This is a genomic window from Aeribacillus composti, assembly GCF_007827555.1.
GTDB classification, from domain to species: domain Bacteria; phylum Bacillota; class Bacilli; order Bacillales; family Aeribacillaceae; genus Aeribacillus; species Aeribacillus composti.
In genome coordinates this window covers 57,672-109,991 of sequence record NZ_VISS01000008.1, presented here as the reverse complement: position 1 = coordinate 109,991, position 52,320 = coordinate 57,672, and the positions used below count along the sequence as shown (strand labels likewise).

At 40.7% G+C, this 52,320-nt stretch carries 50 protein-coding genes, 1 pseudogene and 3 riboswitches (1 of these 54 cut by a window edge); of the genes and pseudogenes, 6 read left to right on the top strand and 45 right to left on the bottom strand.

All coding sequences use genetic code 11. The features are described 5' to 3' along the window. On the bottom strand, window positions 1-283 hold a 283-nt coding region (locus FB379_RS06240; protein WP_144597469.1), incomplete at its 3' end, for a helix-turn-helix domain-containing protein. A 127-nt stretch (window positions 284-410) separates the two neighbouring features. After that, window positions 411-947 (bottom strand): SNF2-related protein, encoded by a 537-nt coding sequence (locus FB379_RS06230; protein WP_242009300.1) that lies wholly within the window; start codon window positions 945-947, stop codon window positions 411-413. A gap of 356 nt (window positions 948-1,303) precedes the next feature. Here FB379_RS06230 and FB379_RS06225 point away from each other — a divergent pair, with 356 nt between their 5' ends. From FB379_RS06225 to FB379_RS06220, 3 genes are all read left to right on the top strand, one after another. Next, on the top strand, window positions 1,304-1,642 hold the full coding sequence (locus tag FB379_RS06225) for a recombinase family protein (protein ID WP_144597467.1): 339 nt from the start codon (window positions 1,304-1,306) through the stop codon (window positions 1,640-1,642). A gap of 219 nt (window positions 1,643-1,861) precedes the next feature. Continuing rightward, on the top strand, window positions 1,862-2,032 hold the full coding sequence (locus FB379_RS18565; protein WP_199757328.1) for a hypothetical protein: 171 nt from the start codon (window positions 1,862-1,864) through the stop codon (window positions 2,030-2,032). Between the two features lie 107 nt (window positions 2,033-2,139). Then, complete coding sequence (locus FB379_RS06220; RefSeq protein WP_338420490.1) at window positions 2,140-3,507, top strand: recombinase family protein; 1,368 nt, start codon at window positions 2,140-2,142, stop codon at window positions 3,505-3,507. A gap of 34 nt (window positions 3,508-3,541) precedes the next feature. Here FB379_RS06220 and rlmD read toward each other — a convergent pair whose 3' ends face one another. Further along, complete coding sequence (gene rlmD / locus FB379_RS06215) at window positions 3,542-4,912, bottom strand: 23S rRNA (uracil(1939)-C(5))-methyltransferase RlmD (RefSeq protein ID WP_144597465.1); 1,371 nt, start codon at window positions 4,910-4,912, stop codon at window positions 3,542-3,544. A gap of 180 nt (window positions 4,913-5,092) precedes the next feature. Between rlmD and FB379_RS06210 the strand changes: the two genes are divergently transcribed. Continuing rightward, complete coding sequence (locus FB379_RS06210; protein ID WP_082829588.1) at window positions 5,093-5,248, top strand: Fur-regulated basic protein FbpA; 156 nt, start codon at window positions 5,093-5,095, stop codon at window positions 5,246-5,248. A 196-nt stretch (window positions 5,249-5,444) separates the two neighbouring features. On the opposite strand, the gene FB379_RS06205 is transcribed toward FB379_RS06210, so the two are convergent. From FB379_RS06205 to gatC, 4 genes are all read right to left on the bottom strand, one after another. Further along, a complete protein-coding gene (locus tag FB379_RS06205; RefSeq protein ID WP_063388805.1) occupies window positions 5,445-6,374 on the bottom strand; it encodes a diacylglycerol kinase in 930 nt (309 codons plus the stop codon). Window positions 6,375-6,643: 269 nt separating this feature from the next. Continuing rightward, window positions 6,644-8,074, bottom strand: a complete 1,431-nt coding sequence (gatB, locus tag FB379_RS06200) for an Asp-tRNA(Asn)/Glu-tRNA(Gln) amidotransferase subunit GatB (protein WP_144597463.1) — start codon at window positions 8,072-8,074, stop codon at window positions 6,644-6,646. Between the two features lie 13 nt (window positions 8,075-8,087). Continuing rightward, the gene (gene gatA, locus FB379_RS06195) at window positions 8,088-9,545 is read right to left on the bottom strand and encodes an Asp-tRNA(Asn)/Glu-tRNA(Gln) amidotransferase subunit GatA (RefSeq protein ID WP_094244375.1); all 1,458 of its coding nucleotides are present in this window, start codon (window positions 9,543-9,545) and stop codon (window positions 8,088-8,090) included. 16 nt (window positions 9,546-9,561) lie between these two features. Next, window positions 9,562-9,852 carry an Asp-tRNA(Asn)/Glu-tRNA(Gln) amidotransferase subunit GatC gene (gatC, locus tag FB379_RS06190; protein ID WP_063388808.1) on the bottom strand — a complete coding sequence of 97 codons (291 nt, stop codon included), beginning with the start codon at window positions 9,850-9,852 and terminating at the stop codon, window positions 9,562-9,564. Window positions 9,853-10,125: 273 nt separating this feature from the next. Between gatC and FB379_RS06185 the strand changes: the two genes are divergently transcribed. Further along, window positions 10,126-10,284, top strand: a complete 159-nt coding sequence (locus FB379_RS06185) for a YjcZ family sporulation protein (protein WP_082829587.1) — start codon at window positions 10,126-10,128, stop codon at window positions 10,282-10,284. An 84-nt stretch (window positions 10,285-10,368) separates the two neighbouring features. On the opposite strand, the gene FB379_RS06180 is transcribed toward FB379_RS06185, so the two are convergent. The 31 genes and pseudogenes from FB379_RS06180 to FB379_RS06030 form a co-directional block, all read right to left on the bottom strand. Next, entirely contained in the window at window positions 10,369-11,520 is a 1,152-nt protein-coding gene (locus FB379_RS06180) for a CamS family sex pheromone protein (protein ID WP_063388809.1), read from the bottom strand. 15 nt (window positions 11,521-11,535) lie between these two features. After that, entirely contained in the window at window positions 11,536-13,539 is a 2,004-nt protein-coding gene (gene ligA, locus FB379_RS06175) for an NAD-dependent DNA ligase LigA (protein ID WP_066250775.1), read from the bottom strand. 26 nt (window positions 13,540-13,565) lie between these two features. Further along, complete coding sequence (gene pcrA / locus FB379_RS06170; RefSeq protein ID WP_144597461.1) at window positions 13,566-15,746, bottom strand: DNA helicase PcrA; 2,181 nt, start codon at window positions 15,744-15,746, stop codon at window positions 13,566-13,568. 27 nt (window positions 15,747-15,773) lie between these two features. Then, entirely contained in the window at window positions 15,774-16,460 is a 687-nt protein-coding gene (gene pcrB / locus FB379_RS06165; RefSeq protein WP_144597458.1) for a heptaprenylglyceryl phosphate synthase, read from the bottom strand. A 209-nt stretch (window positions 16,461-16,669) separates the two neighbouring features. Further along, window positions 16,670-16,975 carry a YerC/YecD family TrpR-related protein gene (locus FB379_RS06160; RefSeq protein ID WP_063388817.1) on the bottom strand — a complete coding sequence of 102 codons (306 nt, stop codon included), beginning with the start codon at window positions 16,973-16,975 and terminating at the stop codon, window positions 16,670-16,672. A gap of 3 nt (window positions 16,976-16,978) precedes the next feature. Continuing rightward, window positions 16,979-18,016, bottom strand: coding sequence for a DUF3048 domain-containing protein (locus FB379_RS06155; RefSeq protein WP_066250766.1), 1,038 nt, complete (start codon window positions 18,014-18,016; stop codon window positions 16,979-16,981). A gap of 37 nt (window positions 18,017-18,053) precedes the next feature. Beyond that, window positions 18,054-19,793 carry an adenine deaminase C-terminal domain-containing protein gene (locus FB379_RS06150; RefSeq protein ID WP_144597456.1) on the bottom strand — a complete coding sequence of 580 codons (1,740 nt, stop codon included), beginning with the start codon at window positions 19,791-19,793 and terminating at the stop codon, window positions 18,054-18,056. A gap of 372 nt (window positions 19,794-20,165) precedes the next feature. After that, the gene (gene purD / locus FB379_RS06145) at window positions 20,166-21,416 is read right to left on the bottom strand and encodes a phosphoribosylamine--glycine ligase (protein ID WP_144597474.1); all 1,251 of its coding nucleotides are present in this window, start codon (window positions 21,414-21,416) and stop codon (window positions 20,166-20,168) included. A gap of 18 nt (window positions 21,417-21,434) precedes the next feature. Then, window positions 21,435-22,973 carry a bifunctional phosphoribosylaminoimidazolecarboxamide formyltransferase/IMP cyclohydrolase gene (gene purH / locus FB379_RS06140; RefSeq protein WP_144597454.1) on the bottom strand — a complete coding sequence of 513 codons (1,539 nt, stop codon included), beginning with the start codon at window positions 22,971-22,973 and terminating at the stop codon, window positions 21,435-21,437. Next, entirely contained in the window at window positions 22,970-23,551 is a 582-nt protein-coding gene (purN, locus tag FB379_RS06135; protein WP_144597452.1) for a phosphoribosylglycinamide formyltransferase, read from the bottom strand. The genes purH and purN overlap by 4 nt, the downstream gene beginning before the upstream one ends. After that, window positions 23,548-24,588: a phosphoribosylformylglycinamidine cyclo-ligase gene (gene purM, locus FB379_RS06130; RefSeq protein ID WP_144597450.1), complete on the bottom strand. Its 1,041-nt coding sequence runs from the start codon at window positions 24,586-24,588 to the stop codon at window positions 23,548-23,550. The genes purN and purM overlap by 4 nt, the downstream gene beginning before the upstream one ends. Before the next feature lie 26 nt (window positions 24,589-24,614). Further along, complete coding sequence (purF, locus tag FB379_RS06125) at window positions 24,615-26,024, bottom strand: amidophosphoribosyltransferase (protein WP_063388823.1); 1,410 nt, start codon at window positions 26,022-26,024, stop codon at window positions 24,615-24,617. Continuing rightward, the gene (gene purL / locus FB379_RS06120; protein WP_066252092.1) at window positions 26,009-28,225 is read right to left on the bottom strand and encodes a phosphoribosylformylglycinamidine synthase subunit PurL; all 2,217 of its coding nucleotides are present in this window, start codon (window positions 28,223-28,225) and stop codon (window positions 26,009-26,011) included. Before purL ends, purF begins: the two co-directional genes overlap by 16 nt. Further along, the gene (purQ, locus tag FB379_RS06115; protein ID WP_063388825.1) at window positions 28,209-28,892 is read right to left on the bottom strand and encodes a phosphoribosylformylglycinamidine synthase subunit PurQ; all 684 of its coding nucleotides are present in this window, start codon (window positions 28,890-28,892) and stop codon (window positions 28,209-28,211) included. Before purQ ends, purL begins: the two co-directional genes overlap by 17 nt. Next, entirely contained in the window at window positions 28,889-29,143 is a 255-nt protein-coding gene (gene purS / locus FB379_RS06110) for a phosphoribosylformylglycinamidine synthase subunit PurS (protein ID WP_063388826.1), read from the bottom strand. The genes purQ and purS overlap by 4 nt, the downstream gene beginning before the upstream one ends. Beyond that, window positions 29,131-29,862: a phosphoribosylaminoimidazolesuccinocarboxamide synthase gene (gene purC / locus FB379_RS06105; protein ID WP_063388827.1), complete on the bottom strand. Its 732-nt coding sequence runs from the start codon at window positions 29,860-29,862 to the stop codon at window positions 29,131-29,133. The genes purS and purC overlap by 13 nt, the downstream gene beginning before the upstream one ends. A 90-nt stretch (window positions 29,863-29,952) precedes the next feature. Next, on the bottom strand, window positions 29,953-31,251 hold the full coding sequence (purB, locus tag FB379_RS06100) for an adenylosuccinate lyase (protein ID WP_144597448.1): 1,299 nt from the start codon (window positions 31,249-31,251) through the stop codon (window positions 29,953-29,955). A gap of 47 nt (window positions 31,252-31,298) precedes the next feature. Continuing rightward, window positions 31,299-32,426, bottom strand: a complete 1,128-nt coding sequence (gene purK / locus FB379_RS06095; protein ID WP_199757329.1) for a 5-(carboxyamino)imidazole ribonucleotide synthase — start codon at window positions 32,424-32,426, stop codon at window positions 31,299-31,301. After that, a complete protein-coding gene (purE, locus tag FB379_RS06090) occupies window positions 32,413-32,901 on the bottom strand; it encodes a 5-(carboxyamino)imidazole ribonucleotide mutase (protein WP_063388830.1) in 489 nt (162 codons plus the stop codon). Before purE ends, purK begins: the two co-directional genes overlap by 14 nt. Before the next feature lie 164 nt (window positions 32,902-33,065). After that, window positions 33,066-33,167, bottom strand: a riboswitch (purine riboswitch). A 184-nt stretch (window positions 33,168-33,351) separates the two neighbouring features. Next, complete coding sequence (locus FB379_RS06085) at window positions 33,352-34,677, bottom strand: NCS2 family permease (RefSeq protein WP_063388831.1); 1,326 nt, start codon at window positions 34,675-34,677, stop codon at window positions 33,352-33,354. 137 nt (window positions 34,678-34,814) lie between these two features. After that, window positions 34,815-34,916, bottom strand: a riboswitch (purine riboswitch). 38 nt (window positions 34,917-34,954) lie between these two features. Continuing rightward, the gene (gene guaA, locus FB379_RS06080) at window positions 34,955-36,475 is read right to left on the bottom strand and encodes a glutamine-hydrolyzing GMP synthase (protein WP_144597472.1); all 1,521 of its coding nucleotides are present in this window, start codon (window positions 36,473-36,475) and stop codon (window positions 34,955-34,957) included. 115 nt (window positions 36,476-36,590) lie between these two features. Beyond that, window positions 36,591-36,692, bottom strand: a riboswitch (purine riboswitch). A 33-nt stretch (window positions 36,693-36,725) separates the two neighbouring features. Next, window positions 36,726-38,891: a DUF4129 domain-containing transglutaminase family protein gene (locus FB379_RS06075; RefSeq protein WP_144597446.1), complete on the bottom strand. Its 2,166-nt coding sequence runs from the start codon at window positions 38,889-38,891 to the stop codon at window positions 36,726-36,728. Continuing rightward, on the bottom strand, window positions 38,891-40,093 hold the full coding sequence (locus FB379_RS06070; protein WP_066252179.1) for a DUF58 domain-containing protein: 1,203 nt from the start codon (window positions 40,091-40,093) through the stop codon (window positions 38,891-38,893). The genes FB379_RS06075 and FB379_RS06070 overlap by 1 nt, the downstream gene beginning before the upstream one ends. Window positions 40,094-40,098: 5 nt before the next feature. Continuing rightward, window positions 40,099-41,052 carry an AAA family ATPase gene (locus FB379_RS06065; RefSeq protein WP_144597444.1) on the bottom strand — a complete coding sequence of 318 codons (954 nt, stop codon included), beginning with the start codon at window positions 41,050-41,052 and terminating at the stop codon, window positions 40,099-40,101. Window positions 41,053-41,302: 250 nt separating this feature from the next. Beyond that, window positions 41,303-42,019: a 5-formyltetrahydrofolate cyclo-ligase gene (locus FB379_RS06060; RefSeq protein ID WP_144597442.1), complete on the bottom strand. Its 717-nt coding sequence runs from the start codon at window positions 42,017-42,019 to the stop codon at window positions 41,303-41,305. A 256-nt stretch (window positions 42,020-42,275) separates the two neighbouring features. Further along, the gene (locus FB379_RS06055) at window positions 42,276-42,443 is read right to left on the bottom strand and encodes an aspartyl-phosphate phosphatase Spo0E family protein (protein WP_082829641.1); all 168 of its coding nucleotides are present in this window, start codon (window positions 42,441-42,443) and stop codon (window positions 42,276-42,278) included. 352 nt (window positions 42,444-42,795) lie between these two features. Then, a pseudogene (locus FB379_RS19190) lies at window positions 42,796-42,951 on the bottom strand (helix-turn-helix domain-containing protein); the annotation flags it as partial. A 53-nt stretch (window positions 42,952-43,004) separates the two neighbouring features. Further along, window positions 43,005-43,208 carry a hypothetical protein gene (locus FB379_RS06045; RefSeq protein WP_144597440.1) on the bottom strand — a complete coding sequence of 68 codons (204 nt, stop codon included), beginning with the start codon at window positions 43,206-43,208 and terminating at the stop codon, window positions 43,005-43,007. A gap of 147 nt (window positions 43,209-43,355) precedes the next feature. Then, window positions 43,356-43,538 (bottom strand): hypothetical protein, encoded by a 183-nt coding sequence (locus tag FB379_RS06040; protein ID WP_144597438.1) that lies wholly within the window; start codon window positions 43,536-43,538, stop codon window positions 43,356-43,358. Window positions 43,539-43,582: 44 nt separating this feature from the next. Further along, window positions 43,583-44,062, bottom strand: a complete 480-nt coding sequence (locus FB379_RS06035; protein ID WP_144597436.1) for a hypothetical protein — start codon at window positions 44,060-44,062, stop codon at window positions 43,583-43,585. Window positions 44,063-44,123: 61 nt separating this feature from the next. Next, entirely contained in the window at window positions 44,124-44,603 is a 480-nt protein-coding gene (locus FB379_RS06030) for a V4R domain-containing protein (RefSeq protein WP_144597435.1), read from the bottom strand. A gap of 221 nt (window positions 44,604-44,824) precedes the next feature. Between FB379_RS06030 and FB379_RS06025 the strand changes: the two genes are divergently transcribed. Beyond that, window positions 44,825-45,460 carry a hypothetical protein gene (locus FB379_RS06025; protein WP_144597433.1) on the top strand — a complete coding sequence of 212 codons (636 nt, stop codon included), beginning with the start codon at window positions 44,825-44,827 and terminating at the stop codon, window positions 45,458-45,460. A 379-nt stretch (window positions 45,461-45,839) separates the two neighbouring features. Here the strand turns inward: FB379_RS06025 and FB379_RS06020 are convergent, their stop codons facing one another. From FB379_RS06020 to FB379_RS05990, 7 genes are all read right to left on the bottom strand, one after another. Beyond that, a complete protein-coding gene (locus FB379_RS06020) occupies window positions 45,840-46,340 on the bottom strand; it encodes a 3-phenylpropionate/cinnamic acid dioxygenase subunit beta (RefSeq protein WP_144597431.1) in 501 nt (166 codons plus the stop codon). Next, window positions 46,333-47,667 (bottom strand): aromatic ring-hydroxylating oxygenase subunit alpha, encoded by a 1,335-nt coding sequence (locus FB379_RS06015; protein WP_144597429.1) that lies wholly within the window; start codon window positions 47,665-47,667, stop codon window positions 46,333-46,335. The genes FB379_RS06020 and FB379_RS06015 overlap by 8 nt, the downstream gene beginning before the upstream one ends. Window positions 47,668-47,769: 102 nt before the next feature. Further along, window positions 47,770-48,507: an ABC transporter ATP-binding protein gene (locus tag FB379_RS06010; protein ID WP_066252126.1), complete on the bottom strand. Its 738-nt coding sequence runs from the start codon at window positions 48,505-48,507 to the stop codon at window positions 47,770-47,772. Next, window positions 48,507-49,283, bottom strand: a complete 777-nt coding sequence (locus FB379_RS06005; RefSeq protein ID WP_144597427.1) for an ABC transporter ATP-binding protein — start codon at window positions 49,281-49,283, stop codon at window positions 48,507-48,509. Before FB379_RS06005 ends, FB379_RS06010 begins: the two co-directional genes overlap by 1 nt. Next, window positions 49,276-50,328 carry a branched-chain amino acid ABC transporter permease gene (locus FB379_RS06000; RefSeq protein WP_144597425.1) on the bottom strand — a complete coding sequence of 351 codons (1,053 nt, stop codon included), beginning with the start codon at window positions 50,326-50,328 and terminating at the stop codon, window positions 49,276-49,278. Before FB379_RS06000 ends, FB379_RS06005 begins: the two co-directional genes overlap by 8 nt. Before the next feature lie 13 nt (window positions 50,329-50,341). Next, window positions 50,342-51,223, bottom strand: a complete 882-nt coding sequence (locus tag FB379_RS05995) for a branched-chain amino acid ABC transporter permease (RefSeq protein ID WP_063388844.1) — start codon at window positions 51,221-51,223, stop codon at window positions 50,342-50,344. Between the two features lie 76 nt (window positions 51,224-51,299). Beyond that, window positions 51,300-52,320, bottom strand: the 3' portion of a protein-coding gene (locus tag FB379_RS05990) for an ABC transporter substrate-binding protein (RefSeq protein ID WP_066252139.1). The gene runs 167 nt beyond the window's last position; 1,021 of the gene's 1,188 nt are visible here — the last part of the coding sequence; its start codon lies beyond the right edge, outside the window; its stop codon occupies window positions 51,300-51,302.

Below are 52,320 nucleotides of genomic sequence, written 5' to 3'. Positions count from 1 at the left end.
ATCTTCGATAAATTCTGGCAGCGGTATGACGTTGTTTTCCCCAACGTTTTAGATCGTCTTCGAGCCATTGATCAATAATGGGCAAGACTCGCTTCGTTTCATCGGAATACTCCTTTCCATGATAGTTTTTCTGCCGATGAATGGTGGTTGGAGCCTCATTCTGTTTTAGATATTTGCTTACGGTATTTCTTGAAATCCCTAATTTTTGAGCAATTTGTCGTTGGGATAGCCCTTCTACCTCATGCAAGAATTTGATATGATGAAATTGAGCCATCTTGATCATCCTTTTTCTCTCCCTCTGATGAAAAGTTTAGGCACTTTCAATCATAAGGGAGGTAATGAAAATTGGAAATCAGGTGGCTCATTTTTTATGTGATCGAACCCTTCAAAAGTGGCTCAATTTTAAATTATCAAATACATTTGTTAGATTTTTTATAAACGTTTCTTAAACGGTGTGCCTCATCAAAAATAATTAAATCCCATTTTACTCGCCTTAATTCACTTGCTTTATTCTTTGCAAAATATAAAGACGTAATAACTACCATATCTTGTTGGTAAAATGGATTCATAATTCCAGTATCTTGCATCTCTTTAAAATTTTTGTTTTCAAGAATAATAGAGGGTATGTAAAATTTCTCCAATAACTCTTGACTCCATTGTTTACGTAACGGTGGAGGTACAATAATTAAAATATTTCTTTTTCTTTCTGCCCATAATTGGCTAATTATAAGACCCGCTTCAATTGTTTTTCCTAATCCAACTTCATCTGCCAATATTGCGCCTCTTTCAAGTGGTGCGCGAAATGCAAATAACGCTGCTTCAACTTGATGTGGATTTAAATCCACTGTTGCATTTATTAATGATTGGTTAAGACGTCCAATTGAAGAAGACGAGTTTTGTTTAGTTAATTCATATGCATAGTATTGGCTATGATAATATGTACTCATTTAACCCCCCATATCCAAAGATCCTAAATAAATATATTTCCGTTGATATCATTAGTTCTATTTTACCATATTACAAAGATGTCTATCTATTTCACTTAATAATTACAAGTCTTTAACAGGAGCTATTTGAACCTCTAAATAATTTACAATTTTTCACAAAAATACCTAAATCCTATTAAAATATCTTCAACTTGTAAGTATAATGTTTCAGAACTAATCAGTTAATCAAGACTTTATTAATCAACTTTTAATTTTTTTTAAAAAAATTCCTTTTTCCTCTTCAAATATGAAAAAACGAAGATACAATGCTTTATGCAAAACGGAAAATACAAAATAACAAAGGAGAGGAATAACCAATGAAATGTGCAGCTTATATTCGAACTGCAAGTAAAAATCATGTAGATGACAATTTAAGAAAACAAACAGAGATGATTAAAGCATTTATTTTGAAAAACAACTGGGAACTTGAATGCATTTATGCTGATGTTGATTCTGGGGTTAATAAAAACAATAATCTGAGCTTAATGATTGAAGATGCCCATCAAGGTAAGTTTGATATCATCATTGCAACAGAGCCATCTAGACTTTTTAGAAATAATGAACTATCTTCTGAAATTAGAAATCTTTGCAAAATGAACAAAACCCATATCGTAACAGTGGATAATCGAATAAATACCATCCAAAATGATGATTGATAATTATTAAGTATGTATAGTTTGTTTTATGAACAAGAAACCGAGATGAGAAGTCAGAAAATTAAAGACGGAAAATGTTATCTAAAAAAACAATTAAATAAGGTAACCCAATAAAAAGCGAGATCCGCAGAGGTTACGTAGCCATAAACAAAGTGCATGGCTATGTAATTCTGCGGATTTTTTATTTATAAAAAATATGAAAAGGGAGAGCGATAAATCATGAATAGATTAGAGAACAATGTTGAGCGAATTTTTGCAGATACTTCGCTCACCTTCATGGATGTTATAAATTCAATTATTGATCATAAAATTGAAGAACTCGTCAATAATGCTAGTAAGGTAAACACTGCTACATCTCAAAAAGACGAGAAGGAGTATGATTCAAAATGAGATGTGCAGTATATGTTCGTGTTTCTACCGATAAAGAAGAACAAAAAGATTCCTTAAAATATCAGCAAGAACTATTTTATAACTATATATCAGAAAAAGGTTAGGATATTTACAACTTTTATATCGACGTTGAAAGCGGGACGACAGCAAAAAGGGAAGAACTTCAAAAACTTATTGAAGATGCTCAGGATAGAAAATTCGATATCATCCTTGCTAAAGAGTTATCACGTCTTGCCCGCAATGGAGAGTTATCCTATAAAATCAAAAACTTATGTGAAAACCAAGGGATTCACATCATTACATTAGATAATGCTATCAATACATTAACAGGTAACACCCATATGTTTGGCCTTTATGCATGGATGTATGAACAAGAATCTCAAAACACGAGTAATCGTGTGAAAGAGACATTAAAAACTCGTGCAAAAAATGGACTTTTTAAAGGTTCGAATCCTCCATATGGTTATGAAGTAAGAGATGGAAAACTGTATATCCGTAATGATGAGACACCAAATATTGTTAGGCGTATTTTTAGAGAATATTTAGAAGGAAATGGAAGACAAAGTATTGCGAGACGTCTGTACAATGAAGGGATTCCAACACCTGCTCAAGTGGCTGGAAAATCAAATGCCGGAGATAAATGGCACGATTCTACAATTAAATGTATCTTAACGAATCCTCATTACGTAGGAGATCTTGTTCAAGGCAGAACAACAACAGTAAGTGTAACGAGTAAAAGGAGGAAAAAAATTCCAAAAGAAGGACAGTTTATTATCGAAAATGCACATGAGCCAATTATATCAAGGGAAATGTTTGATGCTGTCCAAAATCAATTAGAGCAGAGAAGAAAATATATTACGGCACCCAAGATACATCTTTTTACTAATGTCCTCTTTTGTGCCGATTGTGGTACAGGTATGTGGTTCCGAAGCAATCGAGACGGATACATTTGTGGGGCTTATGCGCGTCATGGAAAAAAAGCTTGTACCGCCCACACAATAAAAGAGGATTTTTTAAAAGAAACAATTCTAAATGACATACAATCCTTAATTCATCAAATTGACAAAGAGCAATATATAAAGAAGATGGAGAGAAAATCGAAAAGTACAAAATCGGATTCTCAAAAGAGAATCAATAAGATTACCAAACAGATGGATGTTTTAAAAAATCGAAAAAGGAAATTCATCAACCTGTTAGCTGACGGAATCATTACCAATGAAGAATATCAAGAAAGTATTGAAGCAACGAACAAGGAATTAACTGAATTAATAGAACAGAAAAATAAACTTCTAACATTTATGGAGGGTGAAGATGTAATCGTAACCATTGAAAAGTTAAAAAAGGAACTACTTCAGTTCCTAAATTTTGATGAATTAACAGAAGATATGCTTCACCGTTTAATCAATCGAATCGAAGTAAAAAAAGACGGTACACCAATTATTCATTATCGGTTTGCAACACCAAAAATTGAATAGAGGCAAGAGAAAAACCTTATCTTGCCTCTTTTTTTTATTTTAAAACTATCTGCGACACGCACTCAACGTGCGCCGTATGCGGGAACATGTCGACTGGCTGGACTTCTTTTGTTTCGTAGCCGCCTTGTTCTAGGATGGCAATGTCGCGCGCTAATGTCGCCGGGTTGCAGGAGACGTAGACGACTTTTTTTGGTTTCATTGCTATAATTGTTTGAAGCAGTGAATGATCGCAGCCTTTTCGAGGAGGATCCACGACGATGACGTCTGCGCGAATTCCTTGTGCATGCCATTTGGGCATGATCTCCTCTGCTTGACCGACGGCAAATTCAACGTTCTCGATGCCGTTTAGTTTTGCATTTCGTTTGGCATCTTCAATGGCATCGGGCACAATTTCCACGCCGTACACTTTTTTAGCTTTTTGCGCAAGGAAGAGTGAAATCGTTCCGATCCCGCAATAGGCGTCGATGACCGTTTCTTCTCCGGTAAGTTCGGCGTATTCTAACACTTTTTCGTAAAGCACCTTCGTCTGTTCAGGGTTCACTTGGTAAAAAGAGCGTGCGGAAATGGCAAACTTAATTGATCCGATATAATCATATATATATTCCAAACCCGAAAGCAGCTTTGTTTCTTCGCCAAATATGACGTTTGTCCGTTTCGGGTTTATGTTTTGGACAATCGATCGAATGTTTGGAAATTTAGCGGTAATTTCAGCTAAAATTTTCTTTTTATGTGGAAAATCAGCTGTTCGGGTAACGAAAACAAGCATCGCTTGCTTTGTTTGATACCCGTAGCGGACAACGATATGGCGCAGCCATCCTTGATGGGTTTGTTCGTTGTAAGCCCGGATGTGATAGCGGTTCAATATCGCTTTAACTTCTCGGACAATTCGATCGTTTTCCGTCTGCTGAATGAGACATCTCTCCATATCGATAATTTCGTGCGTTCTTTGCTGATAAAAGCCTGCAATCAGGGCGCCTTCCCGCTCCCCGATTGGAACCTGTGCTTTATTTCGATAATTCCAAGGATCGCTCATTCCGATCGTTGGATGAACCGTGACTTTTTCTACATCCACTTTTCCGATGCGGGCAAGCGTTTCTTTTACTATTTTTTGCTTATGGCGCAGTTGGCCGTCATAGCTTACATGCTGAAGCTGGCAGCCTCCGCATTGTTTGTATATAGGACAAGGCGCATCTGCCCGATCGGGGCTTGTTTCCGATAATTTCATGAGACGTCCGTATCCATAGCCTTTTTTTACTTTGACAACTTTGACTGTTCCCTTTTCTCCAGGCAAAGCATTCGGGACAAATAAAGGAAAGCCGTTGATTTTGGCTACTCCTGCCCCGTCATGTGTTAAATCTTCAAACAATACATCGTAATAATCATTTTTCTTCACTGGTGCTTCCATGTTGTTTTCTTCCTTTTTGATCAGAATGGACTGAAAAAATTGTATCACAACCGTAAAAATGACCCAAGTGATTTTATTATTGTCATAATAGGAAATACTATTGTAATGAAAATATAAAAGGGCGGCACGTAACATTGGTTGATGAAAAAGCGTCTATATTAGCTGAAGGAGTGAATTTACATGGATCAAAGTTTTAAAGAGTCACTCATCGAACAGCTTATTGCCAACGGTGTTTACAAAGGGGAAGATGGACAACAATTATATGAATTGAACGTCATTGAGTTGTTAAAACTTGTCAATAAAATTGAAAGCGATCATTACCATTATGGAAAATAAAAATTTCGTTTTTCCAGCTTGAAAGCAAGGCTGTAAAAACAGCTGCACCTTTCTTTCATTACATTTTGTTTAACAAGCTGCCTGCAAAGCTTTTGCAGTGTTTTTTTTAAGCAAAATGTTGCAGACAAGTCATATAAATCGTTGAAATTAGCGCGGGGAGCCGCATTTCATCTATTCAAAAACGGTAAAGAGCAGCCTATTCGCTGCTCTTTTCAATTGGCGCGTTTTTTTCTGCTTTTTCTTTCGACATGATGATCTCAATATATTGATACAGGTTTTCAAATTCAGCAGGCAGGAGTCCTCCGTATTCGCCGTCCAAGTTTAACTGCATTTTGTCTTCTGTCTTTACTTTTATCCGATTGGCTTTTGTATAAATTACATTTTCACTGTGAATATGCTCGCCTTTTAATGCCAAGCTGGCAAGGCGAATAAACTCCGCGAGGCTGACTTTTTTCAAAATCAGTAAATCAAACATGCCATCATTTAAAATTGAGTCTGGAGCCAACTTTTCAAACCCTCCGACCGAATTTGTCAAGCTGATTAAAAACAGCATGATCTCTCCTTGAAACAGCTTGCCATCATATTCAATTTCCACCTCTGTCGGATGGATGGAAGGGAGCATTTCAATGCCCTTTAAATAATAAGCAAGCTGTCCTAAAACGGTCTTTAATTTGCTTGGAACGTCATAAGTAAGCTCTGTTAATTTTCCGCCGCCGGCAATATTAATAAAATATTGGTTATTCACTTTTCCAATGTCTATTTTCCTTTTTACGCCGTTCAGCAGCGTATCGACTGCGTGCAAAATATTGTCGCGGGGAATGCCGATTGCACGGGCAAAATCGTTTGTAGTTCCGACGGGGATGATTCCGAGCGTCGGACGATTTTCCATGACTGCGAGCCCGTTCACAACTTCGTTCACCGTACCGTCTCCACCCGCAGCGATAATGAGGTCAAACCCGCGTTCAGCAGCCTGTTTCGCTGCGTTTGTCGCATCTCCTTCACCGGTAGTAGCATGGCACGATGTTTCATAGCCGGCCTCTTCAAATTTAGCAAGAACTTCAGGGAGCTGTTTTTTGAAAGCCTCTCGACCAGATGTGGGGTTATAAATGATTCTTGCGCGTTTCATTCACATCATCCTATACTATCCATTTCTATTGTAAAAATAGAATCATTAATAGATTATTCCTTTTTGCCAAAACAAACAAGTTTTTTCTATCATTTGTGTTCATTTATACTACTTTTGTCAATAAACGTTTATTCTATTTTTATTTTGATAAAACTGTTCGCCATTTAAACACTTTTTTCAAATTCCAGCTTCAAAAATTCACGGATGGGTTTTATTTCCATTTTACTATAAATAAAACACCCAGCTGCTAAGCTGAGCGTCTATTAAAATTATCGTTTCTTTATTTCTTGTAATAACAATTTGTTTACTAATTGCGGGTTGGCTTGCCCCTTCGTTTTTTTCATAATTTGACCGACTAGAAAGCCAATCGCTTTATCTTTTCCGTTTTTAAAGTCGATAACCGATTGCTCATTTTCATCCAATGTTTCGATTACAAGCTTTAAGATGGCACCTTCATCAGAAATTTGAACAAGCCCTTTTTCTTTCACGATTTTTTCAGGGTCTCCACCTTTTTCAATCAGCTCTTTGAACACTTTTTTCGCGATTTTGGAGGAGATGGTTCCATTTTCGATCAGCTTGATCATTCCTGCAAGACTTTCCGGGGTGAGCGCCACTTCAGACAACTCTTTTTGCTCTGCATTTAAATATGCTGATACTTCTCCCATCAGCCAGTTAGAAGCTTGTTTCGCATCAGCTCCGGCTTTAACTGTTGCTTCAAAGAAATCAGACATTTCTTTCGTCATTGTCAGCACTTTAGCATCATACGCTGGGAGTCCAAGCTCTTCAACATATCGTTTTTGGCGCGCATCCGGCAGCTCCGGAATCGATGACCGGACTCTTTCTTTCCACTCATCATCAATGTAAAGAGTGACTAAATCAGGTTCAGGAAAATAACGATAATCGTCTGATCCTTCTTTAACGCGCATTAAAATCGTTTTCCCTGTAGCCTCATCAAAACGGCGTGTTTCTTGTTGAATGACGCCGCCGGATAAAAGCACTTCCGCCTGACGTTTTTCTTCATATTCGAGCCCTTTGCGCACAAAGTTAAATGAGTTTAAGTTTTTCAATTCTGTTTTTGTGCCAAATTCTTTTTGTCCGATCGGGCGGAGCGAAATGTTTGCGTCGCAGCGAAGAGATCCTTCTTCCATTTTACAGTCGGATACGCCAGTATATTGAATAATCGATTTTAATTTTTCCAAATATGCATAGGCTTCTTCAGGTGAGCGGATGTCCGGCTCTGATACAATTTCAATCAGCGGTGTTCCTTGACGGTTAAAGTCTACAAGAGAATAGCCGTCGCCAGTATGCGTCAATTTGCCAGCATCCTCTTCTAAATGAAGGCGCGTAATGCCGATTTTCTTTTTCTTTCCGTTCACTTCAATTTCAATCCAGCCGTTTTGACCGATTGGCTGATCATATTGGGAAATTTGATATGCTTTCGGGTTGTCCGGATAAAAATAGTTTTTCCGGTCAAACTTTGTATAAGTAGCCACTTCGCAGTTCAATGCCATCGCAGCTTTCATTGCGAATTCAACGGCTTCTTTATTTAAAACGGGCAAAACTCCCGGGTATCCGAGGTCAATGACCGTTGTGTTTGTATTTGGTTCAGCACCGAAAGCGTTTGGTGCACTGGAAAAGATTTTCGATTTCGTTTTCAATTCCACATGTACTTCAAGTCCGATGACCGTTTCAAAGTTCATTAGTTCTCACCCCTTACAGTTCCGGTTTTTGTTTATGGAAGTCTGTTGCTTGTTCGTATGCATGGGCAACGCGATAAACGGTGCTCTCGTCAAAATGCTTGCCGATGATTTGCAATCCCAGCGGCAAGCCGTTGGCAAATCCGCAAGGTACGGAAATAGCAGGAACTCCGGCAAGGTTCACATTGATTGTTAAAATATCGTTCGCATACATCGTGAGTGGATCGTCAATTTTTTCGCCGATTTTAAATGCTGGAGTCGGGGTTGTCGGTCCGATGATGACGTCATATTTTTCAAAAACGTCTTCAAAATCTTTTTTAATAAGCGTGCGCACTTGCTGCGCTTTTTTGTAATAAGCATCATAATATCCAGAGCTTAATGCAAATGTACCGAGCATAATGCGGCGTTTCACCTCATTTCCAAAGCCTTCCGCGCGTGTTTGTTTATACATATCGATCAAGGTTTCAGCGTTGTCGGAGCGATAGCCGTAGCGGACTCCGTCAAAACGGGCGAGATTCGCAGATGCTTCGGATGAGGCAAGCAAATAATATGTAGCAATACCGTATTTGGAATGCGGCAAAGATACTTCTTCCCATTCTGCGCCCAATCCTTCGAGTACTTTTAAAGCAGCCAGTACGGCCTCGCGCGACTCACGGCTTACCCCTTCACCTAAATACTCTTTCGGAACCGCAATTTTCAGCCCTTTAATATCTCCAGTTAAAGCGGATATATAATCAGGAACTTCCACATTTGCACTTGTGGAATCCATTGGATCAAGACCTGAAATGACTTGAAGAAGGTAAGCGTTGTCTTCAACAGTTCTTGTTATCGGTCCGATTTGATCTAATGAAGACGCGAATGCGACTAATCCGAAACGGGAGACTCGTCCATATGTAGGCTTCAAGCCAACAACCCCGCAGAATGCTGCCGGCTGGCGAATCGAGCCGCCTGTATCAGAGCCTAGTGCAAACGGAACTTCTCCTGCGCTGACAGCCGCTGCGCTGCCGCCGCTGGAACCGCCTGGAACCGCTTCTAAATTCCATGGGTTTTTCGTCTTTTTAAATGCGGACGTTTCAGTGGATGATCCCATCGCAAACTCATCCATGTTTAATTTGCCGATCGTAATCGCTTCAGCTTCTTCTAGCTTGCGCATAACTGTTGCATCATAAATTGGGTCAAAGTTTTCAAGAATTTTGCTTGCACAGGTTGTGCGTAAATCCTTTGTCACAATGTTATCTTTAATTCCTATCGGCATCCCAAACAATAAACCGTATGTATCTTTTTTTCCTATTTCATTATCCAGTTGTTTTGCTTTTTCTCGGGCTCGTTCTTCATCGAGGGTTAAGAAAGCTTCTACCTTTCCGTCGACTTCTTGAATGCGCTTGTAAGACTCGTCGACAAGATCGGAGACGGAAATTTCTTTTCGGTGCAGCATTTGTTTTAATTCAGATATTTTATGATCAAACAGAGCCATGTTCGCTTCGTCCTCCTTACTCAAGAATGGCTGGTACGCGGAATTGTCCGTCTTTTTGGTCAGGAGCATTTTTCAACGCAACTTCCCGTGGAAGACCCGGCTCAGGTTGATCTTCGCGCATGACATTTTTCATATCCAAAACGTGGGAAGTTGGTTGAACGTTCTCCGTATCCAATTCATTTAACTGCTCAGCAAACGTTATAATCGCGTCAAGCTGATTGGTAAACATCTCTGCTTCCTCTTCCGTAATTGCCAAGCGGGCAAGATGAGCAACATGTTTTACTTGTTCTTTCGAAATGCGTGACATCCCAATTCACCTCCACTTTTTCGAACACACTGCAATACTCTGATAATATCAAATTTTAGCCAGATAAAGCAACACCCCCGAAATGTTGAAACAATATTGCACGAAGGCAGGCTGAAAAAAGCCCCTCTTACAGAAGATTTTCTTTTCACATGTAATTTTCAAAACGTCGAAGGACTTCAACCAAAAATTCAAATATAGGTACATTCGTCCAAACGTTTTATTCATTCGTGAATATAAAAATATTGTACGGTACATTATTCGGAGGTGAAAAACATGAGTTTTGGATTCGGTTCTTGTCAAGGCTACGGTTACGGAGGATATGACGGCGGATTCGGGTACGGTGGTGGATTCGGACACGGCGGCGGATTTGCCCTTATAGTAGTATTGTTCATTTTGTTGATCATTGTCGGTACTGCTTTTGTAAAGTGGTAAACACCGTTTAACCAAATGCCAGCCAAAAAACGATCAATATAAAGGTGATTTCAAAATCCCCCCTTTTTGAAATCACCTGTTTTTTTATTGAAAAACATGAACTGTCGGTTTGTCCTGCCCTGGCTCTCTAACGATGAGCGCTTCCGGACCTCTTGAAGAGTTGATGGTCACTTCCAGAGAAATATAGTCTTTGTAATATTCCACAACTTTCCCAGTTAAAAATTGCGTAAAGGCTATGACCTCTGTTTTTCCGTAAAACTGAACCGGTATTTCTATTTTCATTTGCTTCATTTCACCGTCTTGATAAAAAGCCTTCCCAATGACGCCTGTGTAGTTAGGGAAAAAGTCTTCAATATCTCCTTTTAAACGTTTAAATGTGTTGGCATCATCCGGTTTTTTCTTTGTTCCCTCTTCAGATGGGAAAAAGTAATACTCTTCGTTAATATTTTCCCACTTTCCGATATTTTCGCTTCCGCCATCAACGATTGTTCTTGCAAAAAAGTGCCCTGGAACAATCGAAGATTTAGGCGCTTGTTCGTAAAGGGAAACGACAATCGGCACTTTTTCTAATCCTTCTATATCTCGAAGCCTCTTCACAACCACTTGTGCGATTTCCTTCCCTTTCTTTTCAATGGTGGCCTTGTCTATTTTATTTTCTTTTTGGATGCCGTCTTCCGTGCGGTAATAATAAACAGAATTCAAGGCCAAACCGATCGACACTCCGCCAAGCTCAAGTGTTTTTTCATCTTTTTTTACAAGATAATTATGTTCAAGTATATGCGTTACATAAATGGGGCTTTTTTCGGAGCTTTCTGGCGGATTTAAACCTTCATTTTTGAAAGATTTATCCTTCCTTTTCGCTTCCTCCAAATCTTTTCCTTCCAGCTTGCGGCTAAGCCAGTTTTGGACAGTTTTTTTGTCTAAATATTGTCCTTCTTGAAACACATATTTATCCGTTGGAAACTTGTCGCTGGCCATCCGCATAAGACCAGTTTCAAATTCATCAACATCAAATCTTGTATTGAGATTGCTTGCCACAAGCCCTCGCGCTTCACTCGTTTTAAAAGGCACGAGCATCTTATAATAATCTTCCGAAATTCTGTATTTCGGAATAATTGCTTTTTCTTCCGTTGATTCTTCCGTCTCTTGTACAATTTGCTCCGGTTCTCCAATGTCCTGCGAGCATGCACTGAGCACAGCCATGCACGCTGCCGCTATGATCAAAAGTTTTTTCAAGGTACCTTCCCTCTCCTATTTCCTTAGTTCTTCAAGCAAACGAGACTCATCCCAAACCTCTATGTTTAATTCGCGAGCTTTTGCGAGCTTGCTGCCGGCATCTTCACCAGCGATCACAAGATCTGTTTTTTTGCTCACACTGCCAGTAACTTTTCCGCCTCTTGCTTCAATTTGTTCTTTTGCTTCATTGCGGGACATTTCAGCAAGCTTCCCTGTTAAAACGATTGTCTTACCGGCAAAGTACGAATCCCCTTCATCTGAATTTGTCCGTTTCGGACCTTTATACGTCATATTGACGCCGAACGACTTTAATTCTTCAATCAATTCTTTTACTTCAGGCTGTTCAAAAAAAGTAGCGATGGAATCAGCCATTTTTTCTCCGATTTCTGGTATGTTGATTAATTGTTCTCTTGTCGCGCTTTGCAGCCGCTCCATTGTTTCAAAATGCTCTGCTAAAATCTTGGCGGCTTTTTCGCCGACATAGCGAATGCCTAAACCGAATAAAAGGCGCTCCAGCGAATTTTCCTTCGACCGTTCAATCGCGTGCAACAAATTATCCGTTGATTTTTCACCCATCCGTTCAAGCTGAAGCAATTGGGGTTTTGTTAATTTGTATAAATCCGCTACATCTTGAATCAAGCCTTCTTTAAACAATTGGGTGATGACGCGCTCCCCTAGTCCTTCAATATTCATCGCATTTCGGGAAACAAAATGGATGAGCCCTTCGCGAATTTGCGCCGGACATTTTGGATTAATGCATCTAAGCGCAACTTCTCCTTCCAACCGGACCAGCTCGCTATTGCATTCAGGACAGTGCGAAGGCATCCGAAAATCCTGTTCATTGCCTGTTCTTCTGTCAACAAGAACATTTACAATTTCAGGAATGATGTCCCCGGCTTTTTTCACGACGACGAAGTCTCCAAGCTTAATATCTTTTTCCCGAATCAAATCTTCATTATGAAGGGAAGCTCGTTTGACGGTTGTCCCGGCAACCTTTACAGGCTCTAAGATCGCTGTTGGGGTAATGACGCCGGTGCGTCCGACAGCGAGTTCAATATCCAGCAGCTTCGTCACCACCTCTTCTGCCGGAAACTTATAGGCAATCGCCCATCTCGGGCTTTTCGCAGTTGCCCCGAGCGCTTCCTGCTGACGCAAACTATCAACCTTAATTACAACTCCGTCAATATCATACGGAAGCTGAGAGCGCTTTTCCAACAATTGATCAAGCAGCTCGATCACTTCGTCGATGTTTTTGCATTTTCTGCGTTCACGATTTGTTTTAAAGCCGAGTTCATCAAGCAAGTCCAATGCTTCACTATGAGAAGACACTCCGGTATCGCCAAGCTCTGCTATGTTATAGACGAAAATATCTAAATTTCGTTTCGCGGCAATTTTTGGGTCTAGCTGGCGCAAGGAACCAGCCGCAGCGTTTCTCGGATTGGCAAACGGAACTTCCCCTTTTGCAATGCGCTCCTCATTTAATTTCTCAAATGATGCTTTCGGCATAAATGCTTCCCCGCGCACTTCCATCGATAAATTTTTCTTTAGTCTCAAAGGGATCGAGCGGATCGTTTTTAAATTTTCCGTGATATCTTCCCCCGTCGTGCCGTCTCCTCGTGTTGATCCTTGTACAAACAGGCCGTTTTCATATCGAAGGGAAACCGCAAGCCCGTCAATTTTCAGCTCCACTACATATTCGACATCCCCAACTGCTTGGCGGACTCGCCTGTCAAAGTCACGCAAGTCCTGCTCATTAAAAGCGTTTGCCAAACTTAGCATCGGCACGCGGTGCGCCACTTTTCGGAAAGCATCTAAAACAGCGCCCCCCACCCGCTGGGAGGGAGAATCAGGGGTTTTCAGCTCTGGATATTTTTCTTCAAGTTCTATTAGTTCTCTCATGAGGCGGTCATACTCTGCGTCAGGAACAGACGGATTGTCAAGAACGTGATATTCATAATTATATTGATTCAAAAGCTTGTGCAATTCTTTTACACGGTTTTCTGCCGTACGTTTGTCCATATGTGTCAATTCCTTCCTTCAAATAGTTACTGTACTTTTTCAATTGGTGCAAATTTAGCAAGCAACCGTTTTATGCCGACAGGACTTGGAAATGCCACGTCAAGTTCTTGATCCTCCCCATCGCCTTTCACTCGGACGACAACACCGACACCCCATTTTCCGTGCACGGCTTTATCACCTACTGACCAAGCCTTTACATCTCCTCCCGTTAATTTCGCTCCGATTGTTCTATTTAGTTTCGGCTTTGGAGATTTCTTTTCATTTAAGTCTTCTAAAACCTCTTTCGGCATCTCTTCAATAAAACGAGATTCCGGGTTCATGTTTGTTCTTCCAAAAAGGGTCCTCATTTTCGCATTTGTTACATACAATTCTTCCTCTGCCCGCGTTATCCCGACGTATGCCAGCCGGCGCTCTTCCTCCATTTCCGCCTCTTCCATCAAGGCTCGGCTGTGGGGAAATACACCTTCTTCCATCCCGATCATAAATACAACCGGAAACTCTAAACCTTTTGCCGAATGGATCGTCATCAATAACACGGAATCTTTCTGCTCCGATTGCTCTTCATCAATGCGGTCAATGTCCGCAATCAAGGCCAAATCCGTTAAAAAGGCGACAAGGCTTTTGTCCTCATTTTGTTTTTCAAAGTTTTGAGTTACAGATAAAAATTCATCAATGTTCTCTAAACGACCTTGGGCTTCCAATGTTTTTTCCTGCTTAAGCATCTCCCTGTAGCCGGTTCTGTCAAGAATCTCTTCCACAAGCTCTGTAACGGACACATAGTCTTGCATTTGTGACAGCTGCTGGATCAATTCACGGAATTCCGTCAACACTTTCATAGCACGAGTGCTGACCCCGATATGTTCCATTTCTTCTAAAGCAGCAAACATCGAGATACCTTGCTGGGCTGCATAATTCATTATTTTTTCAACGGTTGATGCACCGATGCCCCGTTTCGGAACATTGATGATTCGCACCAAACTAATATCATCATTCTGGTTTGCCACTAGACGCATGTATGCAAGAATATCCTTGATTTCTTTCCGGTCATAGAACTTTATGCCGCCGACAATTTTATAATCAATATTCGATTTTAACAGCACTTCCTCTATGACACGGGACTGTGCATTTGTACGGTACAATACAGCAATATCGGAAAGTTTTCTTTTGCCCGATTGGACGAGCTCTTGAATTTGCTTGGCGACAAACTGGGCCTCCCCAATTTCGTGATCAGCCCGGTAGTAAATAATTTTTTTCCCCTCAGGGTTTTCCGTCCATAAATTTTTCGGCTTTCTGTTCATATTATTTTTAATGACTTCATTGGCCGCATGCAAAATACGCTTGGTAGAACGATAATTTTGTTCAAGCAAAATCACTTTAGCGTTCGGATAATCTTTTTCAAACGATAAAATGTTTCCGATGTCCGCCCCTCGCCAGCGATAAATCGATTGATCCGAATCGCCGACAACACAAATATTTTGAAAACGGGATGCCAGCATCTTTACAAGCGTGTATTGTGCGCGGTTTGTATCTTGATATTCATCAACATGAATGTATTGAAATTTCCGCTGATAATATTCGAGTACTTCTGGAACACGCTGAAAAAGCAGTATCGTTGACATAATGAGGTCATCAAAATCAAGAGCTTGGTTTTTCAACAATTTTTTTTGGTAGTCGATATAGATATCGCTGACAATTTGCTCCCACACATCTCCTGCTTGACGAGCAAATTCCTCCGGGGAAATGAGATCGTTTTTCGCGCTGCTGATAGTGCCGAGAATGGCTCGAGGATCATATTTTTTAGGATCAATGTTTCGTTCTTTTAAAATCCCTTTGATGACAGACAATTGGTCTGATGTATCCAATATCGTAAAATTGCGATTGACGCCGATCCGGTCAATATCTCGGCGAAGGATTCGCACGCACATCGAGTGAAAAGTGGAAATCCATATTTCCTCAGCGCCAGGGCCAAGCAGTTGTTCAATCCGGTCTTTCATTTCCCTCGCTGCTTTATTTGTGAAGGTAATAGCAAGAATATTCCAAGGTGCTACCCCTTTTTCTGCCATTAAATAAGCGATCCGGTGGGTGAGAACCCTCGTCTTGCCGCTGCCTGCACCCGCCATTATTAAAAGAGGACCTTCCGTATGTTTCGTCGCTTTTTGCTGCTGTTCATTCAAACCTGAGAGGAGCTGCTCAGTCAAAAAATGCATTCAACACTCACCTCATTTTCACTTTCTTTACCCTTTGACAGCGCTGACGGTTTCAAGCGCTGCTTGTAAATTTTCATAAATGGCATTCCCGACAACGATGATATCAGCGTGCTCGGCCATTTCTTTTGCTTGCGCAGCATTTTGAATGCCGCCCCCATAAATAAGCCTAGTATTCGTTAAAACCGATTTCGCTGCTTTTACTGCTTCAACATTGCCGTACGTTCCGCTATATTCTAAATAAAAGAGCGGAAGATGAAACATGTTCTCCGCCATTCTCGCATACGCTTTAATATCATCCAAATTAAGCTCCGTCTTTGCTTCGGTCAATTTTGCCGCTTTGCACTCTCCATTTAAAATGCAATAACCTTCCATTAAAATATCATTCCAGTTCATAATGTCACCAAACTCTTTCATTGCTTGGTGATGCAGCTCCGTAATCCATGTAGTATTTCGGCTGTTTAAAACCGTCGGAATAAAATACAAATCAAATCCTGGAACAATCGATTCTAAATTCGATACTTCCAGCACGCATGGAACGAGAAAACGCCGCACCCGCGAAAGCAAAGAAAGAACATTATCTTCCGTTACATTGTCGCTTCCTCCAATGATAACAGCGTCCGTTTTTGATTCACAAATTTTTTCAAGCAGTTCATCGGAAATGGCTTTATCCGGATCGAGCTTAAACACATGTCTCCACTCGTTCACATCATACATACATAATCCTCCATTTCATATACCATTTCATTATTATATCAAATTATAATAGGACAAAAAAATGGTGAATCAATGAAAGTCTGTAGATGTTTAGAAAGAGTTTTTTTAATATGAGAGGGGGTTTTTTTAAGCTATGTTGAAGAAGCCTTTCAGAGTTTTAAAAGTTCTAAACTAAAAAAGAGCTGCTGATTTCACCCAGCAGCCCAAATTTATGACGAAGCGTTGTCATCTTTAATTCTTTCAAGCGCCATTGCATAAGCATCATTTCCGTAATTCAAGCACCGCTTTACCCGGGAGATTGTCGCTGTCGATGCACCTGTTTCTGTTTCAATTTTATGATACGTATAGCCTTCCTGAAGCATTCTTGCAACTTCAAACCGTTGGGCAAGCGATTGGATTTCATTGACAGTGCAAAGGTCATCAAAAAAACGGTAGCATTCCTCCAAATCTCTTAAAGAAAGGATAGCCCGGAACAATTGGTCTAACTCTCTCCCCCGCAGCTTGTCAATTTGCATGCATCATTCTCCTTTCTCAGCTGAATTTTGAAAAGCCTTATCCAAATCTGGCACGATATTGATCCAAGTATGGCCGGGAACTAATTTTACTTGTTCTTCATTTTCATAAGGAAGGATGCGTCCGTTCACATTTTTCCAATCGACCCTTTTCATCATACCTTTTTGCAAAAGAATTCCCTCGCCCCCAGAGTTTAAATCAATCGTTCTGCGACCGTAATCATCAAGAAAACGATGATCCGTTTGGACAATAAAAATATTGTCTAAAAGAACAGGTTCTTCCGTTTCGCGATCGACTGTCAGTTCGTCCCCGGAATACCGCTTATACCGGCCTAGCTGCTGATCGAATACATATTTAATGCGCCATTCCGGTTTAGAACCATAGGAAACAACAGCTTCTAACATTTCTTCTCCAGAAATGCCGCTTATTTCTTCATCTGAAAGAAAAGGCAACGGGGCAACTTCCTTTGTCATTGAATACCCGTTTTCTTTTGCTCCTTTTACGACATTTTCAAAAGAAATATACGAGTTATGAGGAGCTTTCCGGGTTGAATCCCGCCAAAACAGCGTACCATCATAAAACAGACCGTTTAAATAGTCTAGGTGCTCTGACTCCAGCATTTCTTTAGCAGTGGGACTCCAGCCGTGACTGATATAAATTGCTTCATACCCTTTACTCAAATCGACAAAATATTCCCGCGCACTTCTGACTGGACCGATAATTTTTGGTTTCTCGCTTTGATAAATGGCTAAAAAGCGCGTGATCGTGCCTTCAGCTAAAGCCTCGTAAACAATATCCGCTTTATTTAATCCTGATTGAGGCCTCGCTTTCGGATGGTTGTTAATCGTGACAGCAATTGGGCGGCTGTCAATGCTTCCGGTCGCAGCATTTCCTGTCAAAGGGCTTACGGCTGTTTCTTTTTCAACTGGCTGATTTTCAGATGATGACGGTTCGTCATTTGTTTTCTCTTTTTCTTTTTCATTTGTGCAAGCTGTTATAAAGACAAAGAAAAGCATCGTAAATAAAATCAATGTTCTTTTCATTCATTCACAACCTTAACTAATTTATCCCTTTTATATTTTAACGTATTATTGTCGGAAAGAGTATTGTTTTTTTCATAACATCATAAATTCCTTCCTGTGTAACCCGGATATATGGTAAATGTGTGCAGGATAAAAAGAGCAGGCTGTGAATCGGGTCTAAAAATTTATAGCCCTTTTCTCGCATAATTTGGACTAAATCATTTTCCTCCTTAATGAGATCTTTAAATTTTTTCGATGACGCAGCGCCGTTAATGTTAAGAGGCATTTCAAAAATCACTTGGCCATTTTCCGTTATTACTATTCCCCCGCCGATTTCTTTCAATCTGGAAAATGCATGCATCATATCTTGTTTGTTTTTCCCTATCAACACCACATCTCCAGTCGTTGAATAAGTGCTTGCAAAGCCTTTTATCCCCTTTGCGAAGCCTTTTAACATTGTATTGATCCGCCATTTCCCTTTTTTATCGATGACAGCGAGGAAGCTTTCGTCATGATCTAGCGGAAGTTCATCAACGAAGTTGTCAATAGTGATGGAATACGGCTCAATAATAACCGTGTTTCTCATTTTTAATCCCATCGGCATAGAAAATTGAAGATCATCCATTGTCAAATCCCAATCAAGTTCAAGCGGTGCAACTTCATATTTGTTCCAGTCTGCTTGAGGGAAATGATCAAACACCTGACCGTCCTTATGAATCCATTTCCCTTTCGCCAAAACAGCCACTGGGTTCGGGTTATTTTTCGCTTCCAGAAAATTTATGGAGGCTAACCTGCCAGGACCGATTACTCCCAATTTTGAATCAAGCATATAATATCTAGCAACATTGTACGTTGCCATTTTATAAGCCTCAAACTCTGGAATTCCGGCCTCCAGCGCTATTTGAATGGTCTGATTAATCATTCCATTTTCATAAAAAGCAGGCGTTGAACCATCCGTTGTAAAAAACATTTCGTCAAAACGATTAACTCCAAATGCAAGCAGCTCTTCCAACAATTTCGGCAAATCCGGCCGTATTGAAGAATAGCGGAGCGGCACGCTGTATCCGCATAACAATCGATTATATACTTCTTCTCCGCTAATAGATTCGTGATCGGAATCGACACCAAATAATTTCATTTTTGTCAATGTTTTTCGAGAAGCCCCTGGAAAATGGCCTTCTACACGCTTCCCGACCTTTTTTGTCTCATGAATCCAGTGTAAAAACAAGTCATCCCCTAAAAGAAGCTTTGGCCAGCCTGTCAATTCTCCTCCTTGAATAACGGCTGGATGCTCGATCCATTGTTTTACGACATCTGGCGGAATGAGTTGATCTTCTTCTCTGCATTCCGTTTGCAAGTCATAGCGGGCCCACCAAAAAAACTGAACTGGAGAAGATTGCATATCTTCAACAAAAGAAAACGCTTTCTTTTTTGGGAATTGTAATAGCAAAAATAGGTTATCGCATATTAGTGTTGTAGTTCCCGTTTGCGATACATGTTGTGCAAGCGAATGAGGATTATATAATTGAAACGGATGGGCGTGCGGTTCAATATAGCCAGGAACTAAATAAAGTCCTTTGCAATCAAATATTTCCGTATTTGCTGTTTTTTCCGGCTCTTCATTGCCGACATAAATAATGCGGTCTTTATAAATCCAAATATTTGACTTCACCCACTGGTTTAAATATGGATGTAAAAATACTGCATTTTTCAACCACAAGGTTGGTGCTAATCTATTTGAAACGACATCTATATGTTCACGAATTTCATGGGCTTTCCAAAAAGCACCAGATCGCATGATCTGCTCAGTCCTCCTCAATTAAAAGTAATCACTCAAAATAGTGACTCTGTTACTTTATATATTAACATATGAAAAATATTAAAGCACTAAAGTTTCTTACAAAATTTTGAACTTGGGATAACGGTGCAGAGGCTTTCTTGATTGATCGTTTCCTAATAGAAGAAACGCTGGTTTATTTTTAATAATGAGCGGTCAAAATAGGAAGTTGTTTAAGAAGAAGCTATGTCAAAAATGCCGATTACATTCCTTTATAAAAAGAAAAGGACAGGAACAACCTCCTGTCCCATTGGAAAGGTTTATAAAATATGTGGTAGATATGTCTTTTATTTATTAGTATTCATCGGTTCGGAATATTGAAAGCCAAATTCGTTATAGTGCGCGATAGCCGATGTCTTTACGATAAAACAAACCTTCCGTCTCAAGCTCTTTTAATTGCTTGTACACTTTTTCTTGCGCATTTTTTAAATTATCTCCAAATGACGCCACAAGGTATACACGACCCCCGTCTGTTACAAATTGGCCGCCTTCCTCTTTTGTTCCGGCATGGAATAAAAGGGCATCCGCACCAACCTTTAACAAACCGATCGGTGTTCCTTTCTTATAGCTGCTCGGATAGCCTTCCGCCGCCACAACGACTCCCAACACCGCTTGATCTGTCCATTCAAGTTCAACCGGTTCTCCTTTTAACACTTTCAACATCACATCGATAAGGTCTGATTTTAGCCGAGGAAGAACTACCTGTGTTTCTGGATCTCCAAAACGCGCATTGAATTCAATCACCTTCGGACCGTCTTTTGTCAGCATGAGGCCGGCATAAAGAATACCGGTAAATGCCGCTCCTTCATTTTTCAAAGCTTTCGCTACCGGCTTTAAAATTTTCTCTACAGACTCTTGAACAACATCATCAGAAATTTGCGGGACAGGAGAATAAGCCCCCATTCCACCTGTATTCGGTCCTTTGTCCCCGTCAAAGGCCCGCTTATGATCCTGCGCAATGACCATCGGGTAAATGTTTTCTCCGTTTACGAAAGCCATAAGGGAAAACTCTTCACCTGTCAAAAATTCTTCAATTACAACGGATTTTCCTGCTTCTCCGAGCTTATTTTCATTTAAATAGCCGGACAGCCCGTCAATTGCTTCTTCATTTGTCATCGCAACAACGACACCTTTTCCCGCCGCAAGCCCATCCGCTTTAATCACAATCGGGGCGCCTTTTTCTTCTACATATTGCTTCGCTTTGGCAAAATCAGAGAACGTTTCATAATTGGCAGTCGGAATGTTATATTTTTTCATTAAATTTTTTGCAAATGATTTGCTTCCTTCAATAATTGCCGCTTCTTTCCTCGGTCCGAATACAGTTAATCCAGCGTCTTCAAATTCGTTGACAATACCGTTCATTAAAGGAATTTCAGGACCAACAATGGTTAAATCAATGTTGTTTGTTTTGGCAAATTGGATCAATTCGTCTGTTTGTTCTTCTGAAATCGGAACTCTTATTGCAACGTCTTTCATACCATCATTGCCAGGCGCGACATACACTTTTTCAACGAGAGGGCTTTTGGCCGCCTTCCAAGCGATCGCATGCTCACGGCCCCCTTTTCCAATAACAAGTACTTTCATCATCAGTCATCCCCTTTCTTAATGTTTGAAATGACGGACTCCAGTAAAGACCATTGCAATTCCGTATTCATCCGCTTTTTTTATCGAATCTTCATCGCGAATGGATCCGCCTGGTTGTATGATTGCTGTAACCCCTGCTTTCGCTGCTTCTTCAACGGTGTCAGGCATTGGGAAGAACGCATCTGATGCAAGTGCACTGCCTTTCGCTTTCTCGCCAGCCTGTGCAATCGCAATTTTTGCAGCACCAACCCGGTTCATTTGGCCTGCACCAACACCAACGGTCATTTCATCTTTTGCCAAAACAATCGCATTTGACTTGACGTGCTTCACGACTTTCCAACCAAGCTTTAAGTCCTTCCATTCTTGTTCAGTCGGTTGTCTTTTTGTTGGGATTGAAATGTTCGCGTCATCGAGCGTATAAATATCTTGATCTTGAACAAGAAGGCCGCCGTAAACAGATGTCAGCTGCTTCTCCGGTTGGAATTTTTTCGAAAAGTCGATCGTTAACAATCGAATATTTTTCTTTTTCGTTAATATTTCAAGAGCTTCTTGGCTAAACGAAGGGGCAATGATAATTTCCAAAAAAATTTCGCTCATTTTTTCAGCCGTTTTCTGATCAACTTCACGATTCAGTGCAACAATGCCGCCGAAAATTGAAGTCGGGTCCGCCTCATATGCCCGATTATAAGCTTCAAAAATGGTTTCACCTGCGCCGACGCCGCACGGATTCATATGCTTAACAGCGACCGCTGCCGGTCCATCAAATTCTTTGACAATGCTAAGTGCCGCATCCGCATCTTTAATGTTGTTATACGACAATTCCTTTCCATGGAGCTGAACGGCTTCGGCAATAGATGATGGAGGCGTGATCGGCTTTTTATAGAACGTTGCCTGTTGGTGAGGGTTTTCCCCATAACGAAGGGATTGCTTCCTTTCAAATGTCACAGTAATCGATTCAGGCTCTTCTTCCCCTGCCTGCTCTGTTAAATATTCCGCAATCAGTGCATCGTATGCGGCAGTATGACGGAATACTTTGGCAGCCAGCTTCCGTTTTGTTTCTATGCTTACTTCTCCGTTCTCTTTCAGTTCGGTTAAAATGACGGGATAATCTTCAGGATCAACGACAACCACTACATCTTGGTGATTTTTTGCAGCAGCCCGAAGCATCGTCGGCCCGCCGATGTCAATGTTCTCGATCGCTTCCTCAAAAGTCACGCCATCTTTGGCAATTGTCTCTTTAAACGGATATAAATTCACAACGACTAAGTCAATCGGTTGAATACCGTTTTCCTCCATCTGCTTCATATGGTTATCATTGCTGCGAACCGCAAGCAGCCCCCCGTGAATAGCAGGATGCAGCGTTTTTACTCTTCCGTCCATAATTTCCGGAAAACCGGTTACTTCCTGAATTCCAATGACATCTATTCCATTTTCCTCAAGAAGCTTTTTCGTTCCGCCAGTGGAGATTACTTCGATCCCAAGATTGACAAGCTCTTGCACAAACGGAATGATATTTGCTTTATTAGATACACTGACAATTGCCCGTCTGATTGTCATGCTTTCACCTCTAATTTTTCTAAAATTTTTCCTATTGTTTCAGGATAAAATGAATGCTCGATTTTATGGATTTTCTCTGCAAGTGTATTAGCATCATCATCTTCGCTGATTTCAACCGCACTCTGAGCGATGATCGGGCCTGTATCCATTCCTTCATCAACATAATGGATGGTGACACCCGTAATTTTTACGCCGGCACGGAGCGCTTGTTCAATTGCATGTTTTCCCGGAAATGCAGGAAGCAAGGAAGGATGTATATTCACAATTCTCCCCGCAAAAGCGTCAAGAAGAGTGTGGCCGATTAAACGCATGTAGCCGGCCAGCACGATAAAGTCCACTTGATAGTGCCTCAATTGCTGTAAAATATCTTCTTCAAACTGTTCCTTCGACTCATATTGCTTCGGATCAAAAACAAAAGCAGGAATCTGCTCCTTTTCTGCCCGCTCCACTACTTTAGCACCGGGTTTATCACAAACTAAAAGCATCACATTTGCTTTTAGCTTCCCGCTCTTTACATGGTCTACAATCGCTTGGAAATTAGAGCCGCTCCCGGATGCAAACACCGCGATCCGCTTCATGAAAAAGGCCCTCCTTTCAGCCAAATTCCGCTTCCTTCTTTTACCCGGCCGATGAGAAAAGCCTTTTCTCCCAGCTTTTCAAGCTCATTAAGGCACTGCTGAACAACATCTTCTTCGACCGCCAGAACAAAGCCGATTCCCATATTGAACACTTCAAACATTTCAGACAAATCGATATCTCCTTGCTGTTGAATAAAGGTAAAAATCGGATGAATCGGCCATGAACCGAAATCGATTTCTGCTCCTAGCCCTTCCGGAAGCATTCTCGGGATGTTTTCAATAAACCCTCCCCCGGTAATATGGGCCATGCCGTCAACTTTATATGCTTTCACAAGCGGTAGGACGGAAGAAACATAAATTTTTGTCGGCTTTAGCAATTCTTCTCCGAGCGTTTCGGTTAGAGGCTCGTATATTTCATGTAAATCAAGCTTATTTTCTTCCAAAAGCACTTTGCGAACAAGTGAATAACCGTTTGAATGGATGCCGTTTGATGAAAGGCCGATGAGAAAGTGCCCAGGCTTGATCCGTTCGCCTGTGACAATGTTTTCTTTCTCGACAACACCGACAGCAAAGCCGGCAATGTCGTATTCATCTTCATCATATACGCCGGGCATTTCCGCTGTTTCTCCACCGATGAGCGCACAACCCGCCTGCAGGCAGCCATCGGCAACACCTTTAACAATTTTTTCAATTTTTTCAGGGTCTGCTTTCCCGAGCCCCAAATAGTCCAGGAAAAAAAGCGGCTCCGCACCTTGTGCCAAAATGTCGTTTACACACATAGCCACAGCGTCTATTCCAATCGTATCGTGTTTATTCGCCATAAAGGCAAGCTTCAGCTTCGTTCCCACTCCGTCTGTTCCGGAAACAAGCACCGGTTCCTTATAACCTAAGCTTGCCAGATCAAACATTCCGCCAAAACTGCCGATCCCTCCTAAAACACCGGGACGCTTCGTTTTTTCCACATGCTTTTTCATGCGGCGAACTGCTTCATAGCCCACCTGAATGTCCACACCTGCTTCTCTATACGCTTTGGACATGAATTATCCTCCTTCGGTCTGTCATATTAGCCTTTCTCATGAGGAAGAATCGTATCTTCATAAATGTCTGTCGGATATTTTCCTGTAAAACATGCCATACATTGCCCGCGAAATTCACCTTCATATTTCCTTCCGATCGCATCCAGCATCCCTTCTGTGCTTAAGAAAGCAAGACTATCGGCGCCAATGATGCTGCGAATTTCTTCTACAGTATGAGAAGAAGCGATCAGCTCCTCATGAGTGGAGGTGTCAATACCGTAATAGCAAGGGTTGGCAATCGGCGGTGAACTGATGCGGACATGCACTTCCGTTGCCCCTGCTTCCCGCAGCATCTTGACAATACGCTTCGATGTCGTTCCTCTTACGATTGAGTCATCCACCATGACAACCCGTTTGCCTTCCACTACCCCGCGGACAGGGGAAAGCTTCATTTTCACTCCTTGCTCCCGCAATGATTGGGACGGCTGAATAAACGTACGGCCGACATATCGGTTTTTAATTAAACCGAGCTCGTACGGTATACCGGATGCCTCGGCATAGCCGATCGCCGCAGATATGCTGGAATCCGGAACTCCAGTCACTACGTCCGCCTCTACAGGCGCTTCTATCGCAAGCCGTTTGCCAAGATTTTTTCTTGCAGTATGAACATTTATTCCTTCCACATTACTGTCAGGGCGTGAAAAATAAACGTATTCCATCGTACAAATCGCACGGTTAATCGTTTTGGAAAAACGTTCGCTTTTCAGTCCTTCACCATTGATGATGATAAGCTCGCCAGGCTCAACGTCCCTTTCTAGCTGAGCTCCAACAGCATCAAAAGCGCAGGTTTCCGAAGCGACAACATATGCATCACCTAGACGTCCAATAGATAAAGGACGGAGTCCGTTCGGATCAAGGGCAATCATCAGCTCTGTTTCCGTCATGATTAAAAAGGCGTATGCCCCTTTAATCATCGTAAGCGCGTTTTTCACTTTATCTTTTAGCTCTAAATAGCCGCTTCTTTTAATTAAATGAGCAAGAACTTCTGTATCTGACGTTGTTTGAAAGATGCTTCCTTGATTTTCAAGCTGATGCTTCAATCCGGAAGCATTCACTAAATTTCCGTTGTGAGCTAATGCGAGACCGCCTTGCTCCGATCGAAAAAGGAACGGCTGGACGTTTTCATAACCGCCTCCTCCAGCCGTCGCATAGCGAACATGGCCAATAGCTCCTGTTCCTTTTAAATTGTCTACCCCATTGGCAAACACTTCTGTGACAAGTCCTTCCCCTTTAAACCCTGTCAGTTTCTCGCCGTCTGTTACGACAATCCCTGCCCCCTCTTGTCCGCGATGCTGAAGGCTGTGCAGACCGTAATAAGTGATTTGAGCAGCGTCCTTATGACCCCATATGCCGAATACACCGCATTCTTCATTTAGCCCCTTTATTTCAGCAAGCATGGGATAGCTCCTTTCCAAGCTTGTTCTAACTCTTCCACTGATGCTTGAATCAATGTTTCTCCATTGCCGTTGACAATTTTAAGAATTCCGCTGTTTGTGACCGTTCCGATAGCTTCAGCTTGAACAATCTTTTCAAACGCCTCTTTGTTTTCCGGTTTTACGGAAACGACGATGCGGGACTGGGATTCGCTGAACAGCCCTGCCAATGCATCACCGTTGATCGTAATTTCCGCTCCAAGACCCGTTCCGATTAAGCATTCACTTAGCGCAACGGCCAGGCCTCCTTCGGCAACGTCATGAGCCGACTGGACAAGCCCTTCGCGAATTGCAGCTAACAGCTGATCTAAACGTTGCTTCTCTTCTTCCAGATCAATTTCCGGCGCTTTGCCAAAGATCTTGCCTTCAAGCATTTTTTGCAATTCACTTCCGGAAAATTCTAGTTTTGTCTCACCAAGCAAATAAACGATGCTGCCCGCCTCTTTAAATGATTGCGTTGTAATATGATCTGTATCTTCAATAAGTCCGACCATCCCGACAACCGGAGTTGGATAAATAGCTGTTCCGTTCGTTTCATTGTACAAGGAAACATTTCCGCCAATGACAGGTGTATTTAAAGCTAAGCACGCTTCGCTCATGCCGTCCACCGCTTTTTCAAGCTGCCAAAAAATCTCCGGTTTTTCCGGACTGCCGAAGTTTAAACAGTCTGTAATAGCGAGCGGCACCGCTCCTGAACATACGATGTTTCTTGCTGCTTCACTAACTGCAATTTTTCCGCCGACTTCTGGATCTAAATATAAATAGCGTGAGTTGCAATCGGTTGTCATCGCCAAAGCTTTTTTCGTCCCTCTGATTCTTAGGACAGCCGCATCAGAACCGGGCGCCACGACAGTGTTCGTCCGCACCATATAATCGTATTGGTCATATACCCACTCCTTGCTGGCTATCGTTGGCTGTTTCAGCAATGCAAGAAGCGTTTCTTTGTAATCGTCAACTTTTGGAACATAGGGCGGCATGCTTTGAAACTGGCGATAATATTCTGGTTCTTTAGACGGTTTATAGTAAACAGGCGCATCTTCCGCAAGCGCATCAACAGGAATTTCCGCAACGATTTCTCCTTTATGAATAAGGCGCAGCATCTTGTCATCTGTAACTTTACCAATCGGTGCAGCCTCCAGATCATATTTTTTAAACAGATCAATGATTTCCTGCTCCCGCCCTTTTTTAATTACGAGAAGCATTCTTTCCTGTGATTCGGATAACATCATCTCATAAGGAGTCATTCCTGCTTCCCGCTGAGGAACAAGATCCAAGTTCATTTCAATTCCTGATCCCGCCTTGCTCGCCATTTCTGCCGATGAGCTTGTAAGCCCCGCTGCTCCCATATCTTGAATGCCGACAAGTGCATCAGATTTGATTACTTCAAGGCAAGCTTCCAAAAGCAGTTTTTCCATGAAAGGATCTCCAACTTGAACAGCCGGACGCTTTTCTTCGGAAGCTTCCGACAATTCTTCGGAAGCAAATGTAGCTCCGTGAATGCCGTCTCTTCCGGTTTTGGCTCCGACGTACATCACTGTATTGCCGACACCAGTTGCTTGCCCTTTTTTGATATCTTCATGGTTTATGAGTCCGACACACATCGCATTGACCAGCGGATTTCCTTCATAGGAAGCGTCAAACTGTACTTCTCCTCCAACGGTTGGAATTCCGATACAGTTACCGTATCCGGCAATGCCAGCGACAACTTCTTCAAACAAATATTTGACACGCGGGCTTGTAAGTTCCCCAAAGCGAAGAGAGTTAAGGAGAGCGATTGGTCTGGCTCCCATCGAGAAAACATCGCGAATAATGCCTCCGACTCCTGTTGCTGCACCTTGATACGGTTCAATTGCAGAAGGGTGGTTATGGCTTTCTATTTTAAAGACGACGGCTTGATTGTCGCCGATATCAACAATCCCTGCTCCTTCACCAGGTCCTTGCAGCACACGTTCTCCTTTTGTTGGAAACTTTTTTAATACTGGTTTTGAATTTTTGTAGCTGCAATGCTCTGACCACATAACAGAAAAAATTCCAATTTCCGTGTAATTCGGCAATCGTCCTAATATTTTTTCAATGAGGGCAAACTCCTCATCACTAACTCCCATTTGCTTATAAATTTTGTCGTTTTTTATCATTTCTGGACTTGGTTCAAGAATTTGTGACATGAGCTTCCCTCCAACTTCTTACAATCGATTGAAACAATTTCAACCCGTCTGTGTTTCCTAAAAGTTCGCTGACTGCCCGTTCCGGATGCGGCATCATTCCAAGGACATTGCCGCGTTTATTTACGATGCCTGCAATGTTATTTAAGCTTCCGTTCGGATTATCTTGATACGTAAAAACAATTTGCTTGTTTGCGATTAACTCTTCAAGAGTTTTTTCATCACAATAATAATTTCCTTCCCCATGTGCGATCGGAATGGTGATAATTTCGCCCTTATCATATTTGTTCGAAAACATCGTTTCGTTGTTTTCCACCTTTAATTTCACAGGGCGGCAAATAAATTTCAGCTTCTCGTTCCGTCTCATGGCACCCGGAAGAAGACCAGCCTCAAGCAAAATCTGAAACCCATTGCAAACGCCAAGTACAGGCTTCCCTTCATCTGCAGCTTTCACAACTTCCTTCATGACATTGGCAAACCGGGCAATGGCTCCGCTGCGCAAATAATCGCCGTATGAGAAGCCGCCGGGAAGGAGAATGCCATCGAAGCCACTTAAATCTTGAGCGTCATGCCAAACGTATTCGACTTCCTCTCCCAGTTCATCTTTAATGGCATGGTACATGTCAACGTCACAATTGGAACCCGGAAAAACGATCACGGCAAATTTCACTTGACGGCTACCTCCTCTATTTCATAACGGTAGTCTTCAATCACAGGATTTGCTAAAAGCTTTTTACACATTTCGTCGACAATCTCTTCGACATTTCGATCCGTTTTTCCGATTGCTAGCTCCATGTACTTCCCGATCCGAACATCTTCCACTTCGTTGAAATTCATTGAATGTAAAGCATTTTTCACCGCATTTCCTTGAGGATCAAGCACACTTTCACGCAATGTAACATATACTTTTACTCTGTACATGGAACTGTACCTCCTAAACGTTTTAAAATTTCTTTATAAGCATCCGTCAAATTGCCGATATCCCGGCGGAACACATCTTTATCAAGCTTTTCATTTGTATGTTTGTCCCAAAGTCGGCACGTATCAGGGGAAATTTCATCTGCAACAACAAGCGTTCCGTCGTTTAGCAAGCCAAATTCAAGCTTAAAATCTACTAGTCTCACGTTTCTTTCATGAAAATGCTTCAATAAAATATCGTTTACTTTGAAAGCTAATGTTTTTATTTCATCCAGCTGCTCTTTATCCGCAAGCTCTAGTAGTTCAATATGGAAACTGTTAATTAAAGGGTCTCCCAGGTCATCATTTTTATAGTAGAACTCAATGATCGGCTTTTTAATCTCAGTTCCTTCGGCAATGCCCAATCTTTTGGACAAGCTTCCTGCCACAATATTTCGTACAACTACTTCAATCGGAATGATTGTCACCCGTTTGACAAGCTGTTCATTTGACGAAATTTTTTGAACAAAGTGGGTCGGAATGCCGTGTTCATTTAACTTTTCAAACAGCAAACTTGAAATTTCATTGTTTAGCTGTCCTTTGCCCACAATCTCAGCTTTTTTCTCCCCATTAAACGCGGTAGCGGAATCTTTATAATAAACAAGAAAAATGTTGGGATCGTCTGTTTCATAAATTTTTTTCGCTTTTCCTTCGTACAGCAATGAGCCCTTTTGAACGGTCATGATCATGCCTCCTAATGCGGAATATTGGCCTTTCATTTTATGTCAAGGGGCAGGGCAGTTTTTGCGATTTGCCGAGCCCCATTTGGACATCTATTGTTCTAATCCGCAGCGTTTAAAAATGTAATCCACATTTTTCAAATGGTAATTGTAATCGAAGCAGTCATCGATTTCTTCTTTCGAAAGCTTTGTTGCAATTTGTTTTTCCGCTTCGATCAGCTCTCTAAACGGAACTTGGCGCTCCCACGCTTCCATCGCTTTCGGCTGAACTAAATCGTATGCTTCTTCACGTGTCATACCTTTATTGATCAGCGCAAGCAAAACCCGCTGTGAGTAGATCAATCCCAGCGTTTTCTCCATATTGCGCTTCATATTTTCCGGGAAGACCGTCAAGTTTTTCACAATATTGCCAAATCGATTTAACATGTAGTTCAACGCGATCGTAGCATCTGGCAAAATGATGCGCTCTGCCGAAGAATGAGAGATGTCGCGCTCATGCCACAATGGAACATTTTCGTAAGCCGTCAGCATCATTCCGCGAATGACCCTTGCCATTCCTGTCATGTTTTCCGATCCGATCGGATTGCGCTTATGCGGCATTGCAGATGAACCTTTCTGTCCTTTGGCAAAAAACTCCTCCACCTCGCGAGTTTCGCTCTTTTGCAAGCCGCGAATCTCAACTGCAAACTTTTCAATCGATGTAGCAATTAAAGCAAGCGTAGCCATGTATTCGGCATGTCGATCACGCTGCAATGTTTGCGTCGAAATCGGCGCCGGCTTTAAACCGAGTTTTTCACACACATACTGCTCCACGAACGGATCAATGTTGGCATAAGTGCCGACTGCTCCGGAAATTTTGCCGACTTCAATCTCTTCTCTTGCGCGTTTAAACCGCTCTAGATTTCGCTTCATTTCTTCATACCATAGCGCCAATTTCAAACCAAACGTTGTCGGTTCTGCATGCACCCCGTGCGTACGCCCCATCATGACGGTGTATTTATGCTCCAACGCTTTATCTCTTAAAATAGCGATGAAATTTTCCAAGTCTTTTTGTAAAATTTCGTTCGCTTGCTTTAGCAAATAAGATAAAGCGGTATCCACGACATCAGTGGAGGTCAATCCGTAATGCACCCATTTTCGTTCGTCGCCAAGCGTTTCTGATACAGCACGGGTAAACGCCACTACGTCGTGCCTTGTTTCCTCTTCAATTTGCTTAATTCGGTTCACATCAAATGAAGCACGTTCACGCAGTTTTTTTACATCTTCCTTCGGGATCACACCAAGCTCCGCCCACGCTTCACATGCTAAAATCTCCACTTCAAGCCAAGCTTTAAAGCGGTTTTCTTCCGTCCAAATCGCGCCCATTTCAGGACGTGTGTATCGTTCAATCATTCCTGCAACCTCCTATTGATCTCTCCGTCTTGTTTATGAATAGCTTGTCAAACATTCCAAATTTGAGTGGATTCGATATATGTCAATAGTTCCTCAATTTCATCACTGAAGAACGTAATATGTCCCATTTTTCTGTTGATTTTTGCCCCCGCTTTTCCATATAAAAATAATTTCCCTTTTTTCAGCAGCTCTTCGTTTTTCAACACAGGCTCTAGATGCTGGCCCAGTATATTCACCATAATTCCTTGATGAATGAGCTTCGTGTTTCCGAGAGGCAATCCGCAAATCGCGCGAATATGCTGTTCAAACTGCGATGTTTCACATAAATTTAATGAATAATGACCTGAATTATGAGGCCGTGGGGCGAGCTCATTTATATAAATTTCATCGTTCGCTACAAACATTTCAACTGCCAGCGTTCCAATCAGCCCAAGCTTCGCCGCCAATGTTTTTGCTGTTTCCTCCGCCTGTTCCTTCAACGAATCAGAAATTCTTGCAGGTACAATGCTTTCGTGCAAAATATTGTTAACATGAATGTTTTCGGCAACAGGCAATGTGCTGACTTCACCTGTCACGCTTCTAGTGACAATAACCGAAATTTCTTTGTCGAACGCGATCCATTTTTCCAATACACAGCGTCCGTTCTTCAACAAAGCTTTTGCTTCTTCTATATCTTCTTCTTGCTTTAGTACAAATTGGCCTTTCCCATCATATCCTCCGCGGCATGTCTTTAAAACACTCGGGATGCCTATGTTGGATACGGCTTGATAAAAATCATCTTCTGATTCAACGACTTCATACGGCGCAACTTTCACACCAGCGTTCGCCACAGCTTCCTTTTCCGTCTGGCGATCTTGTGTAATGGCGAGCAGTCTGCTTCCTTGAGGCAAGTAGGCGTTTTGCTCAAGCCAAGTTAACGCCTCGTAATCAATATTTTCAAATTCATACGTTATACAATCGCTCACCTTCGCAAGCTCTTTGATTGCATCCAAATCATCGTAACGGGCTGTGATTTCAATGTCGCTCACTTGGCCGCATGGAGAATTCGGTGTTGGATCAAGCACCGCCACACGATATCCCATATTTTTGGCAGCGATAGCCATAAATTTGCCTAGTTGACCGCCTCCAATGATTCCAATTGTACTTTGAGGCAAAAGTTTTTTATACAAGCTGATCACTGCTTTCCATGACGTTTTTTCTTATATATTCTCGCCGTTGTTCAAGCTTTTGCTGAACATCAGCATCATTGATTGACAAAATTTGCGCCGCTAACAGACCAGCGTTCACCGCGCCCGCTTTTCCTATCGCCACTGTTGCAACAGGCACGCCGCCGGGCATTTGCACGATCGAGAGCAGCGAATCCAGTCCGTTTAACGCGTTTGTTTTAACCGGAACTCCGATGACAGGGAGAGTTGTTTTCGCTGCAACCATTCCCGGCAAGTGTGCTGCTCCGCCTGCGCCTGCAATGATCACTTGAATTCCGCGATCCCTGGCAGTGCTTGCATATTGAAACATCCAATCAGGTGTGCGATGGGCAGAAACAACCTTTTTTTCATAAGGAATATTCATCTCATCTAATATTTCACAGGCATGCTTCATCGTTTCCCAATCTGAAGTGCTTCCCATTATCACTCCAACGACAGGATTCATGGCGATGCTCCCCTCTTTATTTTTAATTATAGGTTGCCACCTTCGTTAAAAATCTTGACAATAATTGAAAGGCATAAAAAAAGCCCGCTTCTGCATTTTCCCTATCAATAAGGGAAAGTAACACAAACCGGGCATAAGCAATATGTATGCTCAGTTGAAAAATCTTGTCGATTACTTTCCCTCATAGTCCAACAATTTACGGTTGTTGGGTAGAAACTTTTGGGCCATATTCCCAAGATTATATGAGGTTTTAGTTTTCATATGCTGTTTTCGACTCCATCTTAACAATGAAAAATCATTATGTCAACGATAAAATCGAACATTATTTTTCTTTAAACACCGAATGTTCGGATTTTGATGAACCTTGATCATGATCTGTGCCGTTTTGCTGCCTTTTGAAACAAAAGAAAAGGATCAGACAGCATTTCAGTCTGATCCTTCGACTTCTTATTAATTGACAAGAAAGATGAAATAAAGCAGAAATACAATAGATAAACCATACAAAATCGGATGAATCTCTTTTCCTCTTCCTTTTAGAAGCATCGTGATCGGGTAGAAAATAAAGCCGATAGCAATACCGGTTGCGATGCTGTACGTTAATGGCATTGTAATCAAGATTAAAAACGCCGGAACAGCAATTTCAAACTGATCCCATTTTATATGCCCTAAAGATGATACCATTAAAACTCCGACAATAATGAGCGCTGGAGCCGTAACAGAAGATGTAATAACGCTCAATAGCGGCGAGAAAAATAAAGCTAATAGGAAACATCCTGCCGTTATAATGGAAGCAAAACCTGTCCGCGCGCCTGCCGCAACCCCTGCTGATGATTCTACATAAGAAGTGGTTGAAGATGTTCCTAAAATCGCTCCGACAACTGTTCCCATTGAATCAGATACTAAAGCTCTGCCGATTCGCGGAAGTTTATTGTTTTTCAATAACCCTGCTTGATTGGCAACCGCAACCAGCGTTCCTGCCGTATCAAAAAAGTCAACAAACATAAACGTTAAGATTACGACAAGCATTTGTAAAGAAAAAATATCTCCTAAATGTCCTAAAGCTACTCCAAACGTCGGAGCCAAGCTCGGAATTTCCCCAATAATTTTATCCGGTTTTGGAACAAGGCCAAAAATCATTCCGACAACGGCCGTAATCACCATGCCGTAAAACACGCCGCCTTTCACTTGCCGAACCATTAAAATAATCGTAATAGTTAATCCAAAAATAGATAGAAGAGTATTTCCATTCCGCAAGTCTCCCAATCCGACAAGAACAGCGTCATCATTAACAATTATGCCTGCATTTTGAAAACCGATAAATGTGATAAACAATCCGATTCCCGCACCGACTGCATGCTTCAGCTCCGGCGGAATGGAATCAATAATTTTTTCCCGCAATCCGCTAAGCGTCAGCAAGACAAGAAAGAGACCTGAAACAAGAACACCTGAAAGGGCTGTTTGCCAAGGGATGCCGTACGTCAAAACGACAGTAAAAGCAAAGAACGCGTTCAATCCCATACCGGGAGCAAGAGCTACCGGATACCGTGCCACAATACCCATGATGAGTGTCCCGATGGCTGCAGCCAACGCGGTCGCAGTGAAGACAGCTCCTTGATCCATTCTCAATTCATTGGGAAAATCAGCAACAGAGCTTAATGAAAGCGTTGCTGGATTGACAAACAAAATATAGGCCATTGAAAGAAAAGTTGTAATTCCGCCAATAATTTCCCTGCGGTAATTAGTGCCAAGTTCATCAAATTGAAAATATTTTTTCATTATAAAGTCCTCCTACAATTGGCTGTATAAAAAACTTTAAGCAAAAAAATAAGCGCTCCATTCCAAGGATGCGCTTGACCATGAGGTTGCTGAAAGCCCAATGTGAGAAAGGAAAAGGATCCTCTCCTCCTTCAGCCATCGAACCGTCAACACCTCGTAGTCAAGCTATTTACGGTAGCTTGGTAGAAACTTTCGGGCCATATTCCCGAAATTATACGAGAATGTTTATATTTATTATATAAAAATGATAATTCCGATTTATACAAGTTGGTCAGATTTATTCCCATTCAATTGTTGCCGGCGGCTTGCTTGTAATATCGTAGACAACTCGGTTCACGTGCGGCACTTCATTGACAATCCGCGTAGAGATCACTTCCAGCACTTCCCACGGAATACGAGCCCAATCTGAAGTCATGCCGTCAATTGAAGTGACAGCACGGATTCCAATTGTATGATCGTACGTGCGGGCATCGCCCATCACACCTACGCTGCGGATGTTAGGCAAAACGGTGAAATATTGCCAAATGTTCCGCTCTAATCCGGCTTTTTTAATTTCTTCTCGTAAAATAGCATCGGATTCCCGAACAATCTCTAGCTTTTCTTCCGTTACTTCTCCTAAAACCCGAATGGCTAATCCTGGTCCCGGGAACGGCTGCCGCCAAACGATTTCATCTGGAATACCAAGCTCTGTTCCAAGTGCGCGAACTTCGTCTTTAAAGAGTGTATTCAATGGTTCAATCAGTTGAAATTTCATATCCTCCGGAAGTCCGCCGACATTGTGATGCGATTTGATCGTTTGCGCCGTCTGCGTACCGCTTTCGATAATGTCTGTATAAAGTGTTCCTTGAGCAAGAAACTCAATGCCCTCCAATTTTGCCGCTTCATCATCAAAAACATAGATAAACTCGTTGCCGATGATTTTTCTTTTCTTTTCCGGGTCAGTAACACCCTTCAATTTTTCTAAAAAGCGGTCTTTTGCATCTACTTTAATGACATTCATGTTAAACCCTTCGCTAAACGTCTTCATGACGCTTTCCGCTTCCCCTTTGCGAAGGAGTCCGTGGTCAACAAAAATGCACGTTAATTGATTGCCGATCGCTTTATGGATTAAAACGGCTACAACAGATGAGTCCACCCCGCCGCTTAGCGCGCACAGCACTTTCTTATTTCCGACAGTTTTGCGGATGTTCTCTATTTGCATTTCAATAAAGTTTTCCATCGTCCACGAATTTGTGCACCCGCAAATGCGGAAAACGAAATTTTTCAATAGGCCGTTTCCAAATTCTGTATGGCGCACTTCGGGATGAAATTGAACCCCGTACATGTTCCTCTCATCATTGCTGATTGCGGCAAATGGACATGATGGGCTAGTGGCGTCTACTTTAAAGCCGTTCGGAATATCGGCCACAAGATCCCCGTGACTCATCCAAACGATTTGATCATCAGGCAAGCCTTCAAACAACGGCGATTTTTCCTTTACTTGTAAAGCTGCTTTCCCATATTCCCGGTGCTTCGCCTTTTCCACTTTTCCCCCGAGCAAATAGGTCATTAATTGCATGCCATAGCAAATTCCGAGCACTGGAACCCCGAGTTCAAAAATCCGCTCGTCGCAGCGAAAAGACTTTTCGTCATATACGCTGTTTGGACCCCCTGACAAAATAATTCCTTTCGGATTCATTTTTTTGATATCTTCTATCGACAGCGTATGCGGATGAAGCTCGCTGTAAACACCAAATTCGCGAATTCTGCGCGTAATTAATTGATTGTATTGGCTGCCGAAATCTAACACTAAGATCATGTCTTGGATGTTCTCCAACGTGTTCACCTCATTATTTTGATGGATCAATATATTGTTTCACATCTGACTTCAAAAAAATAGAATTCTACCGAAAAAAAGGCAGAATTCTAGTACATCTACTAACTTCTGCCTTCATAGTCGGGTTATTTACGGTAACCCGGTAGAGACTCTCGAACCATATTATCGAGGATATACGAAGGAGCTTCCCGCTATGAATTTTTTCTTATCATACCAAGTGATCAAGACCCGGTCAAGAAGTTGTTTTTTTGATTAAATCTTCCCATAATTCTTTCGATTGCTCCCATTCCTTGCTTGGATCATCGCCCCGATACAGCACCCGCTCATAAATGTAAGTTAATTGCGACATACTATTTGTTCCAAACATTTGATCAATCTGTTTTGCATATTCTCTTAACGTTTGCCCGTTTTCCCGTTTGTAGCCACATCTTTCCAGAGATTTAAGCAAAAGCCTGTATGCTTTCAAAAAATCTTTCTCATCATGATTCCATTTATAGAAGCTAGTCATCCAACTAGTCATCCATTTATTTCTCGTTTTGAAAAGTATTAACACACATGCCGCTATAAACAAGATGAAACCGATGGAGACAATAACAACTGGTGATAGCGAAAAAGGGAATTTCTTTGGCTGCTTAGCATCATCCGTATCGATTTGTTCTTGACTTTCTTCCTCAAGCGGCTGACTTTGTTCTTGTTCGGCAGCAGATGAATCTTGTTGATTTTCATTTGATTGATGTGCAAATTCCTGCGGATTGGAAAAACCGATCGTCGGTTCAAAAGGGACCCAGCCAATTCCAGAAAAATAAACCTCTACCCACGAATGGGCATTGTTGCTAGTTACTTCATACACTTCCAATCCTTCGCTTGTCGTTTCCACAAACTGCCCAGGGGTATATCCCTTTACCCAGCGCGCCGGAATTCCGACAGACCGAAGAAGAACAACCATAGATGTTGAAAAATTGTCGCAATATCCTTTCTTCGTTTCAAATAAAAACTGATCGACATAATCTTCATCCAATTCCGGGACAGCCACATCATTCGTTTCATATACAAACGGTTCTTTCAAAAAATACTGTTCAACCGCCTTGGCTTTATCATAAAAGTTGTTTTTATCTTTTGTAATCTCCACAGCGAGATTTTTCACGCGTTCCGGAAGGCTTGCAGGAAGCTGCGTATATCGTTCAACCAATTCTTTTGGAGCACCTTCATTCGAGTGAACAGCCTGCAATTTTTCAATTTCAAACAAGGGATAAGAATATTTCAAAGAATAGCTGGAAAGCCGTTCCCCCGATTCATTAAACATTGGGAATATATTCTCCGTAACATGATCGATGCGGTATTGATCAGCATCACTGGAAATTTCCTGCAATCCAAGCGGATAAATAATATGCTGATATGGATATTCGCGCTCAATTTCTACAGTCGAAACAAGCTGTTCCGTTTGAACCTGACTACTCGTCAAGTTTAAATACGGACCGATAAATCCATTTGCAATGGAAAATTGTCTGTCGCTTGTAATCCAGCCTTTTCCTGTATAAACATCTTTTGTTTCAACTCGCCAATAATGCTGTCTTTCTACATACGCCCGAAAAGCAGGTGCATCGTTTGGAATGAACGGACCGCCCAATTGCTCATCATTGGTACCATAACCGATTTTTTTGACAACCGAATTTGACAAATGCTCCCCTTCTCCGTCCTGTTTATACTTCGAAAAATACGGTAAAGGGTCTGGCCATTGGGGGGCCGCTTTCGGAGCGAGCCACCCGATCGCAGCGGAAACAACAATCATTGCCAAAAGCGGCACAATCCATTTCCAATACAAAATAGACCTAAACGGAATTTTCTCCGAAAAAATCATCCTTTCAAAATACAGAAGACCTAAAAGGAAAAATCCAACCACCGCTAACCGTATAATCGCATAAGTTGCATCATATGGCGAAAACGTATCTAATACTGCCACATACGTAATAGTTAAAATTAAAAATAATAAAATTCTTTTTCTCTGAATAATCCAATAGTTTAATAAATAGACAAGCAGCCACAATAATACAAAGAAAAGAAACGTCCGGAATGGAGGAGTCATTCCGCCGAAATACCTTTCGGTGATCAAGTTTAAGTTATAGCGAAGATCATGAATAAATTCTAATATCCATCCTATTTCAAAAACAGAGCCGTTGTAAAACAGCTGATGAATAAAAAAGAAAATATAACATAATTTAACCGGATACGAGATATACCATTTTAGCTGCATAAATGTAAAAAAGAGAGAAATTCCGATAAATATAACGAAAATAACGGTATAGATAGAATCAGTCGAATATTCAAGCGGCCGCAGCCATTCCCACAGCAAAATAAACGATAGCAAATATAAACAAAAGTTAACGATTTGCTGTTTCATTATCGGCTTCCCACCCTTTGCGCTGCATCTCGGAACATGCCGGCGTCAACAGTGCGGACAGTTATCGAATGCCGCCGCAATTTATCTATTAGTTCTTGATCTCTTCTCGGCTTTTCAACCGCTTTTGTCACATGCCAAATGGTGACATGACGCGGCTTCGGAAACGCTAGAAGCTTGTCAATCAAGGAAGGGTGTAAATGACTTGTCATAATCATGATAGATGAATGCTGTCCCCATTTGTTCAATTCCTCTAAAAGCTGGTTGATAAACTCGTCCTCACCGTCGCAATCCGCCACTGCCAAATGATACAGGATATGCTTCCAATGATGCTCATGATTTGATATAGGAAAAACTTTCTTCGTTTTCCCAACCGAAACTACCCCGAGCTTGGAACCGTTTTTGAGCACTGCTTTAGAGAACGAAGCTGTAAATGAGATAAGCTCTTCAAATGACGATGACTTTGTTCGATCGATGAAACAAACAATTTGTTGGCTATTCAGCTGCTCAAATTCCTTTGTCATGATCGAATGGCGTCTCGCTGTCGCCTTCCAGTCTATCCACGATAATTTATCTCCCGGTTCATATTCCCTTACCCCAGCAACAATCGAAACATCTTTTATATATCGTGTTCTTGCAAAACCTGCATCCTTTTCAAGTGAAAGTTGTTGGGGACGGTACTGAAACTCAAAAAATGGCGGATAGACCACAATGTGATTTTTTGCCGAATAAATGCCTTCTCTTTCAATGATTCCAAACAAATCTCCTGTTTTAAATCGCACTGTTTCAAAATGATGGGATCCCCTCGGAAGATTAGATAACGAATATTGGAATGAAAAACGTTTTTTCCACCAAGGAAACAATACAATCTTCGCTGATCCCGAATTTTTCAGCTTTTCAGGAAGGACATCCTCAACGATTCCAAAGAAAAAAGGGAAGGGAAACGGCTGTTCAATTTCGATAGTACAAACAAGCGGTTCGCCTGCTTGAAATTCCGTTTTATTTAATTTGCGCCGAACTCGCAGCTTCTTCAGCGGATAGAGAGCCAACGCAACAGAATAAACAACAAACGGCAGCAATGAATACAATAAAAACCAGCTGACAAACCCTCCTTGAAACATGGCATATGCAAAGGAAGCCGCCACGAGCAATATTAAAAAAGCAAGGTTCCACGCCAGCCGTGTGCCTTTTAGCAAGCCTTTCATTGATTTCACAGCGACCTCACTACAGGCACAGGGATTTCGGCAAGAATATCTTCAATGATTTGTTCAGCTGTTCTCCCTTCATAACGCGCTTCAGATGTCAAAATAATGCGATGGGGCAGGACATGCACGGATAAATATTGAACATCATCGGGGATCACATAATCTCGGGCATGAATAAACGCATACGCCTGAGATGCCTTCATAAGTGCAACAGAACCACGGGGACTGACTCCTAAATAGACGGAATCATGGTTCCGCGTCTTATTTACGATGTCTACAATATAATGTTTAATCGTATCATCTACATATACTTGTTTGATTTCTTCCTGAAGTGCCGTTAGTTCGTCTTTGGTGATGACTGACGTTAGTTCATCAAGCGGCTGTCCTTTTTCGGCTCTTGTCAACACTTCTACTTCTTCTGTAACGGAAGGATAGCCCATTTTCAGTTTTAGCAAAAATCGATCCAATTGAGCCTCCGGCAACGGATAAGTTCCTTCATACTCAACCGGATTTTGTGTCGCCATAACGAAAAAAGGTTTTTCAAGCGGCATTGTCACGCCATCAATGGTGACACTCCCTTCCTCCATGCCTTCAAGCAAGGCGGATTGGGTCTTTGGTGAGCTTCGATTTATTTCATCGGCCAAAATAATATTAGCCATAATCGGTCCTGGTCGGTATTCAAATTCAATCGTTTTCGGATTATATATCGATACTCCAGTAACGTCTGAAGGCAGTAAATCAGGTGTAAACTGAATTCTTTTAAAATCAGCCCCAACAGACTTTGCCAATGCCTTCACCATCATCGTTTTTCCAACTCCGGGTACATCTTCGAGAAGCACATGCCCTCCAGCAAGCAATGCCGACAAACTTAAAATGACCAGTTCACTCTTTCCTACAATAACTTTTTCAACATTTTCGACAATTTTTTCTAATTTTGGATGCATCGTCTCCCCTTGCATTTATAGGCCTCCCAATCATCATATCTGCACTTCTAACTCTATTATACAATTGCCTAATAGCAGAAAAAAACGATTCGTTTTCAAACTGTTTAAAATTTATTGTACATTGTTACGTTTTCTTCTGAGAAAAGAATAAGGGGTAGAAAATTTAGAATTTTCACAAACTTTATGCGGAGTATTCCTAGTTTTCCTGCTTCTAAATGAATGGGATGACGTCATGCTAAATAAAGTAAATGCAAGGGAATGATCGTTAAGAACGCTTGTATAGCATTGCCCAAATTTCTTTTAAAACAGGCATTTGTTCTTTCTCTTCTTCACTTACTTGTTCCCAAATGATTCCTTCCGGCTTTGAATAAGGAGTGTTCGTTTTGATCAATTCTTTTTCTGTAGCAATCCAATCAACCGTCAAATCATACGGATCAATAGGAAAATCGTCTTCTACCAGCTGAATGCTATGAACAGTCGTGACGACAGGAACAGAAGGCTGCCCAAGCTCCCGAATAATGGCATATTCGCGATCAGCATATCCTTCGCCTTTTCCAATTCTGCGCCCGTCCCTATGGACTGCAACCGATCCAACCACGATGAAATCAATAGTTGGCAGCTGATCGAGAGAGATCTCCCTTCCGAACGTATTCATATGTTTCAAGCTGGCGGCTTTTCTCTCTTCTCCTTTTGGCACCCATTCAGGCTTCACCATGATAAAACCGGATTTTAATCTTGGAGTTGGCATAAGAAGAGTCTTTCCATCAATTAGCACTTTCGTCCGAATTGGAAGCTGCGGAGCATCAGGGTTCACCTTTACGACGTTTGCCGATTTATATTCAGGCATCGAAGCAACAATTTTTGCAGCTTGTTCAGCTCCTTTGAAATTTGGAATTCTATTTTTCAGCGGAAACGGAAAGCGTCCAAGCTTCTCTTTTTCAAGCTGAGTCCATATTTTTTCCCTGACGGCCTGTTTATCCATCTTCTAAACCTTCTTCCTGCGCTGTGATTTAACCTTTACAAATAAAAAAGCAGAGCCAATTGACAAACGAAAAGATGATGTTTTCATATTCTATCTTGGGGCTCATAGAACAAGAACAGCGGTATACTCCGGGAATCTAAAATATGTGTCGGAAAATCAAAAGAGCTGCCATTCTTACGATTGCCCAATTTGAAAGCTGAAAGGTAGATACCATTTTGATTCAAGATGGGAGATAATTTTATCAATACTGCCAAGTTCACTTCGTTTTTTTTAAGAGCTCGATTTGGTATTGATGAATCAGCTTATCAAGTTCCTGGCTGATTTTTAACACAACCTCAGATGTATATCCATATTTCTCAGCCAATGAAATCATATATGCTCGTTCATTTTCTATTTTAATAGATAGAATATTCATTTTATTCATTTTTCAGTAACCCCATTTTTTACGAGTTTTAGTAGTATTAATAGTACCATACTCTTACGAATAATGTAAAGATTTGTAATTTATTGAAGAAATTTGCGGAAGAAGGGGGTAAATTCCCCCATTTAAAAAGTATTGGGGTTTATTTTCTCCACCGTGTAGAAAAAAACGTTCCTAGCACAATAAACCCATTGTAAAATTTTTAAAATAGCGTTCACTTAAAAAATCGGATAATTATTTTTGTAAATTTCCTGAATGGATTGTATTTTCTGATGAAAATCCTCTGAAGCAGCCTGAGCGTGCAAGAGGGAGTAGAGTTTATTGGACAAATTGTCATGATTATAAAACTTGCGCTTTATTTCATTTTGACTTCAATGAGCCCTAAGAAAAGATAAATATTGACCGCAGCATGAACATCAAAGAAGCCTTGGCTCGACGATAAATCAAACCCGCCAATTTCTTGCATCCTCTTCAGTCGGTAACGAACAGACCCTAATGAAACATGCATTCTTTCGGTTGTTTTATATAGATGTCCGTTATTTTCAACATACCAATAAAGCGTTTCTAATAAATCTGAGCATGCTTGTCATCGTAGTTTTTTATTTTTTGAAGCATTGTATGTGCAAAGGCTTCCATTTCCGGTAAATTTTCAGAGCATATTAACTCCGCAACCGCTAAAAACTCCTTAAATGCTTTGACTTTCGCATTGCTTTTAGAAAACTTCATAATCTTAATTGTTTTTTCTGCTTCTTTTAATCCTTTTTTCAAATCTGATGCTTGCTGACATAAACTGCTGATCCCCAATTTCATTTCAAAAGGTTTAATCTCGGAGAAAATCTGATCAATTAGCCATTGCCCGCATGAAACTTCAGATGAAAATTGACGGATAAAATCTTCAGGAATAACAGCAATCAGCTAATTGACTTTTGTTGTCATTATGCATGCTAAACCTTGCTGCTTGATCAATTTATTTAAGCTTTCAGCTGCTGCAGTTTTATAATGATTAAGCGAATCTTCAAGCTCTTTTCGATTAAACTCTTGGCTGCTGTCCAGATGAAACAAAAACACATATTGCGGTTGATTAAGATTGTATCCCATTAATTTTAATCGGTAAGTAAGCTCCTCTTCTGAAAATTCCCCCCCTAAAAACGGCGTTCAGCAATTCTCTTTTTAATTCGTTGTTCGTTTTCAAACGCAGAAGTTTCATTTATTATTTGCATAACACAAATGGATGCCGCCTTTTTAATGACGATATAGTCCAATTCCGAAAAGCCTTCTGATTCACGAATTAGTGAAACATAACCAAAAATATTGTTTCTTACAAAAACAGGAGATATTAATTTTTCAAATGTATAGCCTTTTGCTGAAGAAACTTTTATCCGATTCGTATTACATTTTTCTTTTATATCTACTGTTTCCACTTTCTCCCTCACATAATCAGCGCTGTTTAAATAAATTTTTCGAAGCGAATCGCTCGCTTCAATCAACTGACGGTGAGAGTTTTCCAGCAGAAGAGCACAATTCATCTCAACCGCTAAAGTGTTCAATATCCCCTTTAGTCCACACCCATTTAATAGCGAATTTGTCAACTTTTCAATAATCATAAGAGCTTTCTTAAACATTTCTTTCTGCCTTTCTATCCTTATAAAAGCTTTGTCTAGCTCTTGTCCTAAATTTTCCTCTTCATAATAAGGCAGCTCTTTTTCGATTTCTTCTCCCCAATCCTAAAACCGGTTTGGCAATCCAATGACAATGCGGATCACCCTTTCCTTCACACTCAACTTCTTTAAAAATTACTTTTCTACCCAACTGATTGCTCACATATCCGCCTGCAAATCCTATTAGTGTAAAACATACTGGATCAGAAGATAATCCAAAGGTGGCAATATGGTGTTCAGCTTCTTGTGAATGCTTCCAATAGCCTTCTGAATAATAATCTTTTGTTACAGGGTCGATATGCAGCTCTTTAACTGAAATGCCTAAATCAGCCGTTATGCCGTGCATATGCGAACCAGCGATAAACAGTTCTTTCAATGTCAGCGTATGATAAGCATCTTTCCTTCTTAAATGATTTGAAAAATTATTGCCGCAATCCCAGCCATACCGTAATAAAAAACCTTTAGCTCTGTCGAGACCTAAAGCTGAAATTAAATGATTTCGCAAAGTATTTAAGATTGCCCAGATTCAGGCAAAAATTTCATCATTTCGTTGGAGTCTAAAACTTCCCCCATTTCCGTCCCCCTCACCACAAACTATTAGCATTTTTTATCAAAATTATCATAATATTTAATAAATTTTCAGGAAATTTTATATAAGATATCAGTAATGAACAGAATTGATTCTGTTAAAAATGTAAGCGTTAACAAAAAGAGGGGGAGAATAATATGAATAAATTTGAAGAACAAATTTATAATTGCATGAAACCCGTTGAAGAATTGCTGGCTAAAACAACCAATCCACTGCATATTGCGATTCTTGAAAACTTCCGCCGACACGTTCATCTGGAAGGCGCCGGCATGTTCAATGAAATTGTTTCTTCCGATATGATGGTCGATCACCCCGTTTATCGTGTTACTTGGGGAAGCGAGCCTGCTGTTATTGAAGGAAAAGAAGGAGTCCTCAACTTCTATCATATTGCATCAAAATCAGTACTTTGGCATTCTGATGACTTGCTAGCTGTGGCTGATTGGGGAATTGCAGATGAACTGACTTTCCACCAATTAATTAAAGGCCAAGGATTGCTTGATTTAGGATTTGAAGTAGATGATCCGGACAAAATTTATCATTACTCAAGCCGTCAAGTATTTTTATGGCCGTATGATGAAACGGGGAGACTTAAGGGAGAGCATCTTTACGAAGATAAAAGTACAGTAAAAATTGTAGAAGTGGATCCTGCTGCCATCATCACACCAGAACGAGTTGCCGAAATCCACCGGGAATGCTTGGCAAAATTAGAAGCAGAAAAACCGCCGAAATATTGGACGCTGGAAGTTATAAAACAACAGCTGGAAGGCAAATGATAAAATGAGCTTTCATGAAGACGAACACACGATCATTCATTTTTTAAGTCTAGTACATCATGAATGAATGCCCGATGCGAGGGAGCTAATATAACTCTCTCGCGTTTTATGCATCTAAACATGGCAAGCTGTCAAATTTATGCCCAATGTAATCAAAGCAAAAAAAGCCGTTAAACATTTCGAATCATAAACTAAACGATTGGAATATCAGCAAATCTATCATTTCCTTTAAGCTATTTCCGCCTTTACAGAAAATATAGAAGCTTCATAAATCCTTTCCAATCATTTTCTTCTGCACAGAAATCAAGCAGCAAACAGCCTAAATATGTTGATAATTCGGGAAATGGGCAAAAAAAATATATTGGCACATACACGTTTTTTATAAAAACATACTAACATTCATGACTGATAATACGGACTGATCTGGATACACAGTTCGTTTTGCTATTTTCCATTTTCCATTCACTTTTCGAATAATATCTTCTCTTTCTCCGAACAATTCCTCGGTTTTTGCTTCTGAACTTCGGCTACGCTTAAATAGAAAATAACTTCTAACCTTATAATCATTAGAGCTAAAGCAAGGCTCAACGACCACATTGCTTATAAAATGCCTCTGCCTTGTAGGCGGGTTTTCAACCCAGGCTGATTTCGTATAAAGTCTTTCGACCTTTATCTCTATGTCCTTTTTCGAATCTGCAAAATAAGTCATTTCAGTATTCAAATTGCTTCCCATTTTGTTATCAACAGTTACCCGCAGGGGCATCGTGTATTGAATATCATCATCAAGCAATTCAAGCCATTCCCGATATTTTCGGTGGTCAAGCAAATAGGCCTCATAATATAAAAATTGAGAAATTTCATATTGAATATCACTATTCATGAGATTTCACCTCTGGCTCTTTCGTAATCAGCTCCAGCCAGTATTTATGCATACTTCTTGCAATATGATCTGTATAGCAAGTTGGGTACGCTTTTCCCGGTCCCGGAAAATTCTCATCCGGATCTAAGTAATCTAATCCCATTAAGTAGTTGAGCATATTGTTGTAGCTGAGATTTCGATCTCTTGCCATTAACCCTTGGCTGGCCTCAACAATGCGAGCCCAATTTTCCGTATCATCCTGTTCAAGAGTACCTGCCGCGCCAAACGTTGCAATAAAGCCTTTGTACGATTTTTCCTTATAATCTTCCGGCAGCGCCTTATCAATCATATACCAAATCCAAATTTCAACTTGATCGGGCCCTAACGGCCGCCATACTCTAAATTGAAGATGATTATACTTTGTTCCTTCTGTTCCGCTGCAAGAGCTTAAGAATGATAGATTTGGAAAAACTCCGCCAACAAAATTTTGAACTCTAGAAAAAATGTCCAATTGTTCTTTATTTAAATTTTTCTCAAACATCGACCACATCGATTCAGGCATACCTTGGTATATGTTATTCGATCTTCCAGTAGCAGATGTAATTACATTAATTCCATGTCCGTTTGACAAAACAACTTGATGTCCATATGATGCATACAAAGGATCGCTCGGTGTAAGCTTCAATTCCACGGCGGATCTATGAGTCGTTTGAACATGGTAAGGATCTGCCGCGAAATTTTCACTTGTCATTTTCCAATTTGCTTTTGCCACCCATCGTTGAGGGACTCCCCTCACTTCCATCCCTCCGTCGCTCCGGCCAAGCATTATATCAAAATACCATTTCATTTCGCCTAAATAATCTTCTAAAGACATAGCGTCAGGATCAAGATTTCCAAAAATCATTCCTTGATAGCTTTCAACACGAGGAACTGGGCGCAGTCCCCACTCGCTTTTATCCATCGATTCCCCAAATACTTTATTCCCTGCAACAACCCCGATCAGTTCACCGTTTAAATTATAAGTCCAGCCATGATAAGGGCATGAAAATGCTTTTTTATTTCCATAATCTTCTGTACACAAACGAACACCCCTATGAGAACAAGAGTTCAAAAATGCGTTGATTTCTCCATTTTTATTTTTCACTAAAATAATCGGGTCATCGACCATCATCCTCGTAACAAAGCTTCCTGGTTCTTTTAATTCCGATTCGTGCGCCAGAAACTGCCATGTTCTGCCGAAAATTCTTTCTTTTTCTAGTTCGTATATTTCCGGATCTGTAACTAACCATTGAGGAAATCGGCCGTTTTCTATATTTTTCTCAACTTCCTTCCAATCTATCGTTCTCATATCCGTTCCCTTCCTCCTTTGGTTATTGGAATATTCGGAATACTATGCCGCCAAACTCCCGGCTTTTGGGCAAGTTAGGTTAGTACAGACCTGTTGTTTATACTAAAGCTTTAGTCTTTCTTTTTTGCTTATACCTAAATACGTATCTTTTATTTTTTCATCTTCCAGCAAATCGCTCGCTTTTCCTTGAATGACAATTTCTCCGCGATCCAATACACAAGCGTGATCTGCAATTTGCAAAGCTGCTTTGACGTTTTGTTCAATTAACAAAATGGTCGTTCCAAATGTTTTTTTCATTTGCTTTAAAATATTCATAATGTCTTTGACAATAAGCGGAGCCAATCCTAAAGACGGTTCATCCAGCATCATTAGTTTTGGCTTCGCCATCAGCCCGCGGCCTATGGCAACCATTTGCTGCTCGCCGCCGCTCAACAATCCGCCCGGTCGATCCAACATTGTTTTTAATTTAGGGAAAAAGTCTAGAACTTGCTCGAAATCCTCCATAACACTTTTTTTGTCATTTTTATATCGGTGATAAGATCCTAACAGCAAATTATCCTTAACAGAAAGATCATCAAAAATTTGTCTTCTTTCCGGGACAAGACAAATGCCTTTTTCAACGATCTTTTCTACTTTACCATAAGAAATTTCTTCATTTTCAAATACAATGGTTCCTGATCTCGGTTTATAAATGCCTGCTATTGTTCCAAGAAGGGTGCTTTTCCCGGCGCCATTTGACCCTACCATCGCAAAGATTTCGCCTTGTTTTATTTCAAAGTGAATCCCTTTCAAAACGTGCAAATATCCGTGGTACGTATGAAGGTTGTCTACTACTAACATTAGATTGCTTCCTCCTCTCCCAAATAGGCTGCAATAACTTTAGGATTGCTTGAAATTTCTTCAGGCGTTCCTTCCGCAATTTTTTTCCCATAGTCAAGAACTACAATTTTATCTGCAATCGACATCACCGTTTCCATATCATGTTCAACAAATAAAAATGTCATCCCTTGTTTTCTCATATTTTTCAGTACATTCACTAGATTGCGGGATTCCTGCGGATTCAGCCCGGCCATCGGTTCATCCAGTAAAATAAATGAAGGCTCTGCAGCTACTGCCCTGGCAATCTCTAATAATCTTTGATTTCCATAAGGCAATGTTTCAGCTCGTTCAAAAGCTAAATCAGCAATACCGACCTGTTCAAGGCATTGCAATGCTTTTTGCATTACCTCTTTTTCTTCTTTATAAACGTTCGGCAATCGCAGGCCTGAGCTTAAAATTCCAGTTTTTAATCTTATATGGCTTCCTGTCATCACATTTTCGATGACGGTCATATTATTAAATACTTGCAAATTTTGAAATGTTCTTGTCATCCCTAGACTTGCAATTTGATAAGGTCTTTTCCCGATGATGGAAACGCCTTTAAAGGTTATTTTTCCACTTGTTGCAGGGATGACACCTGTCACTAAATTAAAAAGGGTTGTTTTGCCGGCGCCATTTGGACCTATTACAGCAACAATTTCCCCTTTTTTCACTTCAAACGAAACATTTTCAACGGCATTTACACCGCCGAATGATTTTGAAAGATTTTCGACTTTTAATAATGTTTCCTCAGTCATGAATATCACTTCCCGTTGACTTCTTTGAAAATGCTGAAACTGGTTTATTTTTAAAGTTTGAAGTGATTCTTTTGATAAAATGAAAGATCGCTTTTGAAATTCCATTTGGCATGTATATTAAAATAACTACAAGCAGCACGCCGAAAAATACAATTTCGAATTCCCCGCTAGCATTGGGAATAATTTTCGGTACAATATCTTTCAACAATTCTCCTAAAAATACATATATCGCTGCTCCGATCAATCCGCCCCAAATATTCCCTATCCCACCGATGACAACCATTATTAAAAAGTAGATAGATGTCATCATTTCAAACAATTGAGGATTTATAAAGGTGACATAGTGTGCGTATAAGCTTCCAGCAATTGAAGCATAAACGGCGCTTAATACAAAAATTTGCAATTTATATTTATTAATATTTATACCAATTGCTTCCGAAGCAATTTCGCTGCCATGGATAGACATTAAAGCTCTTCCGACTCTTGATTGAACAATATTGCGCGCAAAGAAAATTCCTAAAAAGACAAAGATCCAAATTAAGAAGTAAAATTGAAAATCTGTTGAAAATGAAATGCCGAATAAGCTTAAAGGAGGTATGCCAAAAAACCCGTTTAATCCTCCAGTTATTGTTTTCCACTCTTTAAAAAATGTAAATATGATCACTCCAAATCCAAGAGTGGCTAAGGCTAAATAATGCCCTTTTAGTTTAAATACTGGAATACCAATGATTAAAGAAACGAGTGATGCAATAATCGCCCCAACTAAAATTCCTATCCAGGAAGGCATCTGCAATGTAGCCGTAAAATATGCAGAGGTATAGGCACCAATACCGTAAAAAGCTGCATGCCCGAGGGAAATTTGCCCTGCATATCCGATTAATAGCGTCAGTCCAGTCGTAACCAATGAGTAAAAACCGATCATAATGAAAGTACTTAAAATATAATTATTTGATTGAAAAATAAAAGGAAGAAGCATAATAACGACAAAAAAGATAAGAGGACCTTTCAAACTCCTGTTGTATATTTTCGTTAAATTGTTATCCATTTTTTCCTCTCCTCTAAACACGTTTTCCTGATACTTTCGAGAACAATCCATTTGGCATGAAGAATAATACGATTAAAAGAAGAGTGAAGCTAATGGCATCTTTATATCCTGAAGATAAATATCCTTCCGTAAAAGATTCTAATATTCCGATTAAAAATGCTCCGGCAATAGCAGCAGGTGCATTTGACAACCCTCCAATTACTGCAGCAATAAATGCTTTTAAGCCAATCATGATTCCCATATCATACGAAGCACCCGAAATGGGGGCAATCACTATTCCTGCGAGCGCTCCAAGACCAGCACTAATGGATACTGCCCAAAACGACATTTTTTGGGGGCTGATTCCCATTAGCCTTGCTGCAAAACGATTGACAACACAAGCTGTTACCGCTTTTCCTAAGTAGGTTTTATTAAAAAAGTAGTAAAGGACAGCTAAACTTAATAAGGAAATGCCGATAGCCCATAAGCTTTGCGGCTGAATGGTAGCATCCAAAAAATTGATATTCTGATTTCCAGAGAAAGGACGCAGCGCCAAAGGCTGAGTTCCCCAAATTAAAATGCTAATTCCCCGAAATACAAAAGCTGCACCTATCGTAATAATAAGAAGTGTTGCGGTTGATGAATTTCTTGCAGGATAAATTGCCAACCTTTCGAACAAACCACCGATAATCGTGACTATGACAACACTTACTGCTATTGCAATAATTAATGGAAAGCCCATATTGACAAACGAAATACAAGTAAGTGCACCCAGCATGGCAAAATCGCCTTGTGCTAAATTTAAAAGGCCGGTTATGTTGTAAATAATGACAAATCCAATAGCAATCAGTGCATAGATGCTTCCAATGGTCAGTCCAGAAAAAATTAACTGAATAAATTGGCTGGTCAGTTCCATTCCCACACTTCCCTTCTATTTTTGGTCTTTAGGGATCTTCCCCGTACTTTTAATCGTTGAAGATCCCTTTACAGCATTATTCTGCAATGACAAATTTGCCGTCTTTGATTTGAACCATAACTAAGCTGCTTTCATCAAGGCCAGTATGATTATCTTTCGAAAAATTGAATATTCCGGAAATTCCAACAAAATTTTTCGTATTTTCGAGCTGTTCTCTAATTTTTTCTTTGTCAGTTCCGGCTTTTTCAATTGCATTCACTAATAAATAGAATGCGTCCCAAGTATGGCCTCCAAACGTATTTGCGTCGTAGTTGAATTTTGCTTTAAAATCCTCTTTATACTTAATAAGTGTTTCTTTTTGCGGATCATTATCCGGCAATTGTTCAGCGACAATTAAACGCCCTGCAGGAAAAATAACTCCTTCCGCTGCTTCTCCGGTTAACTCAATAAACTCTTTAGTACCAATTCCCTGACTTTCAATAATGGGAAGTTTCATTCCTAATTGATGGAGATTTTTCGTAATAACTGAAGACTCCTGAGCAGTTCCCCAAACGATAATTGCCTGTGGATTTGATTTCTTTACGCGAGTCAGCATCGCTTTCGCATCATCAACAGTTGCTTCAAATTCCTCTTCAATAACAGCTTCAATGCCGTATTCACCTTTCAGGCGATTAAATTCTTCATGAGCACTTGTGCCGTATTGGTTGGCAACATTCAGCCAGGCAATTTTCGTTAAATTTTTTTCTTTCAAATAGGCTAAAATTTTAGGAATTACTACATCATCACTTTGTGTCGTTTTGAAGATCCAGTCCCGTGAAGAATTATCATCAGGTTTTACAATTTGTTTACTTGTAGCTGATGCAATGAATGGAGTTTTTGACTTTTCCGCAAGCGGCACCATTGCTAAAGCATTTCCGCTTAGCGTACCCCCAACAACAGCCAATACTTTATCCTGCTCAATTAATTTTTTCATAGACAGCACGGCTTCATTTTGATCGGACTTATCATCATAGGCAATCAGCTCTATTTTCTTTCCATCTATTCCATCGTTTTCATTTACTTGCTCCACCAGCATTTTTACCGTTTCCATCTGTGAT

What these genes read in the sequence shown, in the direction of transcription:
- FB379_RS06230 (WP_242009300.1), bottom strand. Translation starts at nt 947, where the DNA reads ATGAGTACATATTATCATAGCCAATACTATGCATATGAATTAACTAAA.
- FB379_RS06225 (WP_144597467.1), top strand. Translation starts at nt 1,304, where the DNA reads ATGAAATGTGCAGCTTATATTCGAACTGCAAGTAAAAATCATGTAGAT.
- FB379_RS18565 (WP_199757328.1), top strand. Translation starts at nt 1,862, where the DNA reads ATGAATAGATTAGAGAACAATGTTGAGCGAATTTTTGCAGATACTTCG.
- rlmD (WP_144597465.1), bottom strand. Translation starts at nt 4,912, where the DNA reads ATGGAAGCACCAGTGAAGAAAAATGATTATTACGATGTATTGTTTGAA.
- FB379_RS06210 (WP_082829588.1), top strand. Translation starts at nt 5,093, where the DNA reads ATGGATCAAAGTTTTAAAGAGTCACTCATCGAACAGCTTATTGCCAAC.
- FB379_RS06205 (WP_063388805.1), bottom strand. Translation starts at nt 6,374, where the DNA reads ATGAAACGCGCAAGAATCATTTATAACCCCACATCTGGTCGAGAGGCT.
- gatB (WP_144597463.1), bottom strand. Translation starts at nt 8,074, where the DNA reads ATGAACTTTGAAACGGTCATCGGACTTGAAGTACATGTGGAATTGAAA.
- gatA (WP_094244375.1), bottom strand. Translation starts at nt 9,545, where the DNA reads ATGGCTCTGTTTGATCATAAAATATCTGAATTAAAACAAATGCTGCAC.
- gatC (WP_063388808.1), bottom strand. Translation starts at nt 9,852, where the DNA reads ATGTCACGCATTTCGAAAGAACAAGTAAAACATGTTGCTCATCTTGCC.
- FB379_RS06185 (WP_082829587.1), top strand. Translation starts at nt 10,126, where the DNA reads ATGAGTTTTGGATTCGGTTCTTGTCAAGGCTACGGTTACGGAGGATAT.
- ligA (WP_066250775.1), bottom strand. Translation starts at nt 13,539, where the DNA reads ATGGACAAACGTACGGCAGAAAACCGTGTAAAAGAATTGCACAAGCTT.
- pcrA (WP_144597461.1), bottom strand. Translation starts at nt 15,746, where the DNA reads ATGCATTTTTTGACTGAGCAGCTCCTCTCAGGTTTGAATGAACAGCAG.
- pcrB (WP_144597458.1), bottom strand. Translation starts at nt 16,460, where the DNA reads ATGTATGATGTGAACGAGTGGAGACATGTGTTTAAGCTCGATCCGGAT.
- FB379_RS06160 (WP_063388817.1), bottom strand. Translation starts at nt 16,975, where the DNA reads ATGCAAATTGACAAGCTGCGGGGGAGAGAGTTAGACCAATTGTTCCGG.
- FB379_RS06155 (WP_066250766.1), bottom strand. Translation starts at nt 18,016, where the DNA reads ATGAAAAGAACATTGATTTTATTTACGATGCTTTTCTTTGTCTTTATA.
- FB379_RS06150 (WP_144597456.1), bottom strand. Translation starts at nt 19,793, where the DNA reads ATGCGATCTGGTGCTTTTTGGAAAGCCCATGAAATTCGTGAACATATA.
- purD (WP_144597474.1), bottom strand. Translation starts at nt 21,416, where the DNA reads ATGAAAGTACTTGTTATTGGAAAAGGGGGCCGTGAGCATGCGATCGCT.
- purH (WP_144597454.1), bottom strand. Translation starts at nt 22,973, where the DNA reads ATGACAATCAGACGGGCAATTGTCAGTGTATCTAATAAAGCAAATATC.
- purN (WP_144597452.1), bottom strand. Translation starts at nt 23,551, where the DNA reads ATGAAGCGGATCGCGGTGTTTGCATCCGGGAGCGGCTCTAATTTCCAA.
- purM (WP_144597450.1), bottom strand. Translation starts at nt 24,588, where the DNA reads ATGTCCAAAGCGTATAGAGAAGCAGGTGTGGACATTCAGGTGGGCTAT.
- purF (WP_063388823.1), bottom strand. Translation starts at nt 26,024, where the DNA reads ATGCTTGCTGAAATAAAGGGGCTAAATGAAGAATGCGGTGTATTCGGC.
- purL (WP_066252092.1), bottom strand. Translation starts at nt 28,225, where the DNA reads ATGTCACAAATTCTTGAACCAAGTCCAGAAATGATAAAAAACGACAAA.
- purS (WP_063388826.1), bottom strand. Translation starts at nt 29,143, where the DNA reads ATGTACAGAGTAAAAGTATATGTTACATTGCGTGAAAGTGTGCTTGAT.
- purC (WP_063388827.1), bottom strand. Translation starts at nt 29,862, where the DNA reads ATGACCGTTCAAAAGGGCTCATTGCTGTACGAAGGAAAAGCGAAAAAA.
- purB (WP_144597448.1), bottom strand. Translation starts at nt 31,251, where the DNA reads ATGATTGAACGATACACACGTCCTGAAATGGGCGCGATTTGGACGGAA.
- purE (WP_063388830.1), bottom strand. Translation starts at nt 32,901, where the DNA reads ATGAATCCTGTCGTTGGAGTGATAATGGGAAGCACTTCAGATTGGGAA.
- FB379_RS06085 (WP_063388831.1), bottom strand. Translation starts at nt 34,677, where the DNA reads ATGAAAAAATATTTTCAATTTGATGAACTTGGCACTAATTACCGCAGG.
- guaA (WP_144597472.1), bottom strand. Translation starts at nt 36,475, where the DNA reads ATGATCTTAGTGTTAGATTTCGGCAGCCAATACAATCAATTAATTACG.
- FB379_RS06075 (WP_144597446.1), bottom strand. Translation starts at nt 38,891, where the DNA reads ATGAAACAGCAAATCGTTAACTTTTGTTTATATTTGCTATCGTTTATT.
- FB379_RS06070 (WP_066252179.1), bottom strand. Translation starts at nt 40,093, where the DNA reads ATGAAAGGCTTGCTAAAAGGCACACGGCTGGCGTGGAACCTTGCTTTT.
- FB379_RS06065 (WP_144597444.1), bottom strand. Translation starts at nt 41,052, where the DNA reads ATGCAAGGGGAGACGATGCATCCAAAATTAGAAAAAATTGTCGAAAAT.
- FB379_RS06060 (WP_144597442.1), bottom strand. Translation starts at nt 42,019, where the DNA reads ATGGATAAACAGGCCGTCAGGGAAAAAATATGGACTCAGCTTGAAAAA.
- FB379_RS06055 (WP_082829641.1), bottom strand. Translation starts at nt 42,443, where the DNA reads ATGAATAAAATGAATATTCTATCTATTAAAATAGAAAATGAACGAGCA.
- FB379_RS06040 (WP_144597438.1), bottom strand. Translation starts at nt 43,538, where the DNA reads ATGGGATACAATCTTAATCAACCGCAATATGTGTTTTTGTTTCATCTG.
- FB379_RS06035 (WP_144597436.1), bottom strand. Translation starts at nt 44,062, where the DNA reads ATGTTTAAGAAAGCTCTTATGATTATTGAAAAGTTGACAAATTCGCTA.
- FB379_RS06025 (WP_144597433.1), top strand. Translation starts at nt 44,825, where the DNA reads ATGAATAAATTTGAAGAACAAATTTATAATTGCATGAAACCCGTTGAA.
- FB379_RS06020 (WP_144597431.1), bottom strand. Translation starts at nt 46,340, where the DNA reads ATGAATAGTGATATTCAATATGAAATTTCTCAATTTTTATATTATGAG.
- FB379_RS06015 (WP_144597429.1), bottom strand. Translation starts at nt 47,667, where the DNA reads ATGAGAACGATAGATTGGAAGGAAGTTGAGAAAAATATAGAAAACGGC.
- FB379_RS06010 (WP_066252126.1), bottom strand. Translation starts at nt 48,507, where the DNA reads ATGTTAGTAGTAGACAACCTTCATACGTACCACGGATATTTGCACGTT.
- FB379_RS06005 (WP_144597427.1), bottom strand. Translation starts at nt 49,283, where the DNA reads ATGACTGAGGAAACATTATTAAAAGTCGAAAATCTTTCAAAATCATTC.
- FB379_RS06000 (WP_144597425.1), bottom strand. Translation starts at nt 50,328, where the DNA reads ATGGATAACAATTTAACGAAAATATACAACAGGAGTTTGAAAGGTCCT.
- FB379_RS05995 (WP_063388844.1), bottom strand. Translation starts at nt 51,223, where the DNA reads ATGGAACTGACCAGCCAATTTATTCAGTTAATTTTTTCTGGACTGACC.